56 protein-coding genes and 2 tRNA genes (2 of these 58 cut by a window edge) are annotated in these 55,386 nt (G+C 69.2%); 24 read left to right on the top strand and 34 right to left on the bottom strand.

The genetic code is table 11. The annotated features are described in order from the left end of the window. The 3 genes in view from PYV02_RS06110 to clpX are tightly spaced (at most 50 nt apart) and all read right to left on the bottom strand, a layout consistent with a single transcriptional unit that may run on beyond the window. A protein-coding gene (locus tag PYV02_RS06110; protein WP_275757215.1) for a glycoside hydrolase family 2 protein crosses the window boundary here: on the bottom strand, window positions 1–842 show its beginning. It extends 919 nt beyond the left edge of the window; only the first 842 of its 1,761 coding nucleotides appear in the window; the start codon lies at window positions 840–842; its stop codon lies off the left edge, out of view. Continuing rightward, window positions 839–2,164 carry an MFS transporter gene (locus tag PYV02_RS06105; protein WP_275757212.1) on the bottom strand — a complete coding sequence of 442 codons (1,326 nt, stop codon included), beginning with the start codon at window positions 2,162–2,164 and terminating at the stop codon, window positions 839–841. The genes PYV02_RS06110 and PYV02_RS06105 overlap by 4 nt, the downstream gene beginning before the upstream one ends. 50 nt (window positions 2,165–2,214) lie before the next feature. Beyond that, the gene (clpX, locus tag PYV02_RS06100; RefSeq protein WP_275757210.1) at window positions 2,215–3,492 is read right to left on the bottom strand and encodes an ATP-dependent Clp protease ATP-binding subunit ClpX; all 1,278 of its coding nucleotides are present in this window, start codon (window positions 3,490–3,492) and stop codon (window positions 2,215–2,217) included. Window positions 3,493–3,613: 121 nt separating this feature from the next. Here clpX and PYV02_RS06095 point away from each other — a divergent pair, with 121 nt between their 5' ends. The 3 genes from PYV02_RS06095 to PYV02_RS06085 all read left to right on the top strand — a co-directional run bounded on the left by PYV02_RS06095 (window position 3,614) and on the right by PYV02_RS06085 (window position 5,552). Further along, entirely contained in the window at window positions 3,614–4,177 is a 564-nt protein-coding gene (locus PYV02_RS06095; protein ID WP_275757208.1) for a hypothetical protein, read from the top strand. Window positions 4,178–4,269: 92 nt separating this feature from the next. Then, entirely contained in the window at window positions 4,270–4,953 is a 684-nt protein-coding gene (locus PYV02_RS06090; protein ID WP_275757206.1) for a YcnI family copper-binding membrane protein, read from the top strand. 5 nt (window positions 4,954–4,958) lie between these two features. Continuing rightward, complete coding sequence (locus tag PYV02_RS06085) at window positions 4,959–5,552, top strand: copper resistance CopC family protein (RefSeq protein ID WP_275757205.1); 594 nt, start codon at window positions 4,959–4,961, stop codon at window positions 5,550–5,552. A 67-nt stretch (window positions 5,553–5,619) separates the two neighbouring features. Here PYV02_RS06085 and PYV02_RS06080 read toward each other — a convergent pair whose 3' ends face one another. Both PYV02_RS06080 and PYV02_RS06075 read right to left on the bottom strand, forming a co-directional pair. Beyond that, window positions 5,620–6,279, bottom strand: a complete 660-nt coding sequence (locus tag PYV02_RS06080) for an ATP-dependent Clp protease proteolytic subunit (protein WP_275757203.1) — start codon at window positions 6,277–6,279, stop codon at window positions 5,620–5,622. Window positions 6,280–6,295: 16 nt separating this feature from the next. Further along, the gene (locus PYV02_RS06075; RefSeq protein ID WP_275757201.1) at window positions 6,296–6,886 is read right to left on the bottom strand and encodes an ATP-dependent Clp protease proteolytic subunit; all 591 of its coding nucleotides are present in this window, start codon (window positions 6,884–6,886) and stop codon (window positions 6,296–6,298) included. Between the two features lie 196 nt (window positions 6,887–7,082). On the opposite strand from PYV02_RS06075, the gene PYV02_RS06070 reads away from it, so the two are divergent. Beyond that, window positions 7,083–7,901, top strand: coding sequence for a hypothetical protein (locus PYV02_RS06070; protein ID WP_275757200.1), 819 nt, complete (start codon window positions 7,083–7,085; stop codon window positions 7,899–7,901). Between the two features lie 102 nt (window positions 7,902–8,003). On the opposite strand, the gene tig is transcribed toward PYV02_RS06070, so the two are convergent. The 3 genes from tig to PYV02_RS06055 all read right to left on the bottom strand — a co-directional run bounded on the left by tig (window position 8,004) and on the right by PYV02_RS06055 (window position 11,458). Then, window positions 8,004–9,422 carry a trigger factor gene (tig, locus tag PYV02_RS06065; RefSeq protein ID WP_275757198.1) on the bottom strand — a complete coding sequence of 473 codons (1,419 nt, stop codon included), beginning with the start codon at window positions 9,420–9,422 and terminating at the stop codon, window positions 8,004–8,006. Between the two features lie 40 nt (window positions 9,423–9,462). Then, window positions 9,463–9,536, bottom strand: a tRNA-Pro gene (locus tag PYV02_RS06060). Window positions 9,537–9,565: 29 nt separating this feature from the next. Next, on the bottom strand, window positions 9,566–11,458 hold the full coding sequence (locus tag PYV02_RS06055; protein ID WP_275757196.1) for a CASTOR/POLLUX-related putative ion channel: 1,893 nt from the start codon (window positions 11,456–11,458) through the stop codon (window positions 9,566–9,568). Window positions 11,459–11,580: 122 nt separating this feature from the next. Between PYV02_RS06055 and PYV02_RS06050 the strand changes: the two genes are divergently transcribed. Together PYV02_RS06050 and PYV02_RS06045 are read left to right on the top strand one after the other, a co-directional pair. Beyond that, window positions 11,581–11,651, top strand: a tRNA-Gly gene (locus PYV02_RS06050). 246 nt (window positions 11,652–11,897) lie between these two features. Further along, window positions 11,898–12,416: a hypothetical protein gene (locus tag PYV02_RS06045; RefSeq protein ID WP_275757194.1), complete on the top strand. Its 519-nt coding sequence runs from the start codon at window positions 11,898–11,900 to the stop codon at window positions 12,414–12,416. Window positions 12,417–12,521: 105 nt separating this feature from the next. Here the strand turns inward: PYV02_RS06045 and PYV02_RS06040 are convergent, their stop codons facing one another. After that, window positions 12,522–13,256, bottom strand: coding sequence for a hypothetical protein (locus tag PYV02_RS06040; protein ID WP_275757192.1), 735 nt, complete (start codon window positions 13,254–13,256; stop codon window positions 12,522–12,524). An 82-nt stretch (window positions 13,257–13,338) separates the two neighbouring features. Between PYV02_RS06040 and PYV02_RS06035 the strand changes: the two genes are divergently transcribed. Then, window positions 13,339–13,938, top strand: a complete 600-nt coding sequence (locus tag PYV02_RS06035) for a hypothetical protein (protein ID WP_275757190.1) — start codon at window positions 13,339–13,341, stop codon at window positions 13,936–13,938. A 48-nt stretch (window positions 13,939–13,986) separates the two neighbouring features. On the opposite strand, the gene PYV02_RS06030 is transcribed toward PYV02_RS06035, so the two are convergent. Then, window positions 13,987–14,763, bottom strand: a complete 777-nt coding sequence (locus PYV02_RS06030) for a hypothetical protein (RefSeq protein WP_275757188.1) — start codon at window positions 14,761–14,763, stop codon at window positions 13,987–13,989. Window positions 14,764–14,938: 175 nt separating this feature from the next. Between PYV02_RS06030 and PYV02_RS06025 the strand changes: the two genes are divergently transcribed. Together PYV02_RS06025 and PYV02_RS06020 are read left to right on the top strand one after the other, a co-directional pair. After that, on the top strand, window positions 14,939–15,265 hold the full coding sequence (locus PYV02_RS06025) for an ArsR/SmtB family transcription factor (protein ID WP_275757186.1): 327 nt from the start codon (window positions 14,939–14,941) through the stop codon (window positions 15,263–15,265). After that, entirely contained in the window at window positions 15,262–16,230 is a 969-nt protein-coding gene (locus PYV02_RS06020; RefSeq protein ID WP_275757184.1) for an arsenate reductase/protein-tyrosine-phosphatase family protein, read from the top strand. The genes PYV02_RS06025 and PYV02_RS06020 overlap by 4 nt, the downstream gene beginning before the upstream one ends. A gap of 5 nt (window positions 16,231–16,235) precedes the next feature. Here PYV02_RS06020 and PYV02_RS06015 read toward each other — a convergent pair whose 3' ends face one another. The 7 genes from PYV02_RS06015 to PYV02_RS05985 all read right to left on the bottom strand — a co-directional run bounded on the left by PYV02_RS06015 (window position 16,236) and on the right by PYV02_RS05985 (window position 21,497). Then, window positions 16,236–16,949 carry a winged helix-turn-helix domain-containing protein gene (locus tag PYV02_RS06015; RefSeq protein WP_275757182.1) on the bottom strand — a complete coding sequence of 238 codons (714 nt, stop codon included), beginning with the start codon at window positions 16,947–16,949 and terminating at the stop codon, window positions 16,236–16,238. Next, on the bottom strand, window positions 16,946–17,773 hold the full coding sequence (gene pstB, locus PYV02_RS06010; protein ID WP_275757942.1) for a phosphate ABC transporter ATP-binding protein PstB: 828 nt from the start codon (window positions 17,771–17,773) through the stop codon (window positions 16,946–16,948). The genes PYV02_RS06015 and pstB overlap by 4 nt, the downstream gene beginning before the upstream one ends. Before the next feature lie 40 nt (window positions 17,774–17,813). Further along, window positions 17,814–18,728: a phosphate ABC transporter permease PstA gene (pstA, locus tag PYV02_RS06005; protein WP_275757180.1), complete on the bottom strand. Its 915-nt coding sequence runs from the start codon at window positions 18,726–18,728 to the stop codon at window positions 17,814–17,816. Next, window positions 18,728–19,684, bottom strand: a complete 957-nt coding sequence (gene pstC / locus PYV02_RS06000) for a phosphate ABC transporter permease subunit PstC (RefSeq protein ID WP_275757178.1) — start codon at window positions 19,682–19,684, stop codon at window positions 18,728–18,730. Before pstC ends, pstA begins: the two co-directional genes overlap by 1 nt. A gap of 60 nt (window positions 19,685–19,744) precedes the next feature. Continuing rightward, entirely contained in the window at window positions 19,745–20,689 is a 945-nt protein-coding gene (locus tag PYV02_RS05995) for a PstS family phosphate ABC transporter substrate-binding protein (protein WP_275757176.1), read from the bottom strand. A 214-nt stretch (window positions 20,690–20,903) separates the two neighbouring features. Next, a complete protein-coding gene (locus PYV02_RS05990) occupies window positions 20,904–21,236 on the bottom strand; it encodes a hypothetical protein (protein ID WP_275757174.1) in 333 nt (110 codons plus the stop codon). 87 nt (window positions 21,237–21,323) lie between these two features. Beyond that, entirely contained in the window at window positions 21,324–21,497 is a 174-nt protein-coding gene (locus PYV02_RS05985) for a hypothetical protein (protein WP_275757172.1), read from the bottom strand. A 160-nt stretch (window positions 21,498–21,657) separates the two neighbouring features. On the opposite strand from PYV02_RS05985, the gene PYV02_RS05980 reads away from it, so the two are divergent. Next, on the top strand, window positions 21,658–21,849 hold the full coding sequence (locus PYV02_RS05980) for a DUF2510 domain-containing protein (RefSeq protein ID WP_275757170.1): 192 nt from the start codon (window positions 21,658–21,660) through the stop codon (window positions 21,847–21,849). A gap of 65 nt (window positions 21,850–21,914) precedes the next feature. After that, a complete protein-coding gene (locus tag PYV02_RS05975) occupies window positions 21,915–25,571 on the top strand; it encodes an SCO7613 C-terminal domain-containing membrane protein (RefSeq protein WP_275757168.1) in 3,657 nt (1,218 codons plus the stop codon). A gap of 236 nt (window positions 25,572–25,807) precedes the next feature. Here the strand turns inward: PYV02_RS05975 and PYV02_RS05970 are convergent, their stop codons facing one another. Together PYV02_RS05970 and PYV02_RS05965 are read right to left on the bottom strand one after the other, a co-directional pair. After that, on the bottom strand, window positions 25,808–26,452 hold the full coding sequence (locus PYV02_RS05970) for a response regulator (RefSeq protein ID WP_275757166.1): 645 nt from the start codon (window positions 26,450–26,452) through the stop codon (window positions 25,808–25,810). Between the two features lie 45 nt (window positions 26,453–26,497). Next, complete coding sequence (locus PYV02_RS05965) at window positions 26,498–27,853, bottom strand: sensor histidine kinase (protein WP_275757164.1); 1,356 nt, start codon at window positions 27,851–27,853, stop codon at window positions 26,498–26,500. A 196-nt stretch (window positions 27,854–28,049) separates the two neighbouring features. On the opposite strand from PYV02_RS05965, the gene PYV02_RS05960 reads away from it, so the two are divergent. Next, window positions 28,050–28,538: a Dps family protein gene (locus tag PYV02_RS05960; RefSeq protein ID WP_275757161.1), complete on the top strand. Its 489-nt coding sequence runs from the start codon at window positions 28,050–28,052 to the stop codon at window positions 28,536–28,538. 121 nt (window positions 28,539–28,659) lie between these two features. Here PYV02_RS05960 and PYV02_RS05955 read toward each other — a convergent pair whose 3' ends face one another. The 5 genes from PYV02_RS05955 to PYV02_RS05935 all read right to left on the bottom strand — a co-directional run bounded on the left by PYV02_RS05955 (window position 28,660) and on the right by PYV02_RS05935 (window position 33,306). After that, window positions 28,660–29,562, bottom strand: a complete 903-nt coding sequence (locus PYV02_RS05955; protein ID WP_275757160.1) for a DUF559 domain-containing protein — start codon at window positions 29,560–29,562, stop codon at window positions 28,660–28,662. 208 nt (window positions 29,563–29,770) lie between these two features. Continuing rightward, the gene (locus PYV02_RS05950; RefSeq protein WP_275757158.1) at window positions 29,771–31,168 is read right to left on the bottom strand and encodes an amidohydrolase; all 1,398 of its coding nucleotides are present in this window, start codon (window positions 31,166–31,168) and stop codon (window positions 29,771–29,773) included. Next, window positions 31,155–31,775 (bottom strand): FMN-binding negative transcriptional regulator, encoded by a 621-nt coding sequence (locus tag PYV02_RS05945; RefSeq protein ID WP_275757156.1) that lies wholly within the window; start codon window positions 31,773–31,775, stop codon window positions 31,155–31,157. Before PYV02_RS05945 ends, PYV02_RS05950 begins: the two co-directional genes overlap by 14 nt. Window positions 31,776–31,799: 24 nt before the next feature. Continuing rightward, a complete protein-coding gene (locus PYV02_RS05940; RefSeq protein WP_275757154.1) occupies window positions 31,800–32,771 on the bottom strand; it encodes an Fpg/Nei family DNA glycosylase in 972 nt (323 codons plus the stop codon). 1 nt (window position 32,772) lies between these two features. After that, window positions 32,773–33,306, bottom strand: coding sequence for a ribose-5-phosphate isomerase (locus PYV02_RS05935; protein ID WP_275757153.1), 534 nt, complete (start codon window positions 33,304–33,306; stop codon window positions 32,773–32,775). A gap of 64 nt (window positions 33,307–33,370) precedes the next feature. Between PYV02_RS05935 and PYV02_RS05930 the strand changes: the two genes are divergently transcribed. Both PYV02_RS05930 and pepN read left to right on the top strand, forming a co-directional pair. Next, window positions 33,371–34,009 carry a hypothetical protein gene (locus tag PYV02_RS05930; RefSeq protein WP_275757151.1) on the top strand — a complete coding sequence of 213 codons (639 nt, stop codon included), beginning with the start codon at window positions 33,371–33,373 and terminating at the stop codon, window positions 34,007–34,009. 116 nt (window positions 34,010–34,125) lie between these two features. Next, the gene (gene pepN / locus PYV02_RS05925) at window positions 34,126–36,666 is read left to right on the top strand and encodes an aminopeptidase N (RefSeq protein ID WP_275757149.1); all 2,541 of its coding nucleotides are present in this window, start codon (window positions 34,126–34,128) and stop codon (window positions 36,664–36,666) included. Window positions 36,667–36,697: 31 nt separating this feature from the next. Here pepN and PYV02_RS05920 read toward each other — a convergent pair whose 3' ends face one another. Beyond that, window positions 36,698–37,189 (bottom strand): GNAT family N-acetyltransferase, encoded by a 492-nt coding sequence (locus PYV02_RS05920; RefSeq protein ID WP_275757147.1) that lies wholly within the window; start codon window positions 37,187–37,189, stop codon window positions 36,698–36,700. 60 nt (window positions 37,190–37,249) lie between these two features. Between PYV02_RS05920 and PYV02_RS05915 the strand changes: the two genes are divergently transcribed. Both PYV02_RS05915 and PYV02_RS05910 read left to right on the top strand, forming a co-directional pair. Further along, window positions 37,250–38,239 (top strand): mechanosensitive ion channel family protein, encoded by a 990-nt coding sequence (locus PYV02_RS05915; protein WP_275757145.1) that lies wholly within the window; start codon window positions 37,250–37,252, stop codon window positions 38,237–38,239. Further along, window positions 38,236–38,658 carry a globin gene (locus tag PYV02_RS05910; protein ID WP_275757143.1) on the top strand — a complete coding sequence of 141 codons (423 nt, stop codon included), beginning with the start codon at window positions 38,236–38,238 and terminating at the stop codon, window positions 38,656–38,658. Before PYV02_RS05915 ends, PYV02_RS05910 begins: the two co-directional genes overlap by 4 nt. 4 nt (window positions 38,659–38,662) lie before the next feature. Here the strand turns inward: PYV02_RS05910 and PYV02_RS05905 are convergent, their stop codons facing one another. Continuing rightward, window positions 38,663–39,520, bottom strand: a complete 858-nt coding sequence (locus tag PYV02_RS05905) for an SDR family oxidoreductase (protein WP_275757141.1) — start codon at window positions 39,518–39,520, stop codon at window positions 38,663–38,665. A 146-nt stretch (window positions 39,521–39,666) separates the two neighbouring features. Here PYV02_RS05905 and PYV02_RS05900 point away from each other — a divergent pair, with 146 nt between their 5' ends. The 4 genes from PYV02_RS05900 to PYV02_RS05885 are packed head-to-tail and all read left to right on the top strand — an operon-like array spanning window position 39,667 to window position 43,085. Next, entirely contained in the window at window positions 39,667–40,026 is a 360-nt protein-coding gene (locus PYV02_RS05900) for a winged helix-turn-helix transcriptional regulator (protein WP_275757939.1), read from the top strand. Between the two features lie 24 nt (window positions 40,027–40,050). Next, window positions 40,051–40,761 carry an META domain-containing protein gene (locus PYV02_RS05895; RefSeq protein WP_275757138.1) on the top strand — a complete coding sequence of 237 codons (711 nt, stop codon included), beginning with the start codon at window positions 40,051–40,053 and terminating at the stop codon, window positions 40,759–40,761. Between the two features lie 27 nt (window positions 40,762–40,788). Beyond that, window positions 40,789–42,444, top strand: a complete 1,656-nt coding sequence (locus PYV02_RS05890) for an FAD-binding dehydrogenase (protein ID WP_275757136.1) — start codon at window positions 40,789–40,791, stop codon at window positions 42,442–42,444. A gap of 23 nt (window positions 42,445–42,467) precedes the next feature. Continuing rightward, window positions 42,468–43,085: a DUF2510 domain-containing protein gene (locus PYV02_RS05885; protein ID WP_275757135.1), complete on the top strand. Its 618-nt coding sequence runs from the start codon at window positions 42,468–42,470 to the stop codon at window positions 43,083–43,085. Here the strand turns inward: PYV02_RS05885 and PYV02_RS05880 are convergent. Beyond that, window positions 43,082–43,252 carry a hypothetical protein gene (locus PYV02_RS05880; protein WP_275757133.1) on the bottom strand — a complete coding sequence of 57 codons (171 nt, stop codon included), beginning with the start codon at window positions 43,250–43,252 and terminating at the stop codon, window positions 43,082–43,084. The genes PYV02_RS05885 and PYV02_RS05880 overlap by 4 nt on opposite strands. Before the next feature lie 146 nt (window positions 43,253–43,398). Continuing rightward, window positions 43,399–44,079 (bottom strand): DUF8185 domain-containing protein, encoded by a 681-nt coding sequence (locus PYV02_RS05875; RefSeq protein ID WP_275757131.1) that lies wholly within the window; start codon window positions 44,077–44,079, stop codon window positions 43,399–43,401. A gap of 21 nt (window positions 44,080–44,100) precedes the next feature. On the opposite strand from PYV02_RS05875, the gene PYV02_RS05870 reads away from it, so the two are divergent. Beyond that, window positions 44,101–44,970, top strand: coding sequence for an acyl-CoA thioesterase (locus PYV02_RS05870; RefSeq protein WP_275757129.1), 870 nt, complete (start codon window positions 44,101–44,103; stop codon window positions 44,968–44,970). 9 nt (window positions 44,971–44,979) lie between these two features. Here the strand turns inward: PYV02_RS05870 and PYV02_RS05865 are convergent, their stop codons facing one another. Both PYV02_RS05865 and PYV02_RS05860 read right to left on the bottom strand, forming a co-directional pair. After that, complete coding sequence (locus PYV02_RS05865; RefSeq protein WP_275757127.1) at window positions 44,980–45,453, bottom strand: acyl-CoA thioesterase; 474 nt, start codon at window positions 45,451–45,453, stop codon at window positions 44,980–44,982. Between the two features lie 11 nt (window positions 45,454–45,464). Further along, the gene (locus PYV02_RS05860) at window positions 45,465–48,125 is read right to left on the bottom strand and encodes an alpha-L-rhamnosidase (RefSeq protein WP_275757125.1); all 2,661 of its coding nucleotides are present in this window, start codon (window positions 48,123–48,125) and stop codon (window positions 45,465–45,467) included. 96 nt (window positions 48,126–48,221) lie between these two features. Between PYV02_RS05860 and PYV02_RS05855 the strand changes: the two genes are divergently transcribed. From PYV02_RS05855 to PYV02_RS05845, 3 genes are read left to right on the top strand one after another with little or no spacing between them, the layout of a single operon-like run. Further along, window positions 48,222–49,100, top strand: coding sequence for an aldo/keto reductase (locus PYV02_RS05855; protein WP_275757123.1), 879 nt, complete (start codon window positions 48,222–48,224; stop codon window positions 49,098–49,100). Then, window positions 49,097–50,155, top strand: coding sequence for a phosphotransferase family protein (locus tag PYV02_RS05850; RefSeq protein WP_275757121.1), 1,059 nt, complete (start codon window positions 49,097–49,099; stop codon window positions 50,153–50,155). The genes PYV02_RS05855 and PYV02_RS05850 overlap by 4 nt, the downstream gene beginning before the upstream one ends. 2 nt (window positions 50,156–50,157) lie before the next feature. Next, on the top strand, window positions 50,158–51,360 hold the full coding sequence (locus tag PYV02_RS05845) for an acyl-CoA dehydrogenase family protein (RefSeq protein WP_275757119.1): 1,203 nt from the start codon (window positions 50,158–50,160) through the stop codon (window positions 51,358–51,360). 61 nt (window positions 51,361–51,421) lie between these two features. Here the strand turns inward: PYV02_RS05845 and PYV02_RS05840 are convergent, their stop codons facing one another. From PYV02_RS05840 to PYV02_RS05825, 4 genes are all read right to left on the bottom strand, one after another. Next, complete coding sequence (locus PYV02_RS05840) at window positions 51,422–52,702, bottom strand: ABC transporter substrate-binding protein (RefSeq protein WP_275757117.1); 1,281 nt, start codon at window positions 52,700–52,702, stop codon at window positions 51,422–51,424. 90 nt (window positions 52,703–52,792) lie between these two features. Further along, window positions 52,793–53,614: a carbohydrate ABC transporter permease gene (locus PYV02_RS05835; RefSeq protein ID WP_275757114.1), complete on the bottom strand. Its 822-nt coding sequence runs from the start codon at window positions 53,612–53,614 to the stop codon at window positions 52,793–52,795. Further along, window positions 53,611–54,540 carry a carbohydrate ABC transporter permease gene (locus PYV02_RS05830; RefSeq protein WP_275757112.1) on the bottom strand — a complete coding sequence of 310 codons (930 nt, stop codon included), beginning with the start codon at window positions 54,538–54,540 and terminating at the stop codon, window positions 53,611–53,613. Before PYV02_RS05830 ends, PYV02_RS05835 begins: the two co-directional genes overlap by 4 nt. A 139-nt stretch (window positions 54,541–54,679) precedes the next feature. Next, window positions 54,680–55,386: the 3' portion of an SDR family oxidoreductase gene (locus PYV02_RS05825; RefSeq protein WP_275757110.1), read on the bottom strand. 103 nt of this gene lie beyond the right edge of the window; 707 of the gene's 810 nt are visible here — the last part of the coding sequence; the start codon falls outside the window, past its right edge; the stop codon is at window positions 54,680–54,682.

The following is a 55,386-nucleotide window of genomic DNA, read 5'->3' as shown; positions in this document are numbered from 1 at the left end:
CCGTCGCGGCCGGTGACGGTGCCGAGGCTGCGCAACCCGAAGTAGCTGCGCACGCGGTCGTCGCCGAGCTCGACCTCGACGTCGTAGAGGAATGGGTCCGCTGGCGACCAGGCGCGCACCTCGGCCAGGGTCAGCTCGGTGGCCTCACCCACCGGCACCTGCGCCTCGGCGACCACGCGTCCCGCCGCGAGCACCCGAACCCGCGCGGGCGCGCCCGCCTCGGCGTGCACGGTGACGCGCACCGCGCTCTGCTCGAGCAGGGGGTCGAGGTGCAGTCGCTCGACGTGGCGCTGCGGCACCGTCTCGGTCCACACGGTCTGCCAGATGCCGGACTGCGGGGTGTACCAGATGCCGCCGGGCGTGCTGGACTGCTTGCCGCGCGCCCCCGGCTCGGCGTCGGTCGGATCGGTCACCCGCACCACCAGCTCGTGCGGGCCGGGCGCGGCGAGGGCCGCGGTGACCTCGAAGTCGAAGGGCAGGTAGCCATCGTCGTGCCGCCCGATCTCGACGTCGTCGATCCAGACCGTGGTGTGCCGGTCGACCGCGCCGAAGTGCAGCAGCACGCGTCGTCCGGGCGGCGCGGCCTCGATCGTGCGCCGGTACCAGAGCGCCTCCCCCGCCGTCAGCCGTCGACCGACGCCCGACAGCGGCGCCTCCGGCGAGAACGGCACCAGGATGCGCTGCGTCCAGTCGGCCGGACGCCCCGCTTCGGCCGCGGTGAACGCGCAGTCCCACCAGCCATTGAGCACGCGCCAGCCCTCGCGCACGAGCTGCGGACGGGGATGCTCGCCCAGCACGCTCTCGGCGTCGAGGTCACGACCCCACGACGTCAGCAGGCTCACCGCTCGGCCGCCTCCGGCTGCTCGTGCCGCTCCTCGGCGCGCCGAGCCGAGCGCCGCACGATCGCCACCAACGGCACCGTGAACACGAGCACCACGGCCGCCGCGATGAAGATCCAGGCGGTCGGCACCTGCTTCTCGACGCCCAGGTCGAGGTAGGTCTCCCCCGCACCGACGATCACGGACGCGCCGATGATCGGCCCGAGGATCATCGGGATCATGATCGCGAAGATCATGCGCAGCCCCTGTACGGTGCCCGCGCGGTCGGCGGGGGTGTGGTCGCGGATCGTCGCCGTGATCGCGGCGAAGGAGAGCATGAAACCGCTCATCATCACGCTGCCGGCGATGATCACGCCGAGCATGTCGCGCACGAAGAACATGCCGATGAGCCCCGCGGCCAGGATGCCGATCGAGGGCAGGATCGCCCGCAGCTTGCCCACCCGGTCGATCACCCGGCCGCCGAGCACACTGACGACGGAGGCGACGATCAGCACGACGCCCAACACGATCGCGTAGCCGTCGATGCGCAGGGTGCGCTGCAGGTAGATGATGAGGAACGGCAGGAACACCTGGGTGCTGATGCCCACCACCGCCAGCAGCACGAGCAGCTCGTAGAGCCGTGGGTGCCTGCGCACCGTGGAGGGCCGCAGCCCGTAGATCAGGTCGGAGAACGCACCCCCGTCGCGGATGCCCGGGGCGCGGTCGCGCACGGTGAACGCGGCGATGAGTCCCACCACCGCGGTGGCGAGGCCGACCACGCCGAAGAAGGTGCGCCATTCGCCGGCGCGGGTGAGGCCATCCAGCGCACCGAACACGATGAGCATGCCCAGCAGCGGCATGATCGAGAGCACCCCGTCCACCCGGCCGCGGTTCGCGGGCACGGTCGTGTCGGTCACCCACGCCTGGAACGCGGCGTCGTTCGCGCCGGAGCCGAGGAACGACATGAGGCAGTCGAGCAGCACGATCGTGACGATCGCGGCGGTCACGGCATCCAGCCCCGGCAGCAGCGCCGCGGCGGTCTCGGGCGAGACGAAGCCGAAGGCTGCGGTCGACAGGCCCCACAGCACGTAGCCGACCGCGACGAACACGCGGCGGCGGCCGGTGCGGTCCGACCAGGCGCCGATCACGATGGTGGCGAGGGTGGCGGTGATCGCCGACAGCGCCACGAGCAGGGCTATCACGCCCGGGTCGTCGGTGATGGTGTCGTAGACGAACACGTTGAGGTACATGTTCTCGACGGTCCACGCCAGCTGGCCGGCGAGGCCGAGCACGACGATGGCGCTCCAGACGCGGGCACCCAGACGTGCGGACGGGCTCGGGTTCATGCCACTCCTCCTTGAGCGGACAGGCGCCCTGACGGGCGGGGGGTTTCGGGTTACGCGCTCTTCTCGGCGCGTGGAGCCTTGCGCGGCACGATCGTCGGTGCCGCGTTCTCGAGCACGGCCTCGCGGGTGACGACGACGCGACCGACCTCATCGTCGGAGGGCACGTCGAACATGATCGGCCCGAGCACCTCCTCCATGATCGCGCGCAGGCCGCGGGCGCCGGTCTGGCGCAGCACCGCGAGGTCGGCGATCGCCTCGAGGGCGTCGTGGTCGAAGTCGAGCTCGACACCGTCGATCTCGAACATGCGCTGGTACTGACGCACGAGCGCGTTGCGCGGCTTCGTGAGGATGTCCATGAGGGCAACGCGGTCGAGCGGGGTGACGGTGGTGACCACCGGCAGCCGGCCGATGAACTCGGGGATGAGCCCGAACTTGTGCAGGTCTTCCGGCAGCACCTCGCTGAAGAGGTTCACGTCGTCGCCCTTGGAGTGCAGCGGGGCGCCGAAGCCGATGCCCTTCTTGCCCGCGCGCTGCGAGATGATCTCCTCGAGCCCCGCGAAGGCGCCGGCGACGATGAAGAGCACGTTGGTGGTGTCCACCTGGATGAACTCCTGGTGCGGATGCTTGCGACCGCCCTGCGGGGGCACGGATGCCACGGTGCCCTCGAGGATCTTCAGCAGCGCCTGCTGCACGCCCTCGCCGGAGACGTCACGGGTGATCGAGGGGTTCTCGGCCTTGCGCGCGATCTTGTCGATCTCGTCGATGTAGATGATGCCGGTCTCGGCGCGCTTGACGTCGTAGTCCGCCGCCTGGATGAGCTTGAGCAGGATGTTCTCGACGTCTTCACCGACATAGCCGGCCTCGGTGAGGGCCGTGGCATCCGCGACCGCGAAGGGCACGTTGAGTCGCTTGGCGAGGGTCTGCGCGAGGTAGGTCTTGCCGCAACCGGTCGGGCCGATGAGCAGGATGTTGCTCTTGGCGATCTCGACGTCGTCGATAATCGCGTCGGCGCTCGTGATCGTGTTGCGGGCCCGCACGCGCTTGTAGTGGTTGTAGACGGCCACCGAGAGCGCGCGCTTGGCGTGCTCCTGCCCGATCACGTACTCCTCGAGGAAGGCGTAGATCTCCTTGGGCTTGGGCAGGTCGAACTCGCTCGAGACCTCCTCGCCGGCTTCCGCCAGGCGCTCCTCGATGATCTCGTTGCACAGCTCGACGCACTCGTCGCAGATGTAGACGCCGGGACCGGCGATCAACTGCTGCACCTGCTTCTGACTCTTGCCGCAGAAGGAACACTTCAGCAGGTCGGCGCTCTCGCCTATCCGTGCCATGCGATTCCTCCCCGGTGTGCGGTAGAACGAGCCTAACCCGAGAGGACCGGCCAGCGACGCAGTGAGTCCACACGAATTGCGGCGCGCCGCGGCATCCCGAAACTGGGTGAGAATGGATGCCATGCACTCGAGGCCGGCGCGCGCAGCCCGCGGCGCCGTGGTCGCGCTCATCGCGACGCTCGTCGCGGCGTTCTCGCACACGCTCGCCGGCGGGGTGCCGCCGAGCGTGTTCGGCCTCACCGCCTCGCTGGTGCTTTCGATCGCCGCGTGCACCCTGCTCACCGGTCGCACGCTGTCGCTACCGAGGCTCGCGGCATCCGTCGCGGTCAGCCAGGCGATGTTCCACGCACTGTTCGGCACGCTCGGCACGCCGACGGCGGTCGCGCACGAGCACGCCCCGACGCTCGCGGAGGCCCCCGCCTCCGCCGAGCACGCCGAGATGCTGCTCGCGCACATCGCCGCCGGGCTCGTCACCCTCGTGGTGCTCAGGTATTCCGAGCGCGCGTTCTGGGGTGTGCGGGAGACGGCGCGCCTGCTGCTCGCGCGGCTCACCGTCGCGCCGCTGCCCATCGTGCCGCACCGGCCGCGCCCCGCGGTCACCGCACCGGCCCCGTGGCGCGACCTCGGGGTGCTGTTCTCGCCGATGCGCTATCGCGGCCCGCCCGCGCTGAATGGTGCCCGCTAGCGCTTCGCGCGGTCGCGGCACACGGATCACCGGGCCATCGCCCACCATCTCATTCAGCAACGGACGCTTCGCGTCCCATTCGTAAGGACAGCATGAACATCAAGAAGATCGGCATGGGCGCCACCGCGCTCGCCGCTGGAACCCTCCTCGCCCTCGCGGTGCCGCTCAGCGCGAGCGCGCATGTGGGCGCCTCCGCGACCTCCACGGCCGCGGGCTCGTACACCGTCGTCACAATCAGCGTGCCGCACGGGGTCGAGGATCAGCCGACCCAGTCGGTGACGATCGACATTCCGGCGAGCATCCTGAGCGTCACGCCCACGGTCAACCCGAACTGGACGATCTCGACGGTCACCGAACCGCTCGAGCCGCCGACCGAGGACCAGACCGAGCGCACCGCCCAGGTGATCTACACCGCCAAAGCGGAGCCGCTCGACGCGCACCAGCGCGACACCTTCGAGCTCTCGCTCAAGCTGCCGGAGGGCGAGGCGGGTGACGTGGTCGAGTTCCGCGTTGTGCAGACGGCGCCCGACGGCGCGACGGCCGTCTGGGAGGGCGACGAGGTGCCATCGATCACACTGACGGCTGCGGTCTCGGGCGACGACCACCACGCCGCCACCCCCGCCGATGAGGACGAGCACGCGGAGGCGGTGCCGGCGACGGCATCCGGCGGCGGGGACGACGTGCTCGCGCGCGTGCTCGGCATCGCGGGCCTCGTGCTCGGCGCGGTCGGCATCGCATTCGGTGTGACCGCGCGTCGCACGTCGGCCACGAAGTAGCCGCGATGCGTCGTCGCACCGCAGCAGCCCTCGCCGGCGCGCTGGTCGCCGCGTCCGCATTGGGGATCTCCTCCCCCGCGTTCGCGCACAACTATGTCGTGTCGACCACGCCGGAGGCCGATTCGACGATCACCGAGCTGCCGGAGCGCTTCTCGGTGACGACGAACGCTCCGTTGCTCGACGCCTTCGGCGACGGCAGCGGCTTCGCCATCCAGATCGTGGATGCCGACGGCCGCTACTACGGCGACGGCTGCGTCGAGGTCTCCGGATCGACGCTCTCCACGGCCGCCGCCCTCGGCGAGGCGGGCGACTACACCCTGGTGTGGCGCATCGTCTCCGAGGACGGGCACACCGTCTCCGACGAGTTCGGGTTCCGTTGGGAGCCGGCGGATGACGCCGAGATCTCGACGGGATCGGAGGCGGCCCCGGACTGCGGGGGCGCGGCGACCGGCGACGGGGAGCACCCGGCCGGGCATCCGGCGACCGCGCAGCCGGACGCAGACCTCGGCGACGTGCTGTGGATCGGCGGTGCGGTGCTCGCGGTGCTCGCCGCCGGGCTCATCACGGTGCTCGTGCTGAGCCGACGTCGCCCGGAGTGAGCATGCGGAAGGGTCGCCCCGACTGCTTTCAAGCGAGTCGGGACGGCCCTTCCGTTGCGCGGTGCGCCTACTTGGCGGTGAGCGCCGGGATGCTCTTGCGGCTCGACAGCACCTGGTCGATGAGTCCGTACTCGACGGCCTCCGCGGCGCTGAGGATCTTGTCGCGCTCGATGTCCTTGTTCACCTGCTCCTTGGTGCGGTTGGAGTGGAAGGCCAGCGTCTCCTCGAGCCACTCGCGCATGCGCAGCACCTCCTGGGCCTGGATCTCGATGTCCGAGGCCTGACCGCCGCCCTGCCCCTGGATCGCGGGCTGGTGGATCAGGATGCGCGCGTTCGGCAGCGCGAGACGCTTGCCCTGCGTGCCACCGGCCGTGATCACCGCGGCGGCGGAGGCCGCCTGGCCGAGCACGACCGTCTGAATCTGCGGACGGATGTACTGCATCGTGTCGTAGATCGCCGTCATCGCGGTGAACGAGCCACCGGGCGAGTTGATGTACATGACGATGTCGCGGTCGGGATCCTGTGACTCGAGCACGAGCAGCTGGGCCATGACGTCGTCGGCGGATGCGTCATCCACCTGCACACCGAGGAAGATGATGCGGTCCTCGAAGAGCTTGGCGTAGGGGTCCTGGCGCTTGTAGCCGTAGGCCGTGCGCTCCTCGAAGGAGGGCAGGATGTAGCGGGACTCGGCGAGGTTGCCGGCCGCCCTGAAGGTCGGGGTCTGCATGGTTGTCTTTCCTGCCTTACTTCTTGGTCTCGCCGGCGGTGACCTCGGCGACATCGATGGCGGTCTCGCGGATGTGGTCGACGAAGCCGTACTCCAGCGCCTCCTGGGCGTTGAACCAGCGGTCGCGGTCGCCATCCTCGTTAACCTGCTCGACGGTCTTGCCGGTCTGGGCCGCGGTGATCTCCGCGAGGCGGCGCTTCATGTCGAGGATCAACTGCGCCTGGGTCTGGATGTCGGAGCTCGTGCCGCCGAATCCGCCGTGCGGCTGGTGCAGCAGCACTCGCGCGTTCGGCGTGATGAACCGCTTGCCCTTGGTGCCGGCGGTCAGCAGCAGCTGGCCCATGGAGGCCGCCATGCCGATGCCCACGGTGACCACGTCGTTCGGGATGAACTGCATGGTGTCGTAGATCGCCATGCCCGCGGTGATCGAGCCACCGGGTGAGTTGATGTAGAGGGAGATGTCCTTCTTCGGGTCCTCCGCCGCGAGCAGCAGCAGCTTCGCCGCGATCTCGTTGGCGTTCTCGTCGCGCACCTCCGACCCGAGCCAGATGATGCGGTCCTTCAGCAGTCGATCGAAAACACTGCTGACCAGTGCCGGTTCGGCCATGTCGTGCGCTCCTTCAGTTGTCGCTTCGTGACGAATCTATCCGAGGCGGGGCGCCCAGATCGGCCTGTTCGCCGTGGGCAGAGCGCCGAGCCGCGCTCGCCCACCATTCGGGAGGACGACACGCCGCGCGGAGCGCCGAAGGCGCCGCGCGACGGCGCGTCGTCCTCCCGAATGGTCGAGCACTAGGGTGTGGGGCATGACCGAGCCCCAGCCCGCTGCCCTGTTCGACCGCGCGATGCTCGCCAGCGTCGTGCCGGCGCTGCTGCTGCCGGTGATCGCCGCCGTCACGGGTGTGTCTGGGGCGCTGCTGCGCGAGGCGCTCGGCGGTGGCAGCGACGGCATCGCGGCGCTCGTCGTGGCGGTGTACTGCTTCGTGCTGCTGGGATCGATGACGCTGAACGGATGGCTGCTGCTGCGTCATCCGCAGACCCTCGCCTCCGGCGTCGCCACGCGCCCGATCTCGATCATGCTCGCGAGCCTGGAGGGCCTGCTCGTGATCTGGATCGTGCTGCTCGCGTTCGGCGTCATCGGTGCGTCCGCACTCGCCTTCGGCGCGGTGATCGCCCTGCTGTCGATCGCGCTGTTCGTCTCGGCGCTGGCCCGCCACCTGCGGCCGGGGGCGGTGCCGCGACTGGAGTCGGCCGTGCTGCCGCAGTGGGCGCGCGCCGCCGCGCTCACCTACCTCGTGGTCGCCGTCGCCGCGCTCATGTTCGCGATCGCCTCGCCGTTCATCGGCGTCGACCTCAGCGACGGCGCGGGGGCGATCGGCGGCCCGCAGACCTGGGCGCTCGTCGTGCTCGGGCTGCCGTGGTCGCATCCGCTCTACTTCGTGGCGGCCGTCGGCCTCATCGGGGTGACGGATGCGCCCACGATCACCGCGATCCCCACCCTGCTCGCGGCCCTGGCCACGATCGCGAACATCGTGCTGGTCGGGCTGGTGCTGTTCTCGCCCACCCGTCGCACGGCGTTGGCGAACTGGTTCTTCAGGCTGGGAAAGGGCCAGCCGACGGCATAGCCGGGGCATCCCCCGAACGCCATTCGGGAGGATGACGCGCCGCTCGCGCCCGCCGCAGGCGCGGCGAGGCGGCGTGTCATCCTCCCGAATGGTGAGGCGGTACTACTTGTGGTCGTGCCCGTAGTGCTCGTGGCCCGGCTTGCGGCCGTGCGAGTCCTTCGCGCCGCCGTGCTCGTGGCCGTCGCCCTCGGGCGCCTCGAGGTCGGCCGCGGTGATCTCGCCCGAGTCGTCGGTGCCGTCGCCGAGCACGGATGCCGTGAAGGCCGAGACATCCACGGCCTTGCCCTTGGAGTCCACGACCTTCGCCTTCGAGAGCACGGAGGCGAGCGCCTTGTTGCGCGCGACCTCGCCGATCATGCCGGGGATCTGCCCGTTCTGGCTGAGGATCTGGATGAACTCGCTCGGGTCCATGCCGTACTGCGCGGCACCCTGCACCAGGTAGCTGGTGAGCTCGTTCTGCGAGACCTTGATCTCCTCGGCCTCGACGATGGCGTCGAGCAGGATCTGCGTGCGGAAGGTCTTCTCGCTCGACTCGGTGACCTCGGCGCGGTGCTCGGCATCCTCGAGGCGGTTCTCGTTCTCGAGGTGACGGTGCACCTCGTCTTCGACCAGCTTCGGCGGCACCGGGATGTCGACCGACTTGAGCAGTTCGTCAACGATCTGGTCGCGCGCCTGGGCGCCCTGGCCGAAGGACTTGGAGCGGGTGACCTGCTCCTTGATGTCGGCCTTGAGCTCCTTGATGGTGTCGAACTGGCTCGCGACCTGCGCGAAGTCGTCGTCGGCCTCGGGCAGCTCGCGCTCCTTGACGGAGATGAGCGACACCGAGATGAGGGCGGTCTCGCCCTCGTGGTCGCCACCGAGCAGCACCGACTCGAAGGTGGTCTGCTCGCCGGCGCTCAGGCCGTCGAGCGCCTCGTCGATGCCCTCGATCAACTCGCCGGAGCCGACCTCGTAGGAGATGCCGGATGCCGTGTCCACCTCTTCGTCGCCGATCTTGGCCACCAGGTCGAGCTGGGCGAAGTCGCCCTTCTTGGCCGGGCGGTCGACGGTGATGAGGGTGCCGAAGCGGCTGCGCAACTCGTCGAGCTCGTTCTTCACGTCATCCGCCGACACCTCGACGGCGTCGACGGTGAGCTTCAGGTCGTCGAGCTTGGGCAGCGTGAACTCGGGGCGCACGTCGACCTCGACGGCGATCTCGAGGTCGCCGGAGAAGTCCTTCACGTCGGGCAGCGCCACGATGTCGGCCTCGGGACGGCCGAGCACGCGGATCTTCTCCTCCGTGACCGCCTGGCGGTAGAACTTGTCGAGACCGTCACTGACGGCGTGCTGCAGCACCTCGCCGCGGCCGACGCGCTGGTCGATGAGCTGCGGCGGAACCTTGCCCTTGCGGAAGCCCGGGATGTTGACCTGCGAAGCGATGTGCTCGTAGGCGTGCTTGATGGAGGGCTGCAGCTCGTCGGGCGTCACGGCGATGGTGAGCTTGACGCGCGTGGGGCTGAGCTTCTCGACGGTGGTCTTCACGGAAAAGTTCTCCTGCTATCGGTTGGTCTGATGGTGCACGTCGGGGCGACAGGATTTGAACCTGCGGCCTCCCGCTCCCAAAGCGGGCGCTCTACCAAGCTGAGCTACGCCCCGCTCAGGCCCGAAAAATGGCCTCGGTAAGTCTAGCCCTCTGCGAGCACGATCACCTTGTCGCCCGGAGCGAACGCGATCGAGGCGGCCTTCTGCGGGTTGACGGCGACACCGTAGGCCTTCGAGGCATCCCGCTGGTCGGCGATCACGCGGTAGCCGATCGCGGTCTCGCCCCGGCGCCGGGCCGCCTCGAGCACCGTGTAGAAGTCGACGGATGCCCCGGGCGCCACGTACAACTCGGCGGGGTTGAGGTAGATCTCGCTGCCCTTGGAGGAGAACAGCTCGTCGAACACCTGCGTGATCTGCTCGTTCTCGGAGATCTGGCTCAGCAGCAGACTGATGAGCTTGTCGCTGACGATGAAGTCGTCGGCATTGGTCACCTCGGCCAGCTCCCGGTTGCGGTCGTCGAGCATCTCGCTGACGATGTTCAGGTCGCGGCCCGTGCGGTCTTCGATGTCGCGCAACTGCAGCAGGGTGACGAGGGTCTTGCCGTCCGCGCGCTGGTAGTCGAGGGTCTCGCGGTAGGCGAGCACGATGATGTGGTCGAAGGATGCCACGTCGAGCTCGTCGAGCAGGGCCCGGCTCGTGGCATCCCCCCGCCGGAAGGTCAGCTCGAAGTTCGCGAACGTCGGGAAGGCGGGCTGCTCCACGTCGGCGAGCACGCTGACGGAGGATCCCTTCGGCACGTACTGGTCGAGCTCGGCGAGCATGCCGGCCAGGCCCGAGTTGTAGCCGAGCACGAGGGTCGACTCGGGGTGTGGTGCCGGCACGGGCGCGGTGCTGAGGGCTGCGGCATCCGGAGTCCCGGGTGCAGCGGTGCGGATGGTGCTGTCGTCCGCGGCGATCACGATGAGCTGATCGCCGGCGGCGTAGACCGTCTCGGCCTGCGGGTTGAGGTGCACGCCGCCGCCCTGCACGAGGCCGATCACCGTGGAGTCGGCGAAGGCGAGCTGCGCCTCGAAGTAGCTCTTGCCGACGAGGCCCGGCTGCTCGGTGAAGTAGATCTCGTCGCCGTCGAAGTCGAGCAGCTCCTGGTAGACCACGCTGAGGCCCGACTGCCTGCAGCTCTGCACCGCCATGCGCCCGATCACGTCGTTGCCGACCACCCAGTGCGCCTCCTGCTTGCCCACCAGTCGCGCCGCCTCGAGGCTCGAGTCGTGGTCGAGCTCCCCCACGATGTGGTACTTGCCGGCCTTGCGCTGCGGGTTGTTGGTGACGGCGAGCGCGGTCTTGATCACGTCGGCGTCCGGGTCTGGGCTGCCTTCGGGGGCGAGCAGGATGATGCTGCGCGCCGTGTGCGGATTGCCGAGTTCCAGGTCGGTGAGGTTCATCGGGTCGCCGGTGCGGCAGATGATCTTCGTCTTGCCGGTCTTGCCGACCTCGGCGCGGATCTCGTCCTCCATCTCCACCTTGTCCTTGTCGGCGAGGATGACGATCGCGGCCTTGCCGCGGGACTCGTTGGCGATGACGAGCTCGTGGATGATCGGGAACACCTTGGTGCTCCAGCCCAGGATCAGCGTGTGGTCGGTCTCGAGCACCTTGGAGCGGCCCTTGCGCAGCTCCTCCACCTTGGCGTCGAACGCGCCGGAGACGATGCCGATGAGGCTCGCGACGATGATGAGGCCGCCGATGGTGACGACGAGCATGAGGATGCGGAAGAACCATCCCCCGTCACCGCCCATGGTGCCGGGGTCGAGGGTGCGCATGAGGCTGCCCCAGAAGATGTCCCACACGCTGTTCGCGTCGCTGATCTGCGGCGCGTCGCGCTCGCGCGTCAGCAGCAGCACGACGACGGTGATCGCGCCGAGCAGCGCCACGAACACGAGGGTGGCGAGACCGAGCAGCGCCATCAGCGCGGCGGTGCCCTTCGACATCCAGGAGTCGAACCAGTAGCGGAAACGCTCTGCGAAGGTGGGCTTGTTCAACGGGTTCCCCTGACTGGACGCGACTGTGCTCACCGAATCGTAGTGGTGCCGCGCCCGCGCCCGTTAGTGGCTCCGGCATCGGCCCGGTACACTGCTAGACGGTGTATCCGAAGGATGCCCCCGGGGATGTAGCTCAATGGTAGAGCCTCAGTCTTCCAAACTGATTACGCGGGTTCGATTCCCGTCATCCCCTCACGCGAGAGAGCGGCCGTCCGAAGGGCGGTCGCTCTCTCGCGTTATCGGCACGTGAATCGAATGGGCCCCCGCTGAGCAGTCCGCCGGGGCGCGAAGCGACCTGGCGGCGGCTCAGTAGGGGATTCCCGTCATCCCCTCCGGACAATTGCCCGCTGGCATTCGCGTGAAGACACCCTCGCCTGTGTTCGAGCGCACGCGCTTCGGGATCCTAAGTACTCTTCCAATGCTGAAGGACGGAGTGGTCATGACCGACGAGAACAACGCTGCGAGCTCTCACGGGGACTATGAGGCGCGGTGGCTAGAGATCGAAGCAAGCCTTGGACGGCTCCTCGTCGCGTGGTCTCGAGTCGAATTCTACGTATCTCGTGTCTTTCTGGGGGTGGTCGAGCTAGACGAGCCTGCCGCTACGGTCTTGGTTCGACGGCTGACGGGTGACACCATGTCCGACATCACGCTCACCTTGCTGAAACATCGCGATCCCACAGTGTCCGAGCCAATAAGGACGTGGCTGAAAGCGGTGAAGCTAGTGCGTGAGGATCGCAACAAGCTATTCCACGGGACCCTTGTGGACCAATCCGACGGAGTGGAGTGGCTTCCAACGAATGTCAACTACACCCTCGATGAGGGCGGCGTGGCGAGACTGGGCGGACCTCGCCTGACGGTGAAGGCTCTAGCCGATCTGCGCGCCAGGATGTACGACATCCAGAGAGACTTCGCCACGCTCCCAGAGATTGCCCTCCGAGGAATCCAAACCGACGTCTAGCTGTCGCGCCCAGGACACGTTGTGCTCCTGTGGTGGGGTGGGTTCATCGCAGCGGCATACGTTCTCGACGCTGCTCGACCGTCAACGCAGTGCGTGGAAGTGGAGTTAGTTCTCGCGGACTTGGCGACCGACCATCGACTTCTCGACATCGAACCCCCATGCCTTCCCGCGCTCACCGAGGATGCCGTGTTTGCCCGCGAGAGCAATCACATCCCACCAGCGCTCGATGGACTCGGCCATGCGCGCCTCCAACTCATGGATGAATGCGTCGAACACGTCCGGGGCAGAACCAGACGCTGCTTCAAACTTCGCCTTCATGACCGGGTCGAGGCGCAGCGCCACGTTCTCGGCTTCGCTCCACATATGACTCGGGTCCTCACCCGTCTGCGGACTGAGCGCGAGTTCATCAAGGTAGTAAAACCGCCCGCTCTGCCCGTAGCGAGAGAGCGCGGCCATGAGCACGGGGAGCACCGGGTCGGCCTCGACTTCGACCAGTTGAGACTCCACATAAGCGGGATGGGTCGCCTCCGGCAGTCGGCGTCGGATCGCCTGCATGAGGTCGTCATGCATGCTGACGATGTTGTGTCGCCAAGTATCCCGAAACTTCGCTAGCGGCGGCCACTCGGCTTGCTCCGCGACGTGCGTCAACCCGAGCGACATCTTCAACAGCTTTTCGACACCGATCGACAGCATGGTGAGGATCGGGTCGCGTGTCGTCTCCCAGAACCGCGCGTTGCGCAGAGCCCATAGGCCATACCCCAACAGATTCCGCGTGGACGTGGTCTCGAAGATCAGCGCGAACGCCTGCGTCTGATTTAGTCCGTCCTGAACCTGCGCCATGGACAGATTCTGCCGCACCCCTCCGACGCACTGGGTCACCCAGGAGCACAGCCACCGCACAGGACATCGCCAAGATCGTGATGTGAAACTCTCGAGATCTCTCCTGCTCATCGGCGCCCTGACCACACTCACCATCACGGGGTGCGCGGCCGCGGAGGACCCCGCGACCGCTGGTGCCAATGCCGAGCTCGCCGCGATCCTGGTCACCGACAATGAGGCTGCAGGCTGGATCGTGGTTCCCGACGAGGGTCCGGTCGACGGTTCAACCACCGACTGCACGGGCGCCGCGTTCGATTGGCCGGACCTCGAGACGGTCGCCCATGCATCCCAGTTCCTGAACCGACCGGACGAGAGTGTCGCACTCGTCGTCAAGCGCCTCGACGGCGACGCTGCCGCGAACATCGAGGCGCTGCGTCAGGCGCTCGCGCCGTGTGCACCCGAATCTGGCGAGGTGCTTCACGGGGCGATGATCACCCCGGTCGGCGACGACTCGTTCGCGTACCAGAGTCACGCGAGCGACGACCTGGGCGACTACGTGTTCTCGAGCATGCTGATCACGTGCGGCGACCTCGGCCTCGAGGCCCTGTCGATCTCCTACACGAATGAACTCGACCAGGCGGAACTTGAGGATCTCGTCGCCCCCGCGATCGAGCGACTGCTCGACGCGGGCGACTGCGGTTGAGGCTCCCGGCGTGATGCGCGGGGAGGAGCATCCGCCCGCCCGATACGCTCAGTGCGTCACCACCGGGAAGAAGTACAGGCGCGGCGAGCATCCCATCTCCCCCGGTTGCAGCAGCTCGCGCTTCCAGCCACGCAGCACCTCAACGGACCCGTCGGCGTGCACCACTCCGACCGCGCACTCCGACTCCGCGGGGATGCCGAGGGCCACGGCCAGCTCGCCCTCGTGCGACTGCGACTCGATCGAGTAGTAGTCCTCCGGGAACGCCTCGCGCACCCGCTCGTCGATGTTCGCTGCGGTCGCGCCGGTGATCGCCTGGGCGAGAAGGCCGTCGACGTCGTCGGGGAAGTCCGGGATCGGCGCGGGGGTGGGTGGCGGCGGCGCGGGGGTGGTGGGGCATCCGATCTCCTGCTGCCGCAGGCTGTCGTAGTCGTGCAGGCCGAACACGGTCAGCTGCCAGCACCGCACGGCGTGCCCCTCGGGCACCCTTCGGTCGCCGAACCCGCCGCCACTCGCGCGCAGGTCGACGGTGATCCGCAACTCGATGCGCGCGCCCGTCTCGTCGCCCGAGTTGCCCTGCCACGACAGCGCCTCCACCACGTAGTCGGCGCCGGGCGCGTGCGGGAGGCGCGGGTCATCCACCGCCCAGGCGGCGAGGAAGTCGGCCTCGCGCGGCGTCGGGTACGGCGGCGTGATGTCGTCGCCGATGCCGATGATCACGCGCTCCGCGAGCTGGCGGGCGAGCAGGTCGCCGGGCGGCGCGCATCCGGCGAGGGATGCCACGACCGCCCCCACGAGCATCGCTGCACCCAGCCGAGCAGACCTCATGTTCCCAGCCTATTGCCGCGGCATCGCTTGCTGCCCGCTCGGGACTCGCCGAGTTCGCCAGTTCTGCCGCTTCTGGCGCGCTCGAGGCGACAGAACTGGCGAACTCGATGGCAACGGGCGTCATGACCCCCTCCCCCACAGCTCGGCGGCTAGGCAGGCCGGTTACACTCTCCGCATGGCCGCCCACGCTCGACGCGACGCTCCGCACGAGGTCGCGGGTGGGCCGCTGGAGCGCAGTGTCGCCGAGGAGCGCGCACGCACGCTTCGCGCGGTCGCCGACCCCACCCGGCTGCAGCTGCTCAGCATGATCGCGGGGTCGCCCGCGGGCGAGGCGACGATCGGCGATCTTGCGGTGGCGCTCGGGCTCTCCCAGCCGACCGTGACGCATCACGTGCGCATCATGTCCGACGACGGGTTGCTGGTGCGTCAGTCGCGCGGCAAGTACGTGTGGCTGTCGATCGCGCCCGACCGCCGCGACGGCATCCTGGACCTGCTGCGGTGAACGCCCACCAGGCGCCGCGCGCGATCGGGCTGCCCCTGGATGCCGCATCGGCGGCCCAGCGCGCACGCCAGATCGCGGTGCTCACCGACCCCGTGCGACTGCGGGTGCTGAGCGCGATCGCGACGAGCGGCGAGTCGCTCGCGGTCGACCGGATCGCCGCCCTGCTCGAGACCGCCGACACCGAGGTGACCCGCGCGATCGCCGAGCTGCAGGATGCGGGGCTGGTCTCCGAGGACGCGCTCGACCGCCCGCAGCTCACCGCCGACGCCTGGGTGCGGTTCGGCCGGCTGGTGGCGCCGGCACCCGCGACCCCGCCCACGCCGCCGCGCGCGGTGAGCGCGGACGAGCTGCCGCCGATCGCGGCGACCATCGCCCGCGACCTGGCCTACCGCTTTCACTCCGTGTTCTCCGCGGAGACCGTCACGCGCTACGTGGCCGAGAGCTACGCCCTGCTGGCCGAGCGGGCGAAGGTGACGCAGCACCTGGCATCCCTCACCACCCGGTTCGCGACGGACCGCCTCACCGCGCTCGCGACCGCGGAGGGCCTGGTGCTGCGCGGCACCCCCGAGGTGCTGTTCGTGTGCGTGCAGAACGCGGGCCGCTCGCAGATCGCGTCGGCGCTGCTACGGCATCTCGCCGGCGACCGCGTGCACGTGCGCACGGCGGGGTCCGCCCCGGCGTCGGTGGTGCATCCGGACATCGTGAACGTGCTCGACGAGATCGGCGTGCCGATCGCGGCGGAGTTTCCGAAACCACTGACCGACGAGGTGGTGCAGGCGGCGGACTTCGTGGTGACGATGGGCTGCGGCGACGCGTGCCCGATCTACCCCGGCCGCCGCTACATGGACTGGGAGCTCGACGACCCGCTGGGCCTGCCCCTGGACGAGCAGCGCCGCATTCGGGACGAGATCCGTGATCGCGTGCTGCGGCTCATCGACGAGATGCGACTCGTTCCGGCGGTCTGAACGGCTCAGTCGGCCCGCACCCGGTATCCGATCTTGTGCACGGTCTCGATCGGCGAGCGCGCGCCCGGTGCCACGAGTGCCAGGCGGGAGCGGATGCGGCCGATCGCGACCCGCACGCGCGTCGCGGAGTCGAGGGCGTGCCCGTCGGCGAACGCGGCGACGAGCTCGCGCGTGGTGACCACCCCCGGCTGGCTGCGCATCAGGTGCCGAAGGATCTCGAACTGCTGCGGCGGCAGGTGCACGTCGCGGCCGTGCCAGAGCACCTGGTAGCGACCGCCGTCGAGGGTGAGTTCGCCGCAGGTGAGCATCTCGGGCGCCTCCCCCTCGGCCGGCGCGACGGTGCGCGCGGCGGCGGCGAGGCGCATCGCGGTCACCGGCAGCGAGACCGTGGTCTGCACGCCGCGCTGCAGCGCGGCACCGACGAGGGCGCGGTCGACGCCGGGCACGATGCCGAGGATCAGCGGGGTGTGCGCGAGCGTGCTCACCACGTCGATGAAGTCGAGCAGCGGGAAGTCGGGGATGTCGCTGGGCACGAGCACGACGGAGCCGGGCTCCTTGCCGATCTCGCTCAGCGCGGTCGCGGCGGTGGGCCTGCTGACCAGGCACAGGCCGCGTTGACGGTACTCGGCCGCGGATCCGCGCGCGAGGTGCGACTGCATCCCCACCGCGATGATGCGCACCGACCCCACCGGCACGGGAACCGCGACCGCGAGACTCACCCGAACCTGCCGGAGATGTAGTCCTCGGTGCGCTGGTCGACGGGGTGCTCGAAGATCTGCGTGGTCTTGCCGAACTCGACGAGCACGCCGGTGCGGTCGCCCGTGCCTTCGTCGGCGAGCGCAGTGAAGAACGCGGTGCGGTCGGCCACCCGCGCGGCCTGCTGCATGTTGTGCGTGACGATCACGATCGTGTAGTCCTGGCGCAGGTCGTGCATGAGGTCTTCGATGCGGGTGGTCGCGATCGGGTCGAGGGCCGAGCAGGGCTCGTCCATGAGGATCACGTCGGGCTTCACCGCGATGGTGCGGGCGATGCACAGGCGCTGCTGCTGACCGCCGGAAAGCCCGTAGGCGGACTGCTTGAGCTTGTCCTTCACCTCGTTCCAGAGGGCGGCCTTGGTGAGCGCCTCCTCGACGAGGTCGTCCATGTTCGACACCCGCATGCCGGTGACCCGCGGGCCGTAGGCGATGTTGTCGTAGATCGACTTCGGGAACGGGTTCGGCTTCTGGAACACCATGCCGATGCGCCGCCGCACCTCGATAGGGTCGACCTTCGGCCCGTACATGTCCTCGCCCTGGAACAGCACCTTGCCTTCAACGCGTGCGCCGTCGACGAGGTCGTTCATGCGGTTGAGCGAACGCAGCAGCGTGGACTTGCCGCACCCCGAGGGGCCGATGAGCGCGGTGATCTCGTTGAGGCCGAACTTGAGGTTCACGTCGGTGACGGCGCGGAAGCTGCCGTAGTACACATCCACGTTCTCGACCTGCAGGATGCCGCGGGGCTCGTCCGGCAGAAACCCGTCGTCCGCGCGCGCCCGCAGGTGCATCGTGGGCGCCGAGGCGCTCTCGGTCGTGTCGGTCATCGGGTTACCACCGTTTCTGGTATCGGTTGCGGATGTAGATAGCGAGCCCGTTCATGATCACGAGCAGACCGAGCAACAGCACGCTGGCGGCGGCCGCGAGCTGGTGGAAGCCCTCTTGGGGGCGGCCGGTCCAGTTGAAGATCTGGATGGGCAGGGTCGTGTAGCCGCTCAGCAGGCCGTTGGGGTCGAAGCTGACGAACACGAGCGCGCCGAGCACGAGCAGTGGGGCCGCCTCGCCGAGGGCACGGGAGAGGGCGAGGATCGAGCCGGTCGCGATGCCGGGCACCGCCGACGGCAGTGTCTGGCGCCAGGTGGTCTGCCACTGCGTTGCGCCGAGCGCGAGCGAACCCTGCCTGATGTCCTGCGGCACCGCCCGCAACGCTTCGCGGGTGGAGATGATGATCACCGGCAGGATCAGCAGCGAGAGCGCGAGCGCGCCGGCGATGACGATGTTCTTGTCCCGCACGCCGAGCATGGTGAGGAAGGCGAGCGCGAGCAGGCCATAGACGATGGATGGCACGGCCGCCAGGTTCTGCACGTTCAGCTCGATCATGCGGTTGAACCAGTTCTTCTTGTCCGCGAACTCCTCGAGGTGCACCGCCGCCGCCACACCCAGCGGGATGGTCATCACCGCCGTGGTGCCGATCACCCACGCCGAGCCGAGGATCGCAGGGCGCGCACCGGCCCGGTCGGGGTCGGAGGCGGGGAACTCGGTGAACAGGCGCCAGCTGAACTGCCCCTGCCCGTCGATGATGATCGTGATCACGAGGGTGACGAGCACGCCGAAGGCGATCAGCAGACTCAGCCAGAGCAGCATGAGGAAGATCAGCGAGAGCGGGCGGCGCTCGCCGTTGCGCCCCGACGCGAGGGGACGTTCCGGCCGGATGGTGCCGGCGATGGTCCTGCCGATCGTGCTCATCAGTAGATCTCCCGGAAGCGGCGGACGAAGCGGATGCTGATGAAGTTGATCAGCAGCGTGATGAGGAAGAGCAGCAGGCCGACCGCGAAGAGCGTGTCGTACTCGAGCGAACCGACCCGAGAGTCGCCGAGGGCGGCGTTGGCGATGAAGCCGGTCATGGTCTGGCCCTGCTCGAGCGGGTTGGTGACGATGCGCGCCTGGTTGCCTGCGGCGATCGCGACGATCATCGTCTCGCCGACGGCTCGGGAGATGCCGAGCACGATCGCGGCGACGATGCCGGAAAGCGCGGCTGGGAAGACGACACGCAGCGTGGTCTGCATGCGGTTGGCGCCGAGCGCGGCCGAGCCCTGGCGCATTGCCTGCGGCACGGCGGACATCGCGTCTTCGGAGATCGAGGCGATCGTCGGCACGATCATGACGCCCATGACGAGGCCAGCGGCGAGCACGCTGAACGCGCCGGTGGGCAGCTGCAGCCACTCGCGGAACACCGTGGACTGCACGAACTGGAGGGCGAAGTATCCGTAGACCACCGTCGGCACGCCGGCGAGGATCTCGAGCAACGGCTTGAGGATCTTGCGCAACCGAGAGCTCGCGTATTCGGCGAGGAAGATCGCGGCACCGAGGCCGAGCGGCACGGCCACCAGGAGCGCGAGCACGGTCGTCCACGCGGTGGCGGTGACCAGCGGGATGACACCGAACGAGGCATCCGCGAATCGTGGTGCCCAGCGGGTGCCGAACAGAAACTCGAACACCGGCACCTCGGCGAAGAAGCCGATGGAGGGGACCGCGAGGGCGATCAGGATGCCGATGGTCGTCACGACCGTGATGGCTGCGGCGACGCGCAGGATCAGGCGGATCACGAACTCGCCGTAGCGAGGCTTGCCCACGAAGTGGGCGGAGGGGACCGGGAGGTCCGACCTGGTGGCCGGACCTCCCGTGCTGGCGACTGTGCTCATCGGGTCTTGGTTTCCTGATTCCTGGTGAGTGTGGTGGCCAGCGTGGTGTGTTGCGTCGAACTAGCCGAGGGTCGCGAGCTCGTCAGCGGCGAGCGTGACCTGCTCCTCGGTCAGCGGCACGAAGAGCGCCACCTCGGCGATGGCCACCGCGTTCGCGACGTAGTAGTCGACGAACGCCTTGACCTGCGCCTTGTCGGTGTACGAGGCGTTGGCGACGTAGATGAACAGCGGGCGGGCGAGCGGCGTGTACGTGCCGTCCTGCACCGTCTCGACCGTCGGCAGCACGCCGTCAACCGTGACCGTCTTGACGACGTCCGCGTTCTCCTCGGCGTAGCTCAGGCCGAAGAAGCCGATGCCGCCCTCGGCGCCAGCGACACCCTGAACGGTGATGTTGTCATCCTCGGACGGGCTGTAGTCGGCGCGGATCGCACCCTCTTCGCCGTTGATGGCGTCGGTGAAGTAGTCGAACGTGCCCGAGTCGGTGCCGGCACCGAAGAGCGCGAGCGGCACGTCGGGGAACGACGGGTCGACATCGGCCCAGCTCATGACGACGCCCTCAGACTCGGGGGCCCAGATCTTGTTGAGCTGCTCGACGGTCAGTTCGTCGGCCCAGTCGTTCTCGGGGTTGATGACGACCGCGAGGCCGTCGTTCGCGATCACGATCTCGGTGTACTCGATGCCGTTGGCCTCGCACTCGGCCGCTTCCTCGTCCTTGATCGGACGCGAGGCGTCGGAGATGTCGGTCTCACCGGCGCAGAACGCCTTGAAGCCACCACCGGTGCCGGAGGTCGCGACGGTCACGTTGACGCCGGCCTCGACGCTGCGGAACTGGTCGGCCGCCGCCTCGGTCAGCGGAGCGACGGTCGACGAGCCGTCGGCGGTGACGGCGCCCGAGAGGCCTTCGCCCTCCGCCGGGGTCGTCTGGCCGCCACAGGCGGACAGGAGCAGAGCCGCAGCGGCGATCGTCGCCGTCAGCGCGGCCGCCTTGCCAATCTTCTTGGACACGGTGCGTGTTCCCTTCTTCGGCGGCATGATGCCGCCACCTTCGGAATGTGTGCGCCAGCAAGGGCTGACGTACACATAGAAGATCGTCTATATGAACGACGGATGAACGGAATCTGACCGTAGCATTGATATAGACGATCCTCTATACGACACCGCTCGGGGGCAGGCCGGAGGAACGCGACCCCGCGTCGCGCAGCGAGTGACCGTCCGGCCGCTACAGATCCCCGAAGTAGTCCATCGACTCGCGTTCGCGCGAGGCCGCCGCGTTGGGCGGATGCACCATCGCCTCGACGCGCTCGCGCATGTCCGCGACCGCGACGGAGTTGTCGGGCTCCGGGAAGGCGGAGCCGGTGCTCTCGGCCATCATCATGGTGGAGGGACCGATCAGGAAGCGCACGGTCTGCTCCGCGCCCGCGGCATCCAGCACCACAAGATCGATCGCCGCCGCGGAGTCGTGACGAGCGAGCTCCACCGCGTATTCGAGCACGGTGTCTGCTGCGGCGTCGCCGATGAGCCAGGACGTCTCTGCGTAGATGATGCGCTTCACCCTGCCCACGTTACGAAGCCCGGGCAGCACCCGACACGGGTTGACAGGGGGCACGTCGGCGGTGAAGCGATGCGCCCCCGCGAGGGGTCAGGCGTCGATGCGCTTCATCAGGTGCATCGGGATCGCGACACCGATCGAGATCAGCAGGATGCCGCCGATGAAGACGACCGTCTCGTAGCCGACGACCTGGAACGCGAGGCCGAGCACGTAGATGCCGACCAGGAAGAAGACGAGCGCAGCGATGAATCCGATGATCTTCACGCGCCCACTCTACCGCCACCCGGCCACCCCCGACTTGGGGATGCCGGGGTACAAGACCGGTCCCCTACAGTGAGGACACCGGACCCGCACGGGCCCCCACCGGTGGGCCGCCACGCCGTTACCCAACCGCCCCACGGCAGGGCATCTCAGGACCGTTCTGATGTCTTCGCACACCGATGACGCCCAGCTCGCACCGTTCGGCTGGTATCCCGACCCCGCCGACTCCGCGAAGGTGCGCTGGTGGGATGGCACCAACTGGACGCAGCGCACCGAGTTTCCGCACCCGGACCTGCAGCCGACCTACGGCTACTCGGACGACCTCAGCGTCACGCGTCAGCACGACTACGTCTGAGGATTCATCCACACTCCTGACGCGGCATCGACCGATGGGGTGTGCGCCCCGCTAGCCTGAGGCGCATGCCGCCCACGCCCACCTTTCCTCGCGGGTTCGACGACCTCACCGACACCACGCGCTGCCCCGCGTGCTTCACCCCGCTGCGCAGCACGACGTGCGCTGCATGCGGGCTGAACCTCGCGCATCCCGCTGCGGTCGAGCTCGCGACGGTCTCGACGGATGCCGCGGGCCTGCTGCGTCGCCGGATCGAGATCATCGAGCGCATCCGCACGCAGTCGGCGGCGGCTCCGGCTCCGGCGGCCGCCCCCGCCACCACCGTGGCGGCCCCGCCGGTCGCACCCGTCGCGCCCGCGCCCACCGTTCCGGCGCCGTCCGCGCCGTCCCCGGCGACCGCCGCCGCCCCGCGCCGCCACCTCGGCGTGCAGGTGGTGCTGCTGATCGTCGGCGTTTCGCTGCTGGCGGTCGGCGCGATCTTCTTCCTGGTCTACGCGTTCATCACGTTCGGCCTGGTGTGGCGCTCGGTGATCATCGCCGCCGTCACCGTGGCCGCGTTCGTGGGGGCATCCCTGCTGCGACGCCGCCGGCTGGGGGCGACGGCGGAGGCGATCGCCGCACTCGCGGTCGTGCTCGTCTACCTCGACGCCTTCGCCGTGCGCGCCAACGATCTGTTCGGGGCGTCGGGCGCCGATGGCCTCACCTATTGGGGCGTCACCCTGCTCGCCTCCTCGGTCGGCTTCGTGCTCTGGCACCGGCTCTCCGGCCTACGGGTGCCCAGCATGGTCGGCTTCGCCGCCGTCGCGCCCGGGCTCGCCTTCCTCATCGCCGGTCTCACCGAACCGCTCGACACCGCCGATCGCGTCTACGCGGGGTTCGTGGGAGCCGCGATCGGCGGCCTGGCGCACGTGGTGGCCGCGCGCTTGGGCCCCGGCCACACCCCGGAACGGGTGCTCGCCCTGAGCTTCGGCGCGGTCGGGCTCGTCGGTGCCGCGGGCACGGCCTTCGCACTGCGGCCCGACGCCGAGTGGGCGGCCGCGATCGGGCTCGGCATCGTCGCGGCGCTGGCCCTGGTGCAGGTCGCGGTGATCGTGCGCACGGGCGGCCCGCGGGTGCTCGGTGCTGTGGTGGGCGCGGTCGGGGCGGCCGCGGCATCCGTCGCCGTACTGTCGATGGCGGTGCGGGCGGATGACTCCCCCTTCGTTCGGGTCGCCCCCGTGGTCGCGGCCGCCGTCGTCGCACTCGCCCTCGAGGCGGTGCTGCGCCGCACCGCCGGAACGCCGGCTCGACCCGCGGCGCTCGCCGCGACCTGGACCTCGCTGGTCGTCGGCGGGCTCATTGCGCTCCCCTCGCTCGCCACGGCCGGCATCGGCGCGATCGAACTCGCCGTGCTGCCGCTCTCCTCCGGGGTCTGGAGCCTGCCCGCCGACACGCCGTTCACCGCAGCGACCGGGCAGTGGTCGGCGGTCGTGGCGCTGACGATCGTGGTCGGTGCGGCCGCCGCGGCGTGGGCGCTCTCGCGCACGCTCGCGACCCGACGGCTCGCCGTGCTGTGGGCGGCGGCCGGCGTGCTGCTGGTCGCCGTGCCGCTGAGCGGGATGCTGTGGGCCGTCGTCGCAGGCTGGCTGCTGATCGCGGTGGTCGCCGTCACCCTGCTGATCGCCGCGCGCGTGTGGACGGTGGGCGTGCGAGTGCTGCTCGCCGTCGTCGGCGGCATCGCCCTCGCCCTCGGCTACGCCGCGTCGTGGGCCGGTGCCGACACCTGGTGGATCGGCTCGCTCGTCGCGATCGCCGCCCTGCTGGCCGCCCGTCAAGCCGTGCAGCTCGAGGGTGCCCGTGCGGTGCTGCTCGGCGTCGCGCTCGTGCTGCTCGGCGTCGCGACGGGTGCCGGCGCATGGCGCGCCGACGAGCTGCTCCTCGACGGCACCGGACGGGCCGCGGAGGCGGTGCACGCCGTGCTCGCCACCGCGATCGTCGTGCTCGCCCTCGCCGTCGTGCTGCGCGGACGCCTCGCGAGCGTGCTCGACGCGCGCGTCGCGTTCTGGGCGAGCGCCGCCGCGATCGCAGTGACCGCGCCGGCCACCTGGTTGTTGGCGTCGGCTCCGCCGGCGCTCGTGGTGCCGGATCCGCTGGCCTCCGCGCTGCTCGGTGCGGGCCTCGTCGGGGTGCTCGCCGTCTGGGCTGCGGTGCCGCGCACGGCGGGCATGCCGGTCGAGCGGGTCGCGGCATCCCTCGCCCTGGCTCCCGCGGCCGCGCTGGCGCTGCACGCGCTCGCCCGTCTCGCCGGTCTGCACGAGAGCGTGGTCGCGCTCGCACCGGCGACGGCGGCGCTGCTGGTCGCCGCGGCATCCCTCGCGGTGCGGCCCGCGCTGCGCCCCGCGCGCGACATCGGCGCCGGGGTGATCGCCGGCGCCGCGATCGGCTGGAGTCTGGTCGCCGACCCGGATGCCGCGTGGCTCGTGCTGCTGTTCGCCGCGGTCACGGCACTGCTCGTCGCGATCTCGCGGGACGGACTCTTCGGCTCCCAGTCACCGCGCAAGTACCTGGGTTGGGCGTCCCTGGCCCTGGCGACCGCGGGGCTGTGGCGGGGGCTGCTCGATGCCCACGTGCAGCGTCTCGAAGCCTTCGTGCTGCCGCTGGCCGGCGCCCTGCTGGTGATCGCGGTGCTCGACTGGCGTGCGGCGCGCCCGCGGCCGAGCCGCACCGCGCCGTTCATCGCACTCGCCGGTCTGCTCGTGGCGATCCTGCCACTGGCCGCCGACGCTCGGGAGGGCGAACCGACCCGCACCGTGATCGTGATGGCGGTCGCCGCGTTCCTCGCGGTGCTCGGCTCGCTCGCGGCCGGCTCCCCCGCGCTTCGCCCCTACCTCGATGTCGCGGCCATCGCCGGAAGCGTCGGCGTGCTGCTCGCGGCGCTCTCCCGCACCGCCGGGATGCTCGCCCGCGGCGAGCGCAACGATCTCGCCATCGACGTGTGGCTGGCCTGCGCGCTCGTAGTGCTCATCGTCGCCGCCGCGGCGCAGACCCGACGCGACGGACGGATCCGCGCGATCCTCGCCCAGGTCGTGCTGGGGCTCGCGCTGGTGGTGGTCACCGTGGTCGAACTCGTCGCGATGGCACCCGACCCGCTCGGAGCGACGCGGGCGGTCGTGCTGCTCGTCGTGCTCGGTCTCGCCCACCTCGTCGCGGTCGTGATCGCACGGATGCCGTTCACCCCCGCCATCGCCTGGCTCGCGATCGCACTCGCCGCCGTCGCCGCCGCCATCGTGATCGCGCGGGACGTCGTCGACCCCCTCGAGGGCGCGACCCTGCCCGTGGCCGCGGCGTTGCTCGCGGCGGGTGCCGTGCACCTGCGACGGGTGCCGGCGGCACGCAGCTGGGCGTGGCTGGCGCCCGGACTGCTCGTGCTGCTGCTGCCGTCGCTGGTCGCGACGTTCACCGACGGCGCGCTCTGGCGCCTCGTCGCGCTCGGACTCGTGTGCGTGGCGACCATCGTGGTCGGTGCGCTCGCACGACTGCAGGCTCCGCTCGCGATCGGTTCCGCGGTGGTGCTCGTGCACGCGATCCGCACTTTCGCGCCGCAACTGCGGGTGATCTATGAGGCGACCCCGTGGTGGGTGTGGGCGGTCGTGGGCGGGGCGATCATCCTGTTCCTCGGCTTCACGATCGAGCGCCGCATCCGCAACCTCACCGCGATCGCGACGCGCTTCACCGCGCTGCGCTGAGGAGGACGCGAGGGGGCGCACCGCGACCGCCGCCCGCGCGGGTCGCCCCGCGGCGCTCCCCCGGCGGCGTTCGCCCCGCGACGCTCGCCCCTGCGGGCATTCGCCCCGCGGCGCTCCCCCGGCGGGCGTTCGCCCCGCCCCGTTCGCCCCACCACGTTCGCGTTGTGAAGGACGATCCTTCATATCGCGAGTCTGCCCAGGAGCTCCGCCGCCCTCGGGCCGGCGAGCGCTGAGACTCAGTCGCGCTGCAACCAGGTGAGCACGGCGAGCACGCGGCGGTGGTCGGTGCCGGAGTCCTCGAGACCGAGCTTCTGAAAGATCGAGGTCACGTTCTTCTCCACCGCGCCCGTGCCGATCACGAGCTGGGCGGCGATCGCCGCGTTCGTGCGGCCCTCCGCCATGAGCCCCAGCACCTCCCGCTCACGCGGCGTGAGCTGTGCCAGCGGGTCGTTGCGGCGCCCCAGCAGCTGGGCGACCACCTCCGGGTCGAGCACCGTGCCCCCGCCGGCGATGCGCTCGACCGCGTCCTGCAGCTCGGCGAGGGATGCGACGCGGTCCTTCAGCAGGTATCCGATGCCGCCGCTGCCCGACGACAGCAGCTCCTGCGCGTAGGCGACCTCCACATACTGCGAGAGCAGCAGGATGCCGACCCCCGGCACGAGCTCGCGGGCCCGGATCGCGGCGCGCACGCCCTCGTCGCGAAAGGTGGGCGGCATCCGCACATCGAGCACGACCAGATCCGGGTGCAGCGCCTCGAGGTTCGCGAGCATCGCCTCGCCGTCGCCGAAGCTGCCGACCACCTCGACACCGGCCTCGTCGAGCACGCGCACGAGTCCCTCGCGCAGCAGCACCGAATCGTCGACGACCACCACGCGCAGCATGCCCCCAGGATAGGAGACCCCGCGGCGCCGGCGAGACCAGCGGCCCTACGAGACCGAGGATGCCCCCGCCGCCGTGATCGGCAGGTGCGCCGTCACCACGGTGGGCCCGCCCTCCGGCGAGAGCACCTCGAGGGCGCCGCCGAGTCCGCGCAGCCGCTCCTCCAGCCCCGCGATGCCGTGGCCGGGCTGGGCCTGCGCCCCGCCTGCGCCGTTGTCGGTGACCGTGACATCCAGCCAGGTGCGCTCGTCGACCCGCTGCGACACGCGGATCTCCACATCGGTGGCCCCGGAATGCTTCGCGGCATTGGCCAGGGCCTCACTCGCGACGAAGTAGGCGTTGCGCTCCAGTTCCTGCGGCAGTTCGACACCCTCGGGCAGCTCGCTCACGACGCGGGTCGGCACGGTGGCCCTCGCGGCCGCCGACTCGAGCGCGGCGACCAGACCGCGGTCGAGCAGGATCGGCGGCGCGAACCCGCGCGAGAGCGCGCGCAGTTCCTCCAGCGCGTCCTTCGACTGCTGCATGGCCTCCGCGATGAGACCCCGGGCCTTCTCGGGGTCGGCGTCGAGCTGACGCTCCGCCGCCGCGAGGTCCATCTGCAGGCGCACCAGACGCTGCTGCGGACCGTCATGGATATCCCGCTCGAGCCGACGCAGCGAGTGTCCCTCCGCGGACTGGGCCGCGCCGCGCTGCTCGCTGAGCGTCACGACCTCGCGTTCGAGGTGCTCGGAGCGCCACGCGCCGAGCACGCCGCGGCCGATCGCCCAGTGCAGCCAGGTGAGCCCGCGGGTGACGAACGGCAGCGTCAGCAGGAACACGAGCCCGAGCAGCGCCTGCAGCAGCACGTCGCCGGCGAGCGGGTCGATGCCGAGGGTCCACCCCAAGCGGTCGAACAGCCACTGGGAGAGGAAGAAGTCCCGATCGCCGTCCGGCAGGAAGAGGGTCCAGATCCACGAGGTGAGCCCGCCGAGCGCGATGGCGACCCAGGTGACGGTGATCGTGAACGTGACGACGGAGGCGATGAAGGCCAGCAGCATGGTGTGTAGTAGATAGAGCCAGTAGTGACCGTTGCCCAGCACGGCACGCAGCCAGCCGAAGAAGCCGGTGCGGGCCGTGGCATCCTGCCAGTCCGGTCGTGGGATCTCCGGGCGGCCGGCCCAGCCGAGCAGCGCCACGTCCACCGTGCCGAAACCGCGAGCCACATAGAGACAGGCGATGATCAGCACCACGCCGATGAAGAAGGTGACGATCGTGCCCACCCCGGCCCCGAACAGCCCCCACGTCACGCTCAAGCCGATGACGGCCACCGGGAAACTCAGGAGCAGGTAGGCGAGCTCGCGCGGCATGGTGCGCCACAGCGCGCCATAGCCGCGGCCGGGAGCGGCGGTGATCTCGGTGGTCATGGTGCTCTCCTTCGTTGATTCAGGATGCCGCACTCGCGGGCCTGCATCGAGCCTCGCGGGCGCGCGGCCGGCATCCCATCCGGCGGACTCACCGATCCCGGGTGGGGGTAACCCCCGGCTTCGGTGAGTCAACCCTCTGTTGCGGAATTCCCCGCCGCTTGTAGCGTTGAACCCGACGGAAGAAGGAGTACAACACATGAGTGAAGTCAAGGCAGTCCCCCAGACCTCGGCAGACCCGGACGTGACCTCGGGCGTTGCGCAGTTCCTCGGTCCGGTGGTCACCGACCTCACCGCGCTCTCCGTCGACGGCAAGCAGGCGCACTGGCACGTGCGCGGCGAGAACTTCCAGGCCGTGCACGAGCTGCTCGACGTGGTCGTCGCCAACGCCCGCGACTACGCCGACACGGCCGCCGAGCGCGTCGTCGCCCTCGGGTTGCCCATCGACGCCCGCATCCAGACCGTCGGTTCGAAGGCCACCACGCCGAAGATGACGGCGGGCTTCCAGCGCTCCGACCAGGTGATCACCGAGGTCATCGCCGCGATCGACGCCACCCTCGTCACGGTGCGCACCGCGGTGACCGAGCTCGCGGAGCTCGACCCGGTGAGCCAGGATGTTGCCATCGAGATCGCGCGCGGCCTCGAGAAGGATCGCTGGTTCCTCTTCGCGCACGTCGCGACGAAGTAGCACCCCGCGCCGGGCAGCCCGCCCGCCGAGCAGCCGCCCGCCGAGTTCGCCACTTCTGCCGCCTCGTCCATCCAGCACGCGGCAGAAGTGGCGAACTCGCGTGCTGGAGCAGCGCGCACGCTCAGCCACGCCATCCGCGGCGGCGCAGCACCGTCTCGAGACGACTGACGAACGCGGCGCCGTCGCGCAGATCGTCGGCGTTGATCTCCATCACATACCAGCCCCGGGCTTCGAGTTCGGCCCGCCTCGTCATGTCTCGCCGCCACTGCTGCCGCGAGCGGTGATGCTCACCCTGATACTCGACGATCACGCGGCAGTCGACGAACATGAGATCTGGCCGAAGTTCGCGCCCTGTTTCCGTGTCGATGAGCGAATGGTTGACGCTTGGCACCGGAAGCCCGGACGTGACCACGAGCACTCGGGCCTTCGACTCGGGTCGCGACTCCGAACGGGAGCTCAGGAGCGGGAGCGCCTCGCGCAGTCTGCGTGCCCCTCGACCGCTGCCGAACCGACGCACCTGTTCGCGCAGTTGCGCCTCGGCCACGAGCGGCGACCGCCAGTGCAGCAGAAAATCGCCGGCGGCCACGAGGTCGTCCAGATCCAGCATCCCGCCGAGATCGCACCAGGTGCGCGCCGCGCTCGTGCAGCGTACGCGCTCGTGCGTCACTACCTCGTCGGCGCTCACCGTCAGGCGATGTCCACGGATACCTCGAGCGTGGGGCGTCGGAAGCGCGGCCGTCATGGCGACGTGCAGGTCGCGTTCGCCCTCGAACGCGGGCGGCAACGGCACCCCGAACAGCAGCGCGGCGGTGGTGTGACTGAAGAAGGCGTCATCCCTGAGCCTGGTCGCGAGCAGTTCGCAGCGATCGGCGATGGTGGCCGCCCGGCCGAATCGTCGCACACCCCAGGTCGACCGCTCGAGATCCTGGGCGCGTACCCTGCGCAGCGTGGCCCCGGCCTCGACGGCCGCCCCCACGGTGAACGGGATGCCCCGCAGGGCTGTCGGCAGCGGGGATGGTCGCACCCGTCCATCGTGAAGGCGCCCGGGTCATCCCGTCCGGCCGGCCCCTGATCTCCGTCGAGTTCGCCACTTCTGCCGCTTGTTGAGGAGCAGAAGCGGCAGACGTGGCGACCTCGCGGGCAGCGCGCGCCGGCGCGGGCGCGGGGCGGGCAGCGGGCGCGGCGCGGGGGCAGCGCGGGCGCGGCGCGGCGCGGGGGGCAGCGGGGGCCGCTCAGAGCGTGGTGTGCGTGAACCGCCCGCCGAGCATGGTCGCCGCCACCGGCATGGTGCGCAGCGCCTCGGCATCGGCGGCGATGGGGTCGCGTTCGGTCACCGCGAGGTCGGCCGGCTCCCCCACCGCGACGCGCGTGCGCGCCGATGCCGCGAGCGCTTCGGCGTTGGTGATGCGCTGCTCGGGATGCCACGGCTGCCGTCCGCCGCGTGAACGCCCCACCGCGGCCGCGATGCCGAGCCACGGGTCGAGCGGGGAGACCGGGGCATCCGACCCGAACCGCAGCCGCGCGCCGGCGTCGAGCAGGCTGCGGAACGGATAGGCCCGATCCGTGGCGCCCGGCCAGTAGCGCTCGGCGACGTCCCGATCGTCGAGCAGGTGCTCGGGCTGCACGCTCACCTCGACGCCGAGCTCGGCGAAGCGCGGCAGGTCGGCGCGGCTCAGCAGCTGGGCGTGCTCGATGCGGCCGGGGCATCCCACGCGCTGGAAGGCGTCGAGCGCGAGCGTGTTGGCGTGGTCGCCGATGGCGTGCACGGTCGGATCGATGCCGGCGGCGCTCGCGGTACGCATGAGCGGCACGAGCCGTTCCGGCGGCACCGTGAGCATGCCGTGCGATCCGTCGTCGTAGTCGCCGTGGATGTAGGCGGTGCGGGTGTTCAGCGACCCGTCGGTGAGCACCTTGAACCGGCCCATCGTCAGCAGCGCGTCGATGCGCCGGCCGGTGCGAAGGCCCTCGGCGATGGCGCGCTCCAGGTGGTCCGTGTAGACGCCGAACTCCACCCGCAGGTCGTCATGCCCGGCGGCGATGCGCCGCAGCCACTCGTCCAGGTTCCAGGCCATCTCGAGGTCCACGATGCCGACGACGCCCCGACGTGCGGCGGCCGCGGCGGCCGCACGAGCCCAGCCGTCCACGGTCTCGACCGGCACGCTGCCGAGGCGGCGTTCGACGTCGAACGCGTCGCCCTCCACGAGCAGACCGGTGGGATGCCCGCGGTGGCCGTACACCTCGAGCGCGGCGCTGTTGAGCCACACCGAGTGCAGGTCGGCGCTCACGAGCACGGCCGGGAGGGCGCCGGTCGCGGCATCCAGCAGCTCGACACCCGGCGCGTCGGGCCAGAGCCCGTCGCGGAATCCCGCCCCGATCACGAGGCCCTCGCCGCCCGCGGCCCCGACGATCGCGGCCGCCTCGGCGGCGGATGCCGCGGTCGAGAGGTCGACACGCTGCGAGGTGAGCGCCCACTGGGTGAAGTGCACGTGCTCGTCCCACAGGCCGGGGATCACCCAGCGACCGGCAAGGTCGACGTCGCCGGTGCCGATCGCACCGATCTCGGCGATCCGCCCGTCCTCGATGCGCAGGTCGACGATCCGGTCGCCGAGCCGCGCGTTACCGAGGATCATGGTGCACGCGGCGCATCTCGCGGGCGAGGGCGGGACTCGCGTAGGTCTCGCCGGACTGCAGCTCGTCGATGATCCTGGCGACCACGTCGGGGGCCTTGTTCTGGCTGAGCTTGGCGCGAGCGTCGAAGCGCGTGACCTTCAATCGCAGTCCGACCGTGCCCTTGGCGACGCGGCGGGCGGTCGTCTCGTCGAGCTCGAGTGACGTCGGTTGCGGCATCCGTTGCTCGAAGTGGTCGACGAGCCGACCGAGCACGCGAAAGTTCTCCTCCTCGCCGAGCAACTCGGGCACGCCGTAGAGGTGCGCGGTGACGTGGTTCCAGGTGGGCACGAACTCGTTCGTCGCGTACCAGCCGGGCGAGATGTAGCCGTGCGGGCCCTGGATGATCACGAGCACCTCGTGCTGCCCGAGTTCGTGCAGTTGCTCGTCTGGGCGTCCGACGTGGCTGAGAATCACGATGTCGGACTCGGCCTCGTCGAGCAGCACCGGGTAGTGGGAGGCGACGAGGCCGGCCGCGGTGTTCGAGACGATCGTCGCCCACGGGTTCTCACGGATGAGGCGCTTGACCTCGGCCTCGTCGGTCAGCAGAAAGCTCGGAGTGTGCCGCATTCGCCTAGCCTGACACGACCCGGCTCAGGCCTGGTCGACGGGACACCAGTAGAGCTTGCGCCCGCCGATCTCCTGCATCGCGATGGGGGTGCCGCACACCCGGCAGGGCAGCCCGGTGCGGTGGTAGACCCAGTGCCGGTCGGAACGGGATGCCATGGCCCCGTCGTAGGCCTCCGGGCTGAGCCCGTCCATGGTCATCATCTGCCCCGTCGCCACGCCCACGCGCAGCAAGTGGTCCCAGTCGCGCCACAGCGCGCGGATCGTCTCCTCGGGTAGATCACGGCCCGGGATGAACGGGTTCAGTCTCGCGCGGAACAGCAGTTCGGCGCGGTACACGTTGCCGATGCCGCTGACCACGGACTGGTCCATCAGCAGCAGGCAGATGGGAGTGGGCTTGCGCCGCACCACCGCGAGAAAACGCTCCTCGGCGAGCACCGGGTCGTCCACGAGCGGGTCGGGACCGAGCTTGTCGATCGCGACCTGCACCTCGTCGGGGGTGAGCACCTCGCACGCGGTCGGCCCGCGCAGGTCGGCGCACGTGGCATCCGTCAGCAGGCGCACCCGCACGGCACCGATCGGCTCGGGCGGAAACGTGTCGGCGGGCTCCTCGAGCTTCTCCTGCTCGGCCATGCGCAGGCGCGTGCGGCGGGGGGCGCCGATCGAGGCGAGCGAGTCCTCGAACTGACCGACCACGGTGCCCTTCTGGTTGGTCTGCCCCATGCGGCCGCTCGCGGATGCCATGGTCGCATCGGCGGTGATGTCACCGGCGAAGTCCCAGGCCCCGTACATGCCGAGGTGCACCCGCAGCCACAGGCCGTTGTCGAACTCGAGGAACATCTGCTTGCCGACGGCCTTCGCCTCGGTCATCACGTGACCGTCGATGCGTTCGGCGCCCGCCGCAAACCTCCCCTGCGGTGAGGATGCCGCGACCGGCTTGCCCACGAAGTGCAACGCGAACTGCCGCGCGATGCGATGGACGGAGTGGCCCTCAGGCACGTCAGGCTCCGCGTGCGGGGCCTGACGTATGCCCGATCGGATCGACGCTCGCGTCGATCGTGTGCCCGGCGATCTGGCCGGTGGCCTCGAACTCGGCGAGCTGCGCGATGCGGCGGGCATGCCGCTCCTCGCCGGAGAACGGCTCGGCGATGAAGACGTCGATGAAGTGCTTGGCCTCCTCGACGGTGTGCTGGCGCGCACCGATCGAGATGAGGTTGGCATCGTTGTGCTGCCGGGCCAGCAGCGCGGTCGCCTCGCTCCACACCAGCGCGGCGCGGGCGCCCCGCACCTTGTTGGCCGCCATCTGCTCGCCGTTGCCGGAGCCGCCGAACACGATGCCGAGGCAATCGATGCCCGCGGCCTGGTCGCGCACCACGGCGAGCGCCGCGTTGATGCAGAAGCTCGGGTAGTCGTCGAGCGGGTCGTAGCTCGTCGGCCCGTGATCGACGACCTCGTGACCGGCGGCCCGCAGGTGCTGCTGCAGGTCTTCCGAGAACTCGAGGCCGGCGTGATCCGTGGCGATGTGGATGCGCATGAGGCCAGTTTAGGTCTGGCGCGCACGCCGATCCGAGGAGCACACTTGTTGCAGGAGGTCACTCATGACGCACACACCGTCGTTCGTACCGATCCTCTCCGCCGGACGGCATCGGTCTCCGAAACAGGGCGCCTGCTTCATGGAGTTCGCGTCGTTCCTGGCCGGTGAACGCTGGAGCGATCATCCGGCGTGCACGCATCCCCTGCTGGCCTCGCTCGCCCGTGATGTCAACGACCTGACGAGCGACGCCGCGCGCGATCGACTGCTGCCGCTCGTGCACCGGGTGATCGGTCTCGACGGCGATGCGCCGGGACTGGATGCTCGCATCGCGCTCCGCGCCGCCGCCGAAGCGCTACCCATCGCCAGCGCCGAGCGGCAGCAGGCGCTCGCGGTCGGGATGCTGGGGCTGGTCATGCGCGCCGACGACGACCCCGCGCTCGAGGCCATCGCCGATGCCGCCCTCGAGCAGGCACCGCACGCGGCGCGCTGGGCTCGCGACTATCTCGCCACTGCGCGCCGGGTGCGCCACACTGACCGGGCCGCCTACGCGATCGTGCACACCGCGGTCATCGGCATCGCGCTTGCCTGCGTGGACGACGCCGACGCGCGTCTGCGGCGCCTGCTGGAGGACGCGATCACCGACGTCGAGACGGTGGTGCGCCCGACCCGCGGAGCAACCCGCACGCTGCAACCGGTTCACTGACGCACCCGCGTTCGTAGCGAGGCGGCTCCACCTGGTGATCGTTCAGCGGGCCTGCGCCTCCTAAGCTGGATCGACGCGGTCACGAACCGCCGACGAACCAGCCGAAGGAGTGCGCAGTGCCCGGTGAGAACCTCACAAGAGCAGAGGCCCAGGAGCGCAAGGCGCTCATCGACGTCCACAGCTACGAGATCGACCTCGACCTGACCACGGGTGCGGAGACGTTCGCGAGCACGACCACCGTGCGCTTCTCCGCGACGAAGGGCACCTCGACCTTCATCGACGCGATCACCAAGTCCGTGCACGCGGTGACCCTGAACGGCCTGCCGCTCGACCCGCGCGAGGTCAGCGACGGCATTCGCATCCAGCTGCACGACCTCGCCGCCGAGAACGAGCTGGTCGTCGTGGCGGATGCCATGTACACGAACACGGGCGAAGGCCTGCACCGCTTCGTCGACCCAGTCGACGGCGAGGTGTACCTCTACTCGCAGTTCGAGGTTCCGGACTCCCGCCGCGTGTTCGCGGTGTTCGAGCAGCCCGACCTCAAGGCGACGTTCCAGTTCACGGTGAAGGCGCCCGCCGCGTGGCAGGTCGTGAGCAACCAGCCGACGCCCGAGCCCGAGGTCGACGGGGACGAGGCCACGTGGGTGTTCGCTCCCACGCCGGTGCTCTCCAGCTATGTCACGGCGCTCGTGGCCGGGCCGTATGCCGTGGTGCGCGACGAGTTGGCGAGCAGCGATGGGCGGGTCATCCCGCTCGGCATCTATTCGCGCAAGTCGCTGAGCCAGTACCTGGACGCCGACTACATCTTCGAGAAGACCAAGCAGGGCTTCGAGTTCTATGAGAAGCACTTCGCCTACCCGTACCCGTTCGAGAAGTACGACCAGCTCTTCGTGCCCGAGTTCAACGCCGGTGCGATGGAGAACGCGGGTGCGATCACCTTCACCGAGACCTACGTGTTCCGTTCCAAGGTCACCGACGCGATCAAGGAACGTCGCGTCGTCACGATCCTGCACGAACTCGCGCACATGTGGTTCGGCGACCTGGTGACCATGAAGTGGTGGAACGACCTGTGGCTCAACGAGTCGTTCGCGGAGTGGGCATCGACGCTCGCGACCGCCGAGGCGACCGAGTGGAATGAGGCGTGGACCACGTTCCAGGCCATGGAGAAGAGCTGGGCCTACAAGCAGGACCAGCTGCCCTCCACACACCCCGTCGTCGCGACCATCAACGACCTCGAAGACGTGCAGGTGAACTTCGACGGCATCACCTACGCCAAGGGCGGATCGGTGCTCAAGCAGCTCGTCGCGTGGGTCGGGCTGCCGGAGTTCATGCTCGGCGTCGCGAACTACTTCGCCAAGCACGAGTACGGCAACACCGAGCTGCGCGACCTGCTCGCCGAGCTCGAGGTGACCTCGGGTCGCGATCTGAGCGAGTGGTCCAAGCTGTGGCTGGAGACGGCGGGCGTCAACACGTTGCGTCCGGAGATCGGCGCGACCGAGGACGGCACGATCACCTCGTTCGCGGTGCTGCAGTCTGCCGACCCCGACTACCCCACCATCCGTCCCCACCGCCTCGCGATCGGCTTCTACAACCTGCGCGCCGGCAAGCTTCAGCGCGACCACCGCATCGAGTTGGACGTCGACGGCGAGCGCACCGAGGTGCCCCAGCTGGTGGGACTCGAACGACCCGACCTCGTGCTGGTCAACGACGAGGACCTCGCCTACGCCAAGATCCGCCTCGACGAGGCATCGCTGGCGGTCGCGATGGAGCACCTCGAAGACATCGACGACCCGCTGGCCCGCGCCCTGGTGTGGGGTGCGGCCTGGGATGCCACGCGCGACGCCGAGACAAAGCCGAGCGACTACGTGCAGCTCGTGCTGAACAACATCGGATCCGAGACCGAGTCCACCACGCTGCGCACGACCCTCACGCAGCTGACCACCGCCGCGCGCTACTACGTCGCCGGCCAGCGCCGCGACGAGACCATCGAGGCGATCGGCGACGGCCTGTGGATTCTCGCCCAGGGCGCCGCCGCGGGCTCGGACGCGCAGTTCCAGTTCGTGAAGTTCTTCGCGAACATCGCCTCCACCGACGATCACGCCGCCACCCTGCAGGGGCTGCTCGACGGTTCGGTGACGCTCGACGGCCTCGAGATCGACACCGACCTGTCGTGGGAGCTGCTCGACGGGCTCGTGCTCACCGGCAGGGCGGGTGAGGCGGAGATCGCCGCATCCCTGGCCAACGACAACACCGCCAACGGCCAGCAGGCCGCCGCGCGGGCGCGCGCCACCATCCCGACCGCGGCCGGCAAGCGCGCCGCGCTCGAGACGGCGCTGAACGACGACAGCATCCCGAACACGGTGCTGCGCAACATGGGCATCGGCTTCCAGCACTTCAACGAACCGGAGGCCTTCGCCGACCTCGTCGAGCCCTACTTCGAGAACCTCACGCGCATCTGGAAGGAGCGCAGCTACAAGATCGCCGAATACGTGATCGTCGGCTTCTTCCCCGCGGCGCTCGCGTCAGCGGAGCTCGTGGAGCGCGCGAAGGCGTGGCTGGCGGCGAACCCCGAGAACCCGGCGCTGCGGCGCCTGGTGATCGAGGAACTTGCCGGCGTCGAGCGTGCGCTGAAGGCCCGCGAGCGCGACCTGCACTGACGGTGTCGGGGTCGCCGAGCTGGCGGCCCCGCTATCGCGTGACGGATGCCGCGAGCAACGCCACGGTGACCGAGCCGCCCTTCGTCACCTGCCGCCCCACCTCCGTGAACCCGAGGCGGCCATGGAAGCGCAGCGACCCCGGATTCGGCGGATCCACGTTCACTTCGCACGTGACCTCGACGCGGCCCTCGGCACGGGCCGCGTCGAACACGGCGCGGTAGAGATCGGCACCGAGGCCGCGGTTGCGGGCCGAGTCGGCTACCACGATGCGGTCGACGTAGAGGAACTCGCCGCCGCGCCGCTCGAAGTAGCGGTAGTTCTCGCTGTCGTAATCGACGCCCGGGGTCATGAGCAGCGCGAACGCGATCACGGTGTCGGTGTCGTCAGCAATCGCGAGGGCGAGGTGCGAGAGGGCGAGCAGGCGCTGCATGCCCGCGGCATCCGTCTCGCTGACCGCGGGCACCGCTGCGTTGTTGAGTTCGACGAGCCGGTCGAGGTCGGCGGGGGTCAGGGAGCGGATCATCCGACGATGCTAGCCGCGCACAGCGGACGACGAGGCGACGCTCGCTAGGCTTGCGGCACGATGGATGGATTCGACTGGGTTGCGTTCTGGGGCGGTGTCGGCGCCTTCATCGGGATCTTCGAGGTCCCGCTCACCGTGATCGCGATCATCCTCGGCGCGATCGTGCTGCGCTGGATACTGCTGCGCATCATCCGTCGCGTCGTCAATCGCGTAGTCAACGGTGTGAAGAAGAAGCACAACGTCGATGACACGCGCGAGCTCTCGGCGTCCCCGCTCGCGGCGGTGCGCATAGTGCAGCGCACACGTTCGCTGGGCAGCGTCTTCGGCAACGCCACCACGGCGGTGATCGTCATCATCGCGGTGCTGCTGATCTTCTATGTCGTCGTCCCTGACGCGACGGGCGCCTTCGCCCTCATCACCGCCGCCGTCGGCGCCGGACTGGGTTTCGGCGCGCAGAACATCGTCAAGGACGTGCTCAACGGCATCTTCATGGTCGGCGAAGACCAGCTCGGCATCGGCGACGTCGTCGACCTGGGGCCCGCGACCGGCGTCGTGGAGGATGTCGGCATCCGCATCACCCAGGTGCGCGACGTCAACGGCACGCTGTGGTTCGTGCGCAACGGCGAGATCCTGCGGCTGGGCAACATGTCGCACGGCTGGGCACGCGCGATCATCGACCTCGCGGTGCCCTACGACGCCGACATCGACGCGATCCAGGAGCGCATCCTCGAGGTCGCCACCGAGCTCTCCGAGGCGCCCAAGTGGCGCAACCGCATCATCGAGAAGCCCGCGCTGTGGGGCATCGAGTCGATCTCGGCCGAGGCGATCGTCGTGCGGCTCGTGGTCAAGACCAGGTCGACGGCGAAGGATGACGTGGCCCGCGAACTGCGGATGCGCCTCAAGAAGGCCCTCGACGAGATGGGCGTGCGTCTGCCCGCCCTCAACTCGATCGTGCTGAGCGGATTCGACAGCGCCGCCGGCCTGCGCAGCTCTCGGGCGCAACCGACGAGACGACCCAAACCGCCGCCACCCGAAGGAGCGAAGTCATGAGCAACCTCACCCTGCGCATGGGCCAGGGCGGCGAGCCCGTCGGCGGCAGCTTCTGGCAGCAGGTCGGCGGCCGACCCACGTTCGAGAAGCTCGTCCGCGCCTTCTACGAGGGCGTCCGCACCGACGAGGTGCTGCTGCCGATGTATCCGGAGCAGGACCTCGAGGGTGCGATCCAGCGCCTGACCGGCTTTCTCGAGCAGTACTGGGGCGGGCCCGGCACCTACAGCGAGCAGCGCGGCCACCCGCGGTTGCGGATGCGACACCAGCCGTTCAAGGTCAACCCCGACGCTCGCGACCGCTGGCTGAAGCACATGCGCGCCGCCGTCGACACCCTCGAGCTGGCGCCGCTGCAGGAGGCGATGCTGTGGGACTACCTCGACCGCGCCGCCCACGCCATGGTCAACACCTTCGAGGAGTAGACCGCTAGGCGAGCGCGGCGGCCAGTCCCTCCTTGAGCGGCGTCGTCGGGCGCCCGATCAGCTCGCGCAGCTCACCCGAGGTGCTCGCGAGCAGGCCGTCGCGCGTGTTCGCGTCGAGGGCCACGACGAAGCCCGCGGTGCCCTCGTCGAGTCCGGCCTGCCGCAGGATCTCGAGGTGCTCCTCGGACGAGACGGGCGTGTACGCGACGGGGCGCCCGAGCAGCTCGGTGAGGGTCGCGGCAAGCTGCGTGTAGTCCCAGGCCACGTCGCCGGAGAGCTCGTAGGTGCGGCCGTCGTGGCCGGTGCCGGTCAGCACGGCGGCTGCGGCATCCGCGTAGTCCCGGCGCGAAGCGCTCGCGACGCGACCGTCGCCGACGCTCGCGACGATGACCCCCGACTCGGCGGCCTGACGCGCGGTCTGCACGTAGTTCTCGGTGTACCAGTTGTTGCGCAGGATCGTGAACGGGATGCCGGAGGCGGCCAAGTACTCCTCCGTGGCCTTGTGCTCCGGGGCGAGCACGAGCGCGCTCGTGGTGGCGCCCGGCGCGCTCGTGTACACGATGCGCTGGATGCCCGCGGCGCGCGCCGCGTCGATAGCGGCGGCATGCTGTTCGGCGCGCCTGCCGAACTCCGTGCCCGAGACGAGCATGAGCGTGTCGGCACCGGCGAACGCGGTGCGCAGCGACTCGGGGTCGGAATAGTCGGCGCGCGCGACGCGTACACCCCTCGCCTGCAACTCGGAGAGCTGCTCGACGTCGCGACCGGTGGCGACGATCTCGGATGCGGGGGTGCCCTCGCGCAGCAGTGCTTCGACGATGAGACGGCCCAGGTGGCCGGTGGCGCCCGTGATGACGATGGTCATGGTGATCCTTTCGATTCGATCCTCGGGAGCAACCGGCGCCAACCGCCATCTCTTCCCGCAACACCGTACCCACCTTTCGGTAAGCTACTGACGTGCAGGAAAGAAATGATCGGTTGCACGGGTTCACCGACGGAATCCTGCCGGCGATGTGCCCGAGCCGCACCGTGCTCGATCACGTGACGAGCAAATGGGGTGTGCTCGTGATCATCGCGCTCTCCCAGCGCACGCTGCGCTGGGGCGAGCTGCGGCGCGTGGTCGAGGGCATCAGCGAGAAGATGCTCGCGCAGACCCTGCGCGTGCTCGAGACCGACGGCTTCGTGCATCGGGACGCCCACGCGACCATCCCGCCGCGGGTCGACTACAGCCTCACCGACCGCGGCCGCGAACTGGCGGAGCGCCTGCTGCCGCTCATGGACTGGATCGCCGCGAACGCCGACGAGATCCTCACCCCGTCGCAGCGACCGCGAACCGGGCTCCCAACCGCGATTGCCGCGTCGCTAGACTGACCGCGTCGATCCAGGAGGCACACCATGTCGAAGTTGCGAGTCCTCGGCCTCGTCGCGACCCTTGGCACGGCGCTGCTGGTCGCCGGTTGCTCGGCGCCGTCGCCGGCTCCCACTCCGCACCCCGGTGAATTGGTCGGCACCTGGACCCTCGACGAGACCTTCGACTCCCCCGAGCAGCCCTTCATCGCCTTCGTGCAAGACAACACGTGGACCGCTTCCGACGGCTGCAACCGGGTGCAGGGCACGTGGGAGCTCGGCGACGGCGGCGCGATCACCACGACGTCGGGTCCGCAGACGCTCATGTACTGCGAGGGGGCCCAGCTGCCCCTCGCGGTGACGATGGCCGACCGCGTCGAGGTCGACGGCGACACGCTCGTCATCCACAGTTCGCACGACTCGACGACCACCGAGCTGGTGCGCACCACCGACCCGCTGATCGGCCCGCAGGGCTACCCGGTCGGCTACTGGGTCGAATCGATGACGCCGGATGCCCCGTTCCTGTCGATCAGCGTCGACCGCACCTACACGGGCAACGACGGCTGCAACACGTTCAGCGGCACCTGGTCGACGGCCGATGACGACGCGACGATCTTCGAACCCGGCGCCATCACGCGCATGGCGTGCGAGGGTGTCGACCAGTGGCTGAGCAAGGCCGTGCTCGGTCGCGTGGCGGCGGGTGTCATGACGCTGCAGGCCGAGGACGGCACCGTGCTCGGCCAACTCATCGGTCGCTGATCCCAGACTGTTCGAAGGAGAACGAGCGTGCCCACCAGCACTGACGCCATCGTGATCGGGGCGGGACTCTCCGGTCTCGTCGCCGCCGCCGAACTCGTCGCGGCGGGCAAGCACGTGACGGTGATCGACCAGGAGCCGGAGGCGAGCCTCGGCGGTCAGGCGTGGTGGTCGTTCGGAGGGCTGTTCTTCATCGACTCCCCCGAGCAGCGCCGCATGGGCATCAAAGACTCCTTCGAGCTGGCCCGCGAGGACTGGTTCGGCAGCGCCGCCTTCGACCGCGACGAGGATGCCTGGCCCAGGCGTTGGGCGCAGGCCTACCTCGACTTCGCCGCCGGCGAGAAGCGCGCCTGGCTGCGCGAGCGCGGCGTCGGCTTCTTCCCCGTGGTCGGCTGGGCCGAACGCGGCGGGTCGCTCGCGACCGGCCACGGCAACTCGGTGCCGCGCTTCCACATCACGTGGGGCACCGGCCCCGGCATCGTCGCTCCCTTCGAGGCCGCGGTGCGCGAGGGCGTCGAGCGCGGGCTCGTGACCTTCCTGTTCCGCCACCGCGTGGACGAGCTCATCGTCGAGGGCGGGGCGGTCGTCGGCGCCCGCGGCACGGTGCTCGCCCAGGATGCCGCCGAGCGCGGCGCCGCCAGCAACCGCGACGCCGTTGGCTACTTCGAGGTGCGCGCGGGGGCGACGATCGTCACCTCCGGTGGCATCGGCGGCAACTTCGACCTCGTGCGCGAGTGGTGGCCAGAGCGCTGGGGCACTGCACCGAAGCGCATGCTCAGCGGGGTGCCTGCGAGCACCGACGGCCGCATGCTGCGCATCACCGAGAAGGCCGGCGCCGAACTCATCAACCTCGACCGCATGTGGGCCTACACGGAGGGTGTCGAGAACCACTCGCCGGTCTGGCCGCACCACGGCATCCGCATCCTCCCCGGCCCGTCGAGCCTGTGGCTGGATGCCACGGGCCACCGCCTGCCGCCGCCACTGTTCCCCGGCTTCGACACCGTCGCGACGATGCAGCACATCCGGCACAGCGGCCACGACCACACCTGGTTCGTGCTCACCCAGGCGATCATCGAGAAGGAGTTCGCCCTCTCCGGCAGCGAGCAGAACCCGGATCTCACGGGCAAGAGCGTGCGCGAACTGCTCAAGCAGCGCCTCGGCAAGGGTGCGACGGGCCCGGTCGAGAAGTTCAAGTCCGACGGGGCCGACTTCGTCGTCGCCGACACCCTCGATGAACTCATCGCGGGGATGCAGTCGCTGACGCCCGAGGTGCCGATCGACGCCGAGCGGGTGCGCCACGAGGTCGCGGCGCGCGACGGCCAGCTCACCAACGACTTCGCCAAGGATGCCCAGATCAACGCCATCCGGCAGGCGCGCCACTACCGCGGCGACAAGCTCATCCGGGTGGCCAAGCCGCACCGGCTGCTGGATCCGAAGGCGGGACCGCTCATCGCCGTGCGCCTGCACGTGCTGACCCGCAAGACCCTCGGCGGCATCCAGACCGACCTTCAGGCGCGCGCGCTCGACGCGGCGGGCAAGCCGATCCCCGGCCTGTACGCGGCGGGTGAGGCGAGCGGTTTCGGCGGCGGCGGCATGCACGGCTACCGCGCGCTCGAGGGCACGTTCCTCGGTGGGTGCCTGTTCAGCGGACGGGCCGCTGGGCGCGCGGCGGCGGCGCAGTCCTGAGCTTCGCTCGGTAGGATCGCGGCATGAGCGAACCGACGACCCCGACCGCGGCCCCCGGCTGGTATCAGGACCCGGCGGGCGCCGGCCTGCGCTGGTGGGATGGCAACACCTGGACCGAGCACCGCCAAGCCGCCTACGGCGCGACGGAACCGCTGAAAGCCCCCGAAGGCGCGCAGACGAACACCGTGTGGATCTGGCTCGTCATCGTGCTGCCGCTGCTGCCCATGCTGCCGCTGCTTTTCATCGACTGGCGCGGGCTGATCGGCTCCCAACTCGCGGACCCGACGAGCTCCTACACGATGACGCTCGGCCTGTTCTTCTCCCCCTGGTATCTCGCCACGGTCATGCTCGGTTGGATCACCTACGGCCTCAGCGTGTTCTTCTCCTACCGCGACTATCGCGAGCTCGAGAAGGTTGGCGTGCCGCGCCCGTTCCACTGGGCCTTCACATTCCTCTCTTCGATCGTCTACGTGATCGGCCGCTCCGTCGTCGTCAAGCGCCGCACCGGCACGGGCGGCACCGCGACGCTGTGGGCCGCGATCGGCTCGATCGTGCTCTCGTTCGTGGTCGCCACGATCATGATGGTGCAGGTCTTCTCCGCGGTGTTCGAGGCCGTGGGCTTGTCCGGTCGCTACTACTAGACGGCCACCAGCCGGGCCGTCGACGTCGTAGGCACCTCCGGGTTCACCCAGGTCTGTTCGGAGAGCCACACCACCGCGACCACGCGGTCACGACGCGAGATCACGCCCGCGACCGCCGCGACCGCCCGCGCCGGGTGCGACCGGGTGCTGCAGACTCGGGAGTTCAAGGACATCGTCCTTGAACTCCCGAGTCTGTGCGGGATGTCCCGAGTCTGTGCAGGATGTCAGGAGTCTGTGCGGGATATCCCGAATCCGTGCGGGCATGCGCCGACCGGAGATACGCAGCGCGGGCCGACAGACAACAGGGCAGCGATCAGCGCGCGATCGTCCAGTTGCGGCGCTTGATGAGCACGTGGCCGCGCTTGGTGGTGACGCGGGTCCACGGCCCGGACTCGTAGATCGACACCGTGTCGCCCTCGTGCAGAAAGCCGAGGCTCAGGGCGGCGAAGGCGGCGCCGGCCGGCACGTGCGGCATCCCGTCGATCGGTCGGCCCCACACCTCCGTGCGCACGCGATGCACGATCTGCTCCCCCGCGCCATCCGGCACGGCCGAAGCGACCTCGTCGATGCCCGCCTTCGCGGCCGCGTCGAGCACGTTCCACTCGATCGTCGGCAGCGGGTGCCAGCCGCCACGCGGCGGTGAGATCGAGGTCCAGGTGACGGTGTTGACCTCCATGGGCAGGCGCACGACCACCGGTTCGCCGACATCCGCCGTGGATGCCTCGAGCAACCCCTCCACGCGCGCCAGCAGTGACCGCACCGGCACTACGGCGTCGAAGTCCTCTGGGCTCGTCAGCGCGAAGGTGCGCAGCCCGAGCACGGTCGGGGACTCGTCGAGCAGTCCCGCCGGCAGCAGCACCGGCACGTAGACGGCGAGCACGCCGGAACCGGCGATCAGGCGCACCGACCCGTCTTCGACGCGCATCGCGCGCCCGAGGAACACGTGCAGATCCCCGAGCGCGAGGGAGTCGACGAGAGTGAAGGTGCGGCTCATAGGTCTCCTAAACTACAGGGCATGGCCGACCCCTTGTCCGAGATGCTGGCATCCCTCAACCTCACCGACACCGGCGCCCGCACGCGCGAGGACATCTTCACCGGTCACAGTCAGCCGATGCCCAGCGGCCGCGTCTTCGGCGGTCAGGTGATGGCGCAGGCACTCGTCGCCGCGCAGCGCACCATCAGCCCCGAACGGCACGCGCACTCCATGCACGGCTACTTCCTGCGACCCGGCGACCTCGAACTGCCGATCACGTTCTCCGTGGACCGCATCCATGACGGCCGCTCGTTCTCCACCCGTCGCACGCAGGCCTACCAGGCCGGCCTGCCGATCCTCTCGATGATCGCCTCGTTCCAAGACGACGACCCCGGTCTCGACCACCAGGTCGAGATGCCGCGCGACGTGCCCGACCCCGAGACCCTGCCGAGCACCGCCGACGCTCTCGCCGGTGTCGAGCACCCGGTGGCTCGGGCGTGGGCGATGGAGCGTTCGTTCGACGTGCGGCACGTGCCATCCCCGATCTACCTGACGGTGGAGGGCGAGCGCACCGAAACCCAGGCGGTGTGGATGAAGACGGTCGGCCCCATGCCGGACGACCGCAACCTGCACCAGGCCGCCCTCGTCTATGCAAGCGACTTCAGCATCCAAGAGTCGGTGCTGCGGCGGCACGGGGTGCCGTGGGCCACGCCCGGGCTCAAGGTCGCGAGCCTCGACCACGCGATGTGGCTGCACCGCCCCGGACGAGTGGATGACTGGCTGCTCTATGTGCAGGAGTCGCCCACCGCTGTCGGCGGCCGCGGTCTCGGCCAGGGCCGCATCTATACGCGCGACGGCGTGCTGATCGCGAGCGTCGCACAGGAGATCACCGTGCGGGTGCCCGGCTTCTAGGCGCCGCGGCTACCCCCGCTTGCGGAAGGCGATCGGCGCCTCCAGGTATGGCTCCCAGAGCGCGCGCAACTCGCTGTCGAGGCGTCGCGGCAGGCCCGTGTCCGCGTCGACGAGCACGAGCGTCGTGAGCGCGCGCGCATAGGTGACCTCGGGCTGCACCCCGGCCGGGGACTTCACCTCGTAGCAGATGTCGATGCTGGCGCCCCCGAGGTGCCCGAGCCACAGCTCGATGCGAAGCGGATCGCGCAGGTACGGCACGGGACGCAGGTACTCGATCTGCTGCCCGCCGATGAGGGTCCAGATCTGCGCGCTCGGACTCGCCGGCAGGGCCGCGATCGGCGACTGCCCGGAGCCGCCCTCGTCGAGGATGAACGCGCGGATACGCGCCTCTTCGAGCAGTCGGAACATCGTGGCGTTGTTCACGTGTCCGTAGGCGTCCTGGTCGCCCCAACGCAGGGGCATGGGGATGGTGAGTCGAGTCATCGCAGACGAGGCTATACCGGCTCGAGCCTCACGATGTGTCGACCGCCTGCGAACTCCGCCGCGACGCCGCCGCCCGACAGGCGGTACCCAACGGGGGCCGCATATCGAGCCACCATCGAGGGGGGCACCGCGATCTCGTGCGCGACGGCGCCGCCATCGCGCTGCCACGACGACTCCACCGGTCCCGCTGCGCTCTCGTGGCGCGCGCGAGCCCAGTCGAGCCCGTCGAGGTACAGGGGTGCGACGGTGAGCACGCCGTCGCGGACGGCCTCGCGCGCGTCGAGACCGGCAACCGACTCGAACAGGAACTCCCCGACCGCGCCGAGCGCGCAGTGATTGAAGGAGTTCATCTCGGCCGTCGACATCGTGCCGTCCGCGGCGATGCCGTCCCACTTCTCCCAGACGGTGGTGGCCCCCATCGCCACCATGTGCTTCCAACTCGGCATCTCCTCGCGCAGCAGCAACCCGGCGGCGAGGTCGGCATGGCCGTTGCGTGCGAGGGCGGGGATGATGTGCTCGACACCATGGATGCCCGTGGTCACGTGGCCCAGTTCCCGCACCTTTTCGGCCAACCGCGCCACGGCCCGTGCTCTGAGGTCGCCCCGCAGCACGTCGTAGCCGATCGCCTGGGCGTACACGGTCTGCGTGTCGCCCTCGATGCGTCCCCGGGCGTCGACGAAGGCCGCGGCATAGGCCGCCCTCACCTCGTCGGCGCGTGCGCTGTAGCGCGCGGCATCCTCGTGGCGCCCCAGCCGTCGCGCGATGTCGGCGAACTGGTCGAGCGACCGGATGGTGTGCGCGGTGGCGACGACGCGCTTCGAGCTCGTCGAGCGGGCACCCGTGTAGGCGTATCCGGGGTGCGGCGGTTCGTTCGGATCCTCCGGCAGCGAGAGCCAATCGGAGAAGTCGGCACCGACCCGTTCGGTACGGATGCCACTCGGGTTCGCATCATCGACCCACTTCAGATAGCGAGCGATGTGGTCGTAGTGCTCCTCGGCCGTCGCGAGGTCTCCGTAGCGCTGCGCTGCGAGGTGCACGAGCCGCACGTACCCGTCCGCCCACCCCGGCGCACCCTCGCGAAACGTCCCGGGCGGCACGGGCGGCACGTAGGAGAGGATGGCGCCGTCCTCGGTCTGCGAGTCCGCCGCGTCCCTGGTGAACTTCGCGACGAAGGCGGCGATGTCGAAGTGGTAGGCCGCCGACTGTGCGATGACCCCCGCGTCGCCGAGCCAGCCGAGACGCTCGTCGCGTTGGGGACAGTCGGTGATCACCTCGATGAAGTTGTCTCGAACGGTCCACTCGACGAGGCTCGCGACTGAGGTGAGTGCCGCATCCGAGCACTCGAACGACCCGACCGCGCGCTGCCCACCGCCCACCGCGATGGCGGTGACACGCACGTCGTCCGGCACTTCGAGCGCGAGATAGGGCTCCTTGGGCGCGATGCCCCACACCTCGGCGAACCGGAAGCCGTGGAGGGTGTGGCGCGGTTCGAGCACGTGCATCGCATCGTCCCCGGTCGTGTAGCGATCCTCCTGGAACGCACCGCGCAGGTTGTCGCGCCACACGAGGTCGTCTGGAGTGAGGATCTCGCCGTGACGCACGATCACGTCGGCCTTCGGCAACGTGCGACTGCGCACCCGCGTCCACCCGACCATGTTCTGACCGAAGTCGTAGACCGCGGGACCGCGGGCGTGGGCCCGCACCAGGGTGCCCTCGATCTCGCGGTACGTCGTGACCGGATCGTGCGGTTGCGGCGTGACGGCGACGTCCAGGTCCGCGCGCTCAGTCACGTTGCGCCAGGCGAGATCGTCGAAGCCGGGGGCATCCCACCCCGGCTGCGCCTGCCGGAGGTCCTGCGTCTCGCCGACGAGCATGTCGGTCGCGACGATCGCACCGTAGGAGTAGCGCCACTGGGCATCCGTGGCCGCGACCACTGCACCGTCGGCCTCGAGTTGCAGGCGCAGCGCCGGCTGCTCGCCGTAGAACGCGGGCTCCCGTTGCAGACCGAGGCGTCCGGCGTACCAGCCTTTCGCGAGTTCGACCGCGACGACGTTCTCGCCCAGGCGCAGGGCACTCGCGACGTCGAACGTCTGGTGCAGCACTCGGTAGCGATAGTCCGTCCACCCCGGGCGAAAGAGGGCGTCGTGGGTGATCGGTACACCGTTGATCCACAGCCGGTAGATCCCCAGTGCCGTCGCGTAGAGGCGCGCCGCGGTGGGGAGTGCATCGAGCTCGAAGCGCTGACGCAGCAGCGGCGCAGGATCCCAGGTCTCCCGCCGGAATTCGAGCAGCGGCGCCGAGACCCATGTCGCGCTCCAGTCCGACTCGTCCTCGAGGCCGACCTCGAAGCGGGCGACCTCACTGCGGAACGCCGTGCCGTCGACCGCGTACGCGGTGACCTGCCAGTAGCGCACGTCTCGCGAGCGCAGTTCGAGTCCGCCGTATCGAACGCTCGACGACTGCACTCCGGACACCGACCACACCGGATCGTCGTCGAGCTTCTCGGCCGTCTCGCCGACGCGAACGTCGACCCCTCGTGCACGATCGAGCGCGAACTCACCCGAGATGCTCCACGACAGCATCACACCTCGATGTGCCGGGATGCCGAGCGGCTGTCTGCGGTGCGACGCGGCCAGCGCGATCTCGACTGTGCTCTCAGTTGTGCTGGACACCGGTTCTCCTTCGAATCTCGGCACTCATCCGATAAGTTGACGCAAACTGCGCGATTTCACGAGTATAGGGGAGCAAATTCTGGCAACATATATGACATGCGTGATGAAGCGATGGCGGCGCTCGCCGATCGATCGGTCTCACGGATCGCGCTCGGAGGTGCTCGCTGGTCGATCGCCGAACCGTACTCCCTCGAGCGGGTGTGCGAGATCATCGACTTCGCCTGCGGCGAGGGCACCGCCACCTATCTCGACACCGCACGCGCCTACACCGCGGTTGCTGAAGAGGCCCACAACGAAACGATCATCGCACGCGCTCTCGACCGCCTGGGCCTCCGCGACGGAGTGATCGTCGGCACGAAGGGCGGACACTTCCGCGGCCCCGACGGCTGGGGCATCGATGCCAGCCCCGACGCCCTGCGCCGAGACTGCGAGGCGAGCTTGCGTGCACTCGGTGTCGACGCGATAGACCTGTACTTTCTGCACCATCCCGATCCCCAGGTGCCGATCGCGGAGAGCGTGGGAGCCCTCGCGCAACTGCGCGACGACGGAGCCGTGCGCGCGATCGGGGTGTGCAACGTGACGATCGAGCAGTTGGGCGCCGCTCGCGACGAGAGCTCCATCGACGCGGTGCAGAACCCGTTCTCCCCCTACGGCGGCGATCGCGCCGTACTCGAGTTGTGCACCGCCGAGTCCATACCGTTCCTGGCCTACTCCCCCCTCGGCGGCGCCCGACGCCCTGCGCCGCTGATCGACATCTCTGCCACCGCACGACGCATCGCGACCGAGCGCGGCGAGAGCATCGAGACCGTGATGCTCGCGTGGCTGCTCGCGCAATCCCCCACCCTCATCGCCCTGACGGGTGCCAGCAGACCCCAGAGCCTCGCATCCTCGATGCGGGCAGCACGGCTGAAACTCGCCGCCGACGACGTGGCGGCGATCGAGCACGACCTGAACGAAAGCGTGACCACGACATGATTCGCGACCTCCCCGGACTGGACATCACTCGATTCGAAGGCTGGCTGCGCGAGCATCACCCGCACCTGCTCACCGACGAGCCGCTCACCGCGACCCTGATCACGGGAGGGCTGAGCAACCTGAGCTACGCCATCCACGGGGGCGCGCGCGCATACGTGCTGCGTCGTCCGCCGCTCGGGCACGTGCTCGCCTCCGCTCACGACATGGGACGCGAATACCGTGTGATGTCGGCGATCGGCGGCAGCGGCATCCCCGTACCGCGCACCAGACTGCTCCACCACGACGACGATGGCGCGGCCGGCGTCGGTACCGAGTTCTACCTGATGGATCTCGTCGAGGGATCGACGCTGCGGTCCCCCGCGGAGACGTCGGAGTACAGCCCTCGTGAGCTCAGGATGCTCGGCCCGGAACTCGTGGGGGTGCTCGCGGACATCCACGACCTCGACTGGCGGGCGCGCGGCCTCGGCGAGTTCGGTCGTCCCGACGGGTTTCTCGAACGTCAGGTCTCCCGCTGGCGGCGTCAACTGGATCAGTCACGCAGCCGCGACCTCCCCGCCCTCGATGCACTGTTCGAACGCGTTTCGACCGGGATACCCGAGACGACCTCGGTCTCGATCGTGCATGGCGACTACCGTCTCGACAACACCCTCATCGCACGCACACCCGCCCGGCCGGTGGTGACTGCCGTGCTCGACTGGGAGATGTCGACCATCGGCGACTCCCTGACCGACCTCGGCCTGCTCGGCGTCTACTGGCACCTCCATGACGTCCCCGGCGCGGCCGAGTCGCCGCTGGCTTCGGCGATCAGACCGGGTGGCGGCTTCAGCAGCTTCCCGGAGCTGGTCGATATCTACGCCCGGTGCCGGGCCAGACGAGTACCCGACCTCTCGTGGTACCTCGCGTTCGCGAGCTTCAAACTCGCCGTCGTGCTCGAGGGCATCCACTACCGCCACACCCGAGGTCAGACCGTGGGTACCGGCTTCGACACGATCGGAGGTCTCGTGCCCGGACTCGCCGAGCGCGGCCTCAACTCCCTGATGAAACGGAAGGCCTGACGATGCACTTCGGATACGACGCCACGACGACCCGCCTGATCGGCGAGGTGCAGCGATTCCTCGACGAGGAGGTGTACCCGGCCGAGCCCGTGCTCGAGGAGCAACTGCGAGCGAACCCCGAACGATGGAGTTTTCAGCCGATCGTCGGCGAGCTGCAGCGCAGTGCACGCGACCGCGGCCTCTGGAACCTGTTCCACCCGGGCGACGGTGGCGCTGGACTCAGCAACTTGCAGTACGCACCGCTCGCCGAGTTGAGCGGGCGCAGCCTCAAGCTCGCTCCGATCGCCATGAACTGCGCAGCACCCGACACCGGCAACATGGCCGCGCTCGACGAGTTCGGCACCGAAGAGCAGAAGCGCCAGTGGCTCGAGCCGCTGCTCGACGGGCGCATCCGTTCCGCGTTCTGCATGACCGAGCCCGAGGTGGCCTCGTCCGACGCCACCAACATCCAGACCAGCATCCGCCGCGACGGCGACCACTACGTCATCAACGGTCGCAAGTGGTGGACGACGGGGGCGATGAGTCCGGATGCAGCGATCTTCATCGTCATGGGCAAGACCGACCCCGAGGCGCACCGCCATCGCCAACAGAGCCAAGTGCTCGTCCCACGGGACACCCCCGGAGTCACCGTCGTGCGTCCCCTCAGCGTCTTCGGCTACGACGACCGTGACCACGGCGGGCATGCCGAAGTGCTCTTCGAAGACGTGCGAGTGCCGGTGTCGAACCGCCTCGCCGGCGAGGGCGACGGCTTCGCGATCGCCCAGGCGCGGCTCGGACCGGGCCGCATCCACCACTGCATGCGCGCCCTCGGGTCCGCCGAGCGCGCCCTGGATCTGATGGGCGAGCGGGCCATGTCGCGCGCCACGTTCGGCCGCGCTCTCGGCGACCACGGCGTCGTGCGGGAGTGGCTCGCCGAGTCGCGCATCGCGATTGAGGCCAACCGGCTGCTCGTGCTCAAGGCCGCGTGGCTCATGGACACGCAGGGCAACAAGGCGGCGCACTCCGCGATCCAGGCCATCAAGATCTCGGTGCCTCGCGCGGTGCAGTCGATCATGGACCGCGCCATCCAGCTCTTCGGGGCCGCCGGCGTGTCCTCGGACTTCCCGCTCGCGGAGATGTTCGCCTCCATCCGCACGATGCGGATCATCGACGGTCCGGACGAGGTGCATCTCTCCGCATACGGCAAGGCTCAGTTGCGGCGATAGCAGCGCACAGCACGATGGGGCCCGGTCACCGACCGGGCCCCATCTGCTGTACTACGAGTGACTACTCGCCCTCGGCGTACGCGGCATCCATCGCCGCGAGCACGTCCTCCGGGCTGGCCTGGCCGCCGATCATCAGCTGCACCTGCTCCATGAGCACCGTCGCGACCTTCGGGTTCGGCCACAGCTGATCGTTGTACGGATGGATCTTGCCGGCATCGACGTAGCCGATGATCTCGGTCAGCGCATCCGGAACCGTGTACGCGTCGCTCACGATCGAGGGCAGTGCGCCCTGCAGGTCCGCGATCTGAGCCATGGTCTCGTCCGAGGCGAGGAAGTCCAGGAACTTCTTCGCCGCGACCGGGTTCTTCGCCGCCGCGTTGATCGCGTAGCCGCCACTGCCTCCGGCGGAGATCCAGGTCTCGTCCGGGTCGTCCGTGGCCGGGATCGCGTGGAACGTGAACGTGGTGCCCTCGGGTGCCGCAGCTCCAACCGCCGCGAACGTCGACGTCACGGAGACCATCGACAGCGCGTTCCCCTTCGCCACCATGTCGACGGCGCCCTCATACGCAGTGCCGAGCGGCGAGTCCTGGAAGCATCCCGCGGCCTGCATCTCCTGCACCTTGTCGAGCACATCGACCCAGGCCGAATCGGAGAAGGTGACGTCGCCGGCACCCTGCTTCTCGTCGAAGTCAGGGTCAACGCCGTACACGAGCGACGCGGACAGCGGGAAGCTCGGGAACTGGTTCTGCCAGCCCGTCTGAGCTCCGTAGGCGTAGGCCACCTTGCCCGCGGCGCGAGCATCGACACAGAAGTCGAGCAGCTCGCTCCACGTCGTCGGCGCGGTGAGACCGGCCTCGTCGAGCGCCGCGTCGTTGTAGATCCCGCCGATCGCCCCAAGGGTGAGCGGGAGGATGTAGCGCTTGCCATCCACCTTCGTGACCGCGTCCATGCCGCTGGGCAGTCGCTCGTTGAGCGCCAGGTCGGAGAGGTCCATGAGGTATCCCTCCGGAACGAGTACCTCCATGGCCGTGGGCGTGCCATTGCCGGGGTAGGCGGTGAACACGTCGGGCGCGGTCCCGGCGGCGAGCTGCGTACGCAGCTGCGTGTGCAGAGCCGCGACTTCGACGAACTCGACCTCGACGGTGATGTCCGGGTTCTGCTTCTCGAACTCCTCGATCGCCGCGGGCAGTGAGGTCTGATAGTTCGGGATGCTCGCCACCGTGAGCACGCCGGCTCCGGTCTCGTTCTCGCTGGGTTCGGTCCCGCCGGTGCTGCAACCGGCGAGCGCGAGCGCGGCAACGAGGCTCATCGCCGCGATACCGTGAATGCGTCGCTGTGTCATTGATACTCCTCTGTATGTGTTTGACATGCGTTTCGGGATGGTGTTGAACGTTGAGGGCTGGCCGACGGCTCGCGATCCTTCGGCCAGCCCTCAACCCTTGAGACCGCTGGCGAAGCCCTTGATGACCGACTTCTGCAGTGCGAAGAAGGCGATCAGGATGGGCGCGACGCCGATGACCAATCCGGCGAAGATGAGCGGCCAATTCGAGACGTACTGATCGACGAACCCCATGATGGCCACGGGAATCGTCTCGTTCGGGGTTCCGCTGAGGTACAGCAGCGGCGTGAGCAGGTCGTTCCAGATCGTGATCGAGTTCAGGATGATGACCGTTCCCGTGATAGGGCGCAGCAGCGGGAAGACGACCCTCCAGAAGCCGTAGCTCACGCTCGCGCCGTCCATCCAGGCGGCTTCTTCGTAGTCCCGAGGGAGGGCGCGAAGGAAGCCGGTGTAGAGGAACACGGAGAAGGGCATCTGCGCCCCGATGTAGAAGATGACCAGCGACCACAGGTTTCCGAGGAGGCCGAGGTCGCGAATCGTGAAGTAGAGCGGGATCATCGCGATCTGAAACGGGAGCAGCAAACCTGCGACGAACAGCCAGAAGGCGATCGTCGACAGCCGGGATGTGACCCGCACCAACGCATACGCCGCGAGAGCGGAGAAGACGACGATGGCGACGATGCTCACGATCGTGACGAAGAGGCTGTTCGCCATTGCCTGCGCGAGACCCGCGGTCGCCCACGCGTCGACGTAGTGCTTGACGGTGACGTTGGTCGTGAACTGGATGGGTGAAGCAGGATCGTTCGCGTCGCGCAGCGAGATGTTCACGAGCACATAGAGCGGGAACGCGAACAACGCCCCGACGGCGATCATGACGATCTCGAGAATGCCGGTGCGCCAGGTATAGCGCTTCAATTGCGCCCCTCCCTCGTGATGAGCGCCCGGTATTGCACGAGCGAGATCGCCGCGACGATGATCAACAGCACGAGTCCGAGCGCGATGGACTTTCCGAAATCGCCGTAGGTGAACGCTTCGCGGAACATCAGGGTCGAGAGCGTGTGCGTCGTACCACCGGGACCGCCGCCGGTGAGGATCCAGACCTGGTCGAAGATCTTGAGAGCGCCGATCATGCTCAGCATGACGTTGATCGTCACGGCCGGCGCCAGCAGCGGAAGCACGATCGACCAGAAGCGACGGAACGGGCCAGCGCCATCGACGGCCGATGCTTCGATGAGTTCCTCGGGCACTCCCTGCAGGCCCGCCAGGAAGATGACCATCGAGTACCCGGAGAACTGCCAGATCAGCACGAAGATGATCGATCCGAGTGCGAGGTTCGGCTCACCCAGCCAGACCTGCTTCAGGTTGCCGAGACCGAGTCCGTCCAGCGCGTTGTTGACGGGGCCCTCGGGAGCGAGCATGTACTGCCACAGGTATCCGATCACCACCGGCGTCATCACGGCCGGGGCGAAGATCAGCACCTTCAGCACATTGCGGCTCTTGATCTTGGAGTTCACGCCGAGCGCCAGTGCGAGGCCGATGATGTTCTGCACGACGGTGAACACGACCGCGATGACGAGCGTGTTGGTCAACGCCTTGAACGATGTCGGGTCGGAGAGTACATCGACGATGTTCTCGAAGCCGACGAACGAGAACGACTTGCTCAGCCCGTTCCAGTCGGTGAACGCATAGGTCGCCCCCTGCGTCGTCGGCACCAGCACCGCGAACAGATAGAAGGCGAGGGCGGGGATCGCGTAGAGCAACGTGCGACGCGACATGGAACTGCCGAGGCCCCTGCGGCGTCGGGTGATGTTCACCCCGTCGGCCGAGCCTGTTCGAGCCATGTTCGTACTCCTCATCGAGTTGACCGCGTACCCGCGGTGTGGGTCATTCCTACCAACTTGTCTGATGGGTGTCAAGAATCGCCTCCGGTTTCTGGGCCATTGGCGCCTAATCCCACCCCAACAGTGATTAGTTGTCAGACTAGTGCGCGTCACTCCCCGCGAACTGTGCGGTATCACCGTGGCCCTCCGGCCCCAAGGCCGAGTAGCCTCCGTCGACCATCAGCTCCGTACCGGTGATGAACGACGAACGTGGACCGCTCAGAAACAGAACGGCATCGGCGACCTCCGACGGCTCCCCCAGCCGCTCGAGGATATGGAACCGGCCCCACTGGGGCTCCCATCGCGCGCGGTCGCCTCCGGCGGCCTTCTCGACCTCCTGGGTCCAGATCCAACCGGGACTCACCGCGTTGACGCGGATGCCCAGCGCACCGAGATCGAGCGCCTGACCACGGGTCAAAGCCAGGATCGCCGCCTTCGTCGCGTTGTAGGTCCAGCGTTGGGGCTGTGCGACGTGGGCGGAGATACTCGCGATGTTGACGACCGTCGAGCCCCGTTGCATCCAGGCGCTCGCCCGCGCCGTGAGCATCGCGGAGGCGATGACGTTGACATCAAGCGACCTCGACCACTCGTATCGCGTGGCGTCGACTCCAGCATTGATGAAGCTCGCAGCGCAGTTGACGACGTGGTCGATCCTCCCCCAGCGGGCACCCACCGCGTCGAGCATTGCGGCGACCTCGTCCTCGGAGGTGATGTCGATCGCGCGTGCATCCAGGTCGCCCGCCTGGCCCGACGTCATACGGTGCACCTGGTCGGCGAGGGCGGCCTCATTCAGGTCGACGAGCACCA

This window comes from Antiquaquibacter metalliresistens, from assembly GCF_029211225.1.
In the GTDB taxonomy this organism is placed as follows: domain Bacteria; phylum Actinomycetota; class Actinomycetes; order Actinomycetales; family Microbacteriaceae; genus Rhodoglobus; species Rhodoglobus metalliresistens.
This window is presented reverse-complemented; position numbering and strand designations above follow the sequence as displayed.

Excerpts from the sequence above, each read along its gene's own strand:
- PYV02_RS05945 (WP_275757156.1), bottom strand. The coding sequence starts at position 31,775 with ATGCGGCACACTCCGAGCTTTCTGCTGACCGACGAGGCCGAGGTCAAG.
- PYV02_RS05980 (WP_275757170.1), top strand. The coding sequence starts at position 21,658 with ATGTCTTCGCACACCGATGACGCCCAGCTCGCACCGTTCGGCTGGTAT.
- PYV02_RS05975 (WP_275757168.1), top strand. The coding sequence starts at position 21,915 with ATGCCGCCCACGCCCACCTTTCCTCGCGGGTTCGACGACCTCACCGAC.
- PYV02_RS05970 (WP_275757166.1), bottom strand. The coding sequence starts at position 26,452 with ATGCTGCGCGTGGTGGTCGTCGACGATTCGGTGCTGCTGCGCGAGGGA.
- PYV02_RS05930 (WP_275757151.1), top strand. The coding sequence starts at position 33,371 with ATGACGCACACACCGTCGTTCGTACCGATCCTCTCCGCCGGACGGCAT.
- PYV02_RS05870 (WP_275757129.1), top strand. The coding sequence starts at position 44,101 with ATGGCCGACCCCTTGTCCGAGATGCTGGCATCCCTCAACCTCACCGAC.
- PYV02_RS06030 (WP_275757188.1), bottom strand. The coding sequence starts at position 14,763 with ATGAGGTCTGCTCGGCTGGGTGCAGCGATGCTCGTGGGGGCGGTCGTG.
- PYV02_RS05920 (WP_275757147.1), bottom strand. The coding sequence starts at position 37,189 with ATGATCCGCTCCCTGACCCCCGCCGACCTCGACCGGCTCGTCGAACTC.
- PYV02_RS06080 (WP_275757203.1), bottom strand. The coding sequence starts at position 6,279 with ATGCAGACCCCGACCTTCAGGGCGGCCGGCAACCTCGCCGAGTCCCGC.
- PYV02_RS06105 (WP_275757212.1), bottom strand. The coding sequence starts at position 2,164 with ATGAACCCGAGCCCGTCCGCACGTCTGGGTGCCCGCGTCTGGAGCGCC.
- PYV02_RS05830 (WP_275757112.1), bottom strand. The coding sequence starts at position 54,540 with ATGGCTCGAACAGGCTCGGCCGACGGGGTGAACATCACCCGACGCCGC.
- PYV02_RS05900 (WP_275757939.1), top strand. The coding sequence starts at position 39,667 with ATGTGCCCGAGCCGCACCGTGCTCGATCACGTGACGAGCAAATGGGGT.
- pstA (WP_275757180.1), bottom strand. The coding sequence starts at position 18,728 with ATGAGCACGATCGGCAGGACCATCGCCGGCACCATCCGGCCGGAACGT.
- PYV02_RS06070 (WP_275757200.1), top strand. The coding sequence starts at position 7,083 with ATGACCGAGCCCCAGCCCGCTGCCCTGTTCGACCGCGCGATGCTCGCC.
- PYV02_RS05885 (WP_275757135.1), top strand. The coding sequence starts at position 42,468 with ATGAGCGAACCGACGACCCCGACCGCGGCCCCCGGCTGGTATCAGGAC.
- PYV02_RS06085 (WP_275757205.1), top strand. The coding sequence starts at position 4,959 with ATGCGTCGTCGCACCGCAGCAGCCCTCGCCGGCGCGCTGGTCGCCGCG.
- PYV02_RS05840 (WP_275757117.1), bottom strand. The coding sequence starts at position 52,702 with ATGACACAGCGACGCATTCACGGTATCGCGGCGATGAGCCTCGTTGCC.
- PYV02_RS06075 (WP_275757201.1), bottom strand. The coding sequence starts at position 6,886 with ATGGCCGAACCGGCACTGGTCAGCAGTGTTTTCGATCGACTGCTGAAG.
- clpX (WP_275757210.1), bottom strand. The coding sequence starts at position 3,492 with ATGGCACGGATAGGCGAGAGCGCCGACCTGCTGAAGTGTTCCTTCTGC.
- PYV02_RS05865 (WP_275757127.1), bottom strand. The coding sequence starts at position 45,453 with ATGACTCGACTCACCATCCCCATGCCCCTGCGTTGGGGCGACCAGGAC.
- PYV02_RS06095 (WP_275757208.1), top strand. The coding sequence starts at position 3,614 with ATGCACTCGAGGCCGGCGCGCGCAGCCCGCGGCGCCGTGGTCGCGCTC.
- PYV02_RS06045 (WP_275757194.1), top strand. The coding sequence starts at position 11,898 with ATGACCGACGAGAACAACGCTGCGAGCTCTCACGGGGACTATGAGGCG.
- PYV02_RS05965 (WP_275757164.1), bottom strand. The coding sequence starts at position 27,853 with ATGACCACCGAGATCACCGCCGCTCCCGGCCGCGGCTATGGCGCGCTG.
- PYV02_RS06040 (WP_275757192.1), bottom strand. The coding sequence starts at position 13,256 with ATGGCGCAGGTTCAGGACGGACTAAATCAGACGCAGGCGTTCGCGCTG.
- PYV02_RS06025 (WP_275757186.1), top strand. The coding sequence starts at position 14,939 with ATGGCCGCCCACGCTCGACGCGACGCTCCGCACGAGGTCGCGGGTGGG.
- PYV02_RS05910 (WP_275757143.1), top strand. The coding sequence starts at position 38,236 with ATGAGCAACCTCACCCTGCGCATGGGCCAGGGCGGCGAGCCCGTCGGC.
- PYV02_RS05845 (WP_275757119.1), top strand. The coding sequence starts at position 50,158 with ATGCACTTCGGATACGACGCCACGACGACCCGCCTGATCGGCGAGGTG.
- PYV02_RS05895 (WP_275757138.1), top strand. The coding sequence starts at position 40,051 with ATGTCGAAGTTGCGAGTCCTCGGCCTCGTCGCGACCCTTGGCACGGCG.
- PYV02_RS06090 (WP_275757206.1), top strand. The coding sequence starts at position 4,270 with ATGAACATCAAGAAGATCGGCATGGGCGCCACCGCGCTCGCCGCTGGA.
- PYV02_RS05935 (WP_275757153.1), bottom strand. The coding sequence starts at position 33,306 with ATGCGCATCCACATCGCCACGGATCACGCCGGCCTCGAGTTCTCGGAA.
- PYV02_RS05960 (WP_275757161.1), top strand. The coding sequence starts at position 28,050 with ATGAGTGAAGTCAAGGCAGTCCCCCAGACCTCGGCAGACCCGGACGTG.
- PYV02_RS05905 (WP_275757141.1), bottom strand. The coding sequence starts at position 39,520 with ATGACCATCGTCATCACGGGCGCCACCGGCCACCTGGGCCGTCTCATC.
- PYV02_RS05915 (WP_275757145.1), top strand. The coding sequence starts at position 37,250 with ATGGATGGATTCGACTGGGTTGCGTTCTGGGGCGGTGTCGGCGCCTTC.
- pstB (WP_275757942.1), bottom strand. The coding sequence starts at position 17,773 with ATGCACCTGCGGGCGCGCGCGGACGACGGGTTTCTGCCGGACGAGCCC.
- pstC (WP_275757178.1), bottom strand. The coding sequence starts at position 19,684 with ATGAGCACAGTCGCCAGCACGGGAGGTCCGGCCACCAGGTCGGACCTC.
- PYV02_RS05850 (WP_275757121.1), top strand. The coding sequence starts at position 49,097 with ATGATTCGCGACCTCCCCGGACTGGACATCACTCGATTCGAAGGCTGG.
- PYV02_RS05875 (WP_275757131.1), bottom strand. The coding sequence starts at position 44,079 with ATGAGCCGCACCTTCACTCTCGTCGACTCCCTCGCGCTCGGGGATCTG.
- PYV02_RS05855 (WP_275757123.1), top strand. The coding sequence starts at position 48,222 with ATGCGTGATGAAGCGATGGCGGCGCTCGCCGATCGATCGGTCTCACGG.
- PYV02_RS05950 (WP_275757158.1), bottom strand. The coding sequence starts at position 31,168 with ATGATCCTCGGTAACGCGCGGCTCGGCGACCGGATCGTCGACCTGCGC.